The 55,504-nt window shown below is 63.3% G+C and carries 38 protein-coding genes and 1 pseudogene; 18 read left to right on the top strand and 21 right to left on the bottom strand.

Features of this window, described 5'->3' with window-relative positions:
• Positions 1-2,119 (top strand): MBG domain-containing protein (locus tag NTZ43_15420; protein MCX5768608.1); only part of this gene is annotated, 2,119 nt, incomplete at its 5' end.
• Positions 2,120-2,205: 86 nt separating this feature from the next.
• On the opposite strand, the gene NTZ43_15425 is transcribed toward NTZ43_15420, so the two are convergent.
• Complete coding sequence (locus NTZ43_15425; protein ID MCX5768609.1) at positions 2,206-2,730, bottom strand: DinB family protein; 525 nt, start codon at positions 2,728-2,730, stop codon at positions 2,206-2,208.
• Between the two features lie 174 nt (positions 2,731-2,904).
• Between NTZ43_15425 and NTZ43_15430 the strand changes: the two genes are divergently transcribed.
• Positions 2,905-4,818: a multicopper oxidase domain-containing protein gene (locus NTZ43_15430; GenBank protein MCX5768610.1), complete on the top strand. Its 1,914-nt coding sequence runs from the start codon at positions 2,905-2,907 to the stop codon at positions 4,816-4,818.
• Between the two features lie 56 nt (positions 4,819-4,874).
• On the opposite strand, the gene tesB is transcribed toward NTZ43_15430, so the two are convergent.
• The 3 genes from tesB to NTZ43_15445 all read right to left on the bottom strand — a co-directional run bounded on the left by tesB (position 4,875) and on the right by NTZ43_15445 (position 7,868).
• Entirely contained in the window at positions 4,875-5,741 is an 867-nt protein-coding gene (tesB, locus tag NTZ43_15435) for an acyl-CoA thioesterase II (protein MCX5768611.1), read from the bottom strand.
• 98 nt (positions 5,742-5,839) lie between these two features.
• On the bottom strand, positions 5,840-6,460 hold the full coding sequence (locus tag NTZ43_15440; GenBank protein MCX5768612.1) for a hypothetical protein: 621 nt from the start codon (positions 6,458-6,460) through the stop codon (positions 5,840-5,842).
• Between the two features lie 187 nt (positions 6,461-6,647).
• The gene (locus tag NTZ43_15445; GenBank protein MCX5768613.1) at positions 6,648-7,868 is read right to left on the bottom strand and encodes an amidohydrolase family protein; all 1,221 of its coding nucleotides are present in this window, start codon (positions 7,866-7,868) and stop codon (positions 6,648-6,650) included.
• A 140-nt stretch (positions 7,869-8,008) separates the two neighbouring features.
• Here NTZ43_15445 and NTZ43_15450 point away from each other — a divergent pair, with 140 nt between their 5' ends.
• Complete coding sequence (locus NTZ43_15450; protein MCX5768614.1) at positions 8,009-8,437, top strand: group II truncated hemoglobin; 429 nt, start codon at positions 8,009-8,011, stop codon at positions 8,435-8,437.
• Between the two features lie 9 nt (positions 8,438-8,446).
• Here NTZ43_15450 and NTZ43_15455 read toward each other — a convergent pair whose 3' ends face one another.
• The gene (locus tag NTZ43_15455) at positions 8,447-9,703 is read right to left on the bottom strand and encodes an aminotransferase class V-fold PLP-dependent enzyme (protein MCX5768615.1); all 1,257 of its coding nucleotides are present in this window, start codon (positions 9,701-9,703) and stop codon (positions 8,447-8,449) included.
• A gap of 163 nt (positions 9,704-9,866) precedes the next feature.
• Here NTZ43_15455 and NTZ43_15460 point away from each other — a divergent pair.
• Together NTZ43_15460 and NTZ43_15465 are read left to right on the top strand one after the other, a co-directional pair.
• Positions 9,867-10,172, top strand: a pseudogene (locus NTZ43_15460) (SCP2 sterol-binding domain-containing protein).
• A gap of 177 nt (positions 10,173-10,349) precedes the next feature.
• The gene (locus NTZ43_15465) at positions 10,350-11,243 is read left to right on the top strand and encodes a R2-like ligand-binding oxidase (protein ID MCX5768616.1); all 894 of its coding nucleotides are present in this window, start codon (positions 10,350-10,352) and stop codon (positions 11,241-11,243) included.
• Between the two features lie 17 nt (positions 11,244-11,260).
• Here NTZ43_15465 and NTZ43_15470 read toward each other — a convergent pair whose 3' ends face one another.
• From NTZ43_15470 to NTZ43_15505, 8 genes are all read right to left on the bottom strand, one after another.
• Positions 11,261-12,364: a hypothetical protein gene (locus tag NTZ43_15470; protein MCX5768617.1), complete on the bottom strand. Its 1,104-nt coding sequence runs from the start codon at positions 12,362-12,364 to the stop codon at positions 11,261-11,263.
• An 83-nt stretch (positions 12,365-12,447) separates the two neighbouring features.
• Positions 12,448-12,984: a GNAT family N-acetyltransferase gene (locus tag NTZ43_15475; protein MCX5768618.1), complete on the bottom strand. Its 537-nt coding sequence runs from the start codon at positions 12,982-12,984 to the stop codon at positions 12,448-12,450.
• 10 nt (positions 12,985-12,994) lie between these two features.
• Entirely contained in the window at positions 12,995-13,825 is an 831-nt protein-coding gene (locus NTZ43_15480; GenBank protein ID MCX5768619.1) for a formate/nitrite transporter family protein, read from the bottom strand.
• Positions 13,822-14,574 carry a pseudouridine synthase gene (locus NTZ43_15485; GenBank protein MCX5768620.1) on the bottom strand — a complete coding sequence of 251 codons (753 nt, stop codon included), beginning with the start codon at positions 14,572-14,574 and terminating at the stop codon, positions 13,822-13,824. Before NTZ43_15485 ends, NTZ43_15480 begins: the two co-directional genes overlap by 4 nt.
• 22 nt (positions 14,575-14,596) lie before the next feature.
• Positions 14,597-17,836 (bottom strand): hypothetical protein, encoded by a 3,240-nt coding sequence (locus tag NTZ43_15490; protein MCX5768621.1) that lies wholly within the window; start codon positions 17,834-17,836, stop codon positions 14,597-14,599.
• 45 nt (positions 17,837-17,881) lie between these two features.
• Positions 17,882-18,274: a VOC family protein gene (locus NTZ43_15495; protein MCX5768622.1), complete on the bottom strand. Its 393-nt coding sequence runs from the start codon at positions 18,272-18,274 to the stop codon at positions 17,882-17,884.
• 27 nt (positions 18,275-18,301) lie between these two features.
• Positions 18,302-20,908 carry a serine/threonine-protein kinase gene (locus NTZ43_15500; protein MCX5768623.1) on the bottom strand — a complete coding sequence of 869 codons (2,607 nt, stop codon included), beginning with the start codon at positions 20,906-20,908 and terminating at the stop codon, positions 18,302-18,304.
• A gap of 82 nt (positions 20,909-20,990) precedes the next feature.
• The gene (locus tag NTZ43_15505; protein MCX5768624.1) at positions 20,991-23,231 is read right to left on the bottom strand and encodes a hypothetical protein; all 2,241 of its coding nucleotides are present in this window, start codon (positions 23,229-23,231) and stop codon (positions 20,991-20,993) included.
• A gap of 130 nt (positions 23,232-23,361) precedes the next feature.
• On the opposite strand from NTZ43_15505, the gene NTZ43_15510 reads away from it, so the two are divergent.
• Positions 23,362-25,455 (top strand): family 20 glycosylhydrolase, encoded by a 2,094-nt coding sequence (locus NTZ43_15510; GenBank protein MCX5768625.1) that lies wholly within the window; start codon positions 23,362-23,364, stop codon positions 25,453-25,455.
• A 48-nt stretch (positions 25,456-25,503) separates the two neighbouring features.
• Here the strand turns inward: NTZ43_15510 and NTZ43_15515 are convergent, their stop codons facing one another.
• Positions 25,504-27,966: an ATP-binding protein gene (locus NTZ43_15515; GenBank protein ID MCX5768626.1), complete on the bottom strand. Its 2,463-nt coding sequence runs from the start codon at positions 27,964-27,966 to the stop codon at positions 25,504-25,506.
• Between the two features lie 262 nt (positions 27,967-28,228).
• On the opposite strand from NTZ43_15515, the gene NTZ43_15520 reads away from it, so the two are divergent.
• Together NTZ43_15520 and cysK are read left to right on the top strand one after the other, a co-directional pair.
• Entirely contained in the window at positions 28,229-31,426 is a 3,198-nt protein-coding gene (locus NTZ43_15520) for a hypothetical protein (protein ID MCX5768627.1), read from the top strand.
• A 109-nt stretch (positions 31,427-31,535) separates the two neighbouring features.
• Positions 31,536-32,453, top strand: a complete 918-nt coding sequence (cysK, locus tag NTZ43_15525; protein MCX5768628.1) for a cysteine synthase A — start codon at positions 31,536-31,538, stop codon at positions 32,451-32,453.
• Positions 32,454-32,513: 60 nt separating this feature from the next.
• Here the strand turns inward: cysK and NTZ43_15530 are convergent, their stop codons facing one another.
• Positions 32,514-33,758 carry a dicarboxylate/amino acid:cation symporter gene (locus NTZ43_15530; GenBank protein ID MCX5768629.1) on the bottom strand — a complete coding sequence of 415 codons (1,245 nt, stop codon included), beginning with the start codon at positions 33,756-33,758 and terminating at the stop codon, positions 32,514-32,516.
• Positions 33,759-33,777: 19 nt separating this feature from the next.
• Between NTZ43_15530 and NTZ43_15535 the strand changes: the two genes are divergently transcribed.
• Positions 33,778-34,578 carry a sulfite exporter TauE/SafE family protein gene (locus tag NTZ43_15535; protein ID MCX5768630.1) on the top strand — a complete coding sequence of 267 codons (801 nt, stop codon included), beginning with the start codon at positions 33,778-33,780 and terminating at the stop codon, positions 34,576-34,578.
• Positions 34,579-34,584: 6 nt separating this feature from the next.
• Here the strand turns inward: NTZ43_15535 and NTZ43_15540 are convergent, their stop codons facing one another.
• The 4 genes from NTZ43_15540 to NTZ43_15555 all read right to left on the bottom strand — a co-directional run bounded on the left by NTZ43_15540 (position 34,585) and on the right by NTZ43_15555 (position 37,507).
• The gene (locus NTZ43_15540) at positions 34,585-36,048 is read right to left on the bottom strand and encodes a family 10 glycosylhydrolase (GenBank protein MCX5768631.1); all 1,464 of its coding nucleotides are present in this window, start codon (positions 36,046-36,048) and stop codon (positions 34,585-34,587) included.
• A 100-nt stretch (positions 36,049-36,148) separates the two neighbouring features.
• A complete protein-coding gene (locus tag NTZ43_15545) occupies positions 36,149-36,493 on the bottom strand; it encodes a hypothetical protein (GenBank protein ID MCX5768632.1) in 345 nt (114 codons plus the stop codon).
• The gene (locus tag NTZ43_15550; GenBank protein ID MCX5768633.1) at positions 36,483-36,917 is read right to left on the bottom strand and encodes a copper chaperone PCu(A)C; all 435 of its coding nucleotides are present in this window, start codon (positions 36,915-36,917) and stop codon (positions 36,483-36,485) included. The genes NTZ43_15545 and NTZ43_15550 overlap by 11 nt, the downstream gene beginning before the upstream one ends.
• Entirely contained in the window at positions 36,914-37,507 is a 594-nt protein-coding gene (locus NTZ43_15555) for an SCO family protein (protein MCX5768634.1), read from the bottom strand. Before NTZ43_15555 ends, NTZ43_15550 begins: the two co-directional genes overlap by 4 nt.
• Before the next feature lie 39 nt (positions 37,508-37,546).
• On the opposite strand from NTZ43_15555, the gene NTZ43_15560 reads away from it, so the two are divergent.
• Entirely contained in the window at positions 37,547-38,308 is a 762-nt protein-coding gene (locus NTZ43_15560) for an SDR family oxidoreductase (protein MCX5768635.1), read from the top strand.
• Between the two features lie 54 nt (positions 38,309-38,362).
• On the opposite strand, the gene NTZ43_15565 is transcribed toward NTZ43_15560, so the two are convergent.
• Entirely contained in the window at positions 38,363-39,145 is a 783-nt protein-coding gene (locus tag NTZ43_15565; GenBank protein MCX5768636.1) for a DUF1295 domain-containing protein, read from the bottom strand.
• Between the two features lie 83 nt (positions 39,146-39,228).
• Here NTZ43_15565 and NTZ43_15570 point away from each other — a divergent pair, with 83 nt between their 5' ends.
• From NTZ43_15570 to NTZ43_15595, 6 genes are all read left to right on the top strand, one after another.
• Positions 39,229-42,111, top strand: a complete 2,883-nt coding sequence (locus NTZ43_15570) for a serine hydrolase (protein ID MCX5768637.1) — start codon at positions 39,229-39,231, stop codon at positions 42,109-42,111.
• Positions 42,108-43,775, top strand: coding sequence for an amidase (locus tag NTZ43_15575; GenBank protein ID MCX5768638.1), 1,668 nt, complete (start codon positions 42,108-42,110; stop codon positions 43,773-43,775). The genes NTZ43_15570 and NTZ43_15575 overlap by 4 nt, the downstream gene beginning before the upstream one ends.
• A gap of 2 nt (positions 43,776-43,777) precedes the next feature.
• A complete protein-coding gene (locus NTZ43_15580) occupies positions 43,778-44,542 on the top strand; it encodes a sulfite exporter TauE/SafE family protein (protein ID MCX5768639.1) in 765 nt (254 codons plus the stop codon).
• Positions 44,539-45,957 carry an MBL fold metallo-hydrolase gene (locus NTZ43_15585; protein ID MCX5768640.1) on the top strand — a complete coding sequence of 473 codons (1,419 nt, stop codon included), beginning with the start codon at positions 44,539-44,541 and terminating at the stop codon, positions 45,955-45,957. Before NTZ43_15580 ends, NTZ43_15585 begins: the two co-directional genes overlap by 4 nt.
• A 160-nt stretch (positions 45,958-46,117) precedes the next feature.
• Positions 46,118-48,412, top strand: coding sequence for an ATP-binding protein (locus NTZ43_15590; protein MCX5768641.1), 2,295 nt, complete (start codon positions 46,118-46,120; stop codon positions 48,410-48,412).
• A 1-nt stretch (position 48,413) separates the two neighbouring features.
• On the top strand, positions 48,414-49,649 hold the full coding sequence (locus NTZ43_15595) for an EAL domain-containing response regulator (protein ID MCX5768642.1): 1,236 nt from the start codon (positions 48,414-48,416) through the stop codon (positions 49,647-49,649).
• Between the two features lie 256 nt (positions 49,650-49,905).
• Here NTZ43_15595 and NTZ43_15600 read toward each other — a convergent pair whose 3' ends face one another.
• The gene (locus NTZ43_15600) at positions 49,906-50,187 is read right to left on the bottom strand and encodes a rhodanese-like domain-containing protein (protein MCX5768643.1); all 282 of its coding nucleotides are present in this window, start codon (positions 50,185-50,187) and stop codon (positions 49,906-49,908) included.
• A 99-nt stretch (positions 50,188-50,286) separates the two neighbouring features.
• Here NTZ43_15600 and NTZ43_15605 point away from each other — a divergent pair, with 99 nt between their 5' ends.
• Together NTZ43_15605 and NTZ43_15610 are read left to right on the top strand one after the other, a co-directional pair.
• Positions 50,287-54,336: an amino acid adenylation domain-containing protein gene (locus NTZ43_15605; GenBank protein MCX5768644.1), complete on the top strand. Its 4,050-nt coding sequence runs from the start codon at positions 50,287-50,289 to the stop codon at positions 54,334-54,336.
• Positions 54,333-55,504, top strand: a 1,172-nt coding sequence (locus NTZ43_15610; protein ID MCX5768645.1) for a DUF418 domain-containing protein, incomplete at its 3' end; no start/stop codon positions are given. The genes NTZ43_15605 and NTZ43_15610, both read left to right, overlap by 4 nt.

Raw genomic sequence — 55,504 nt, forward strand, 5'->3', positions numbered from 1 at the left:
AATCACCACGGCCCAGGGTCATTCGCTGACCAATGTGCCCATCAGTTGGACCGTGACGGCCGGTGGTGGCACCATCGCGCGTGAGGACACCGTGGGTGGATCGCTTGTGTGCAACGCGACGGTGGGCTCTTCATTCGACGCGGTCACAAACACTTCAGGCAAGTCGCACGCCTGCTGGACGCTTGGCGCCATTGCGGGGACGAACACCGTCACCGCGACGGCAAGTGCCGGTGGCGATGCGCCGGCGGGTGTGACGTTTGTGGCGACCGGCACCAGCTGGACGACGACCGCCGCCAAAGCCGTCGCGACGCTTACGCTCAGCGGGCTCGATCAGACGTATAACGGTGACGCCAAGAGCGTGACGGTCACTACTACACCTGCCTCGCTTTCGCTGGTCAACGTGACCTACGGCGGCTCAACGACAGCACCGAAAACCGCCGGTAGCTATGCGGTGGTCGCCACGCTCGACAATCCGAGTTATCAGGGAACGGCGAGTGGCACACTCGTAATCGCGCAGGCATCTCAGTTGCCGCTCAGCATCACATCGCCGGCTCCGGGTGCGGCGTTTGGCGGAACGGTGCAGTTGTCCACCGATGGCGGCAGCGGCACTGGTACCGTGACGTACGACGCTACGGGCTCAACGGCATGCACGGTCACTGCCGGTGGACTCGTGAGCATCACGCACGGCACCGGCACGTGCTCCGTTACGGCCTCGAAGGCTGCCGACACGAACTACGGCTCCGTCAGCTCGAGCGCGTTCACGCTCACGGTGAGCAAAAAGAACACAACGATCACGCTGAGCAATCTCGGTTACACGTACGACACCACACCCAAGAGTGCGACGGCGACGACGGACCCGGCTGGACTCGCCGGCGTCGCCATTACATATGATGCGAGCGCTACGGCTCCGACGAATGCCGGGAACTACGCCGTCGCCGCATCGCTCGATAATCCGGATTACGCCGCGCCGACCGTGACGGGAACGCTCACGATCGCCAAGGCCAACCAGGCAACGCTGCTCGTGAATGCGCCGCCCTCGGCCACGTTCAACAGCGGCACGGTGCAGTTGACCACGAGCGGTGGCAACGGCGGCGGCGCGGTGACGTATGACGCCAGCACCACACCACTTGTCTGCTCGGTGAACGCGACCTCTGGGGCGCTGACGATTCTCGTCGGTACCGGTTCGTGCGTGGTATCCGCGGCCAAGGCCGGTGACACAAACTACAATGGCACAACGTCTGCCACGGCCTCCATCACGCTGAACAAGGGCAGTCAGAGCATCACCTTCAGCCCACTAGGCGGCAAAACGTATGGCGATGCCGCGTTCAGTGTGAATGCGACGGCTTCTTCATCGTTGGCGGTGAGCTTCGCGGCGGGCGCAACGGACAAGTGCACAGTCTCGGGTAACACCGTCACGCTCACGGGCGCCGGAAACTGCACCATCACCGCTTCGCAGGCTGGCAACGGAAACTTTGCTGCCGCCACGCCGGTGCCGCAGACCTTTGCGATTGCCCAAAAGGCAGCAACGGCGACCGCGGGCAGCGGCAGTATGAACTTCGGCTCGGCGGTGCCGTCGCTCCCGTGCGTGGTGAGCGGCCTGCTCGGCTCGGACGCCGTGACGTGCAGCACCACGGTACCAGCCATCACGGTTGGCACGCTCGTCACCACGGCGTCGCTGAATGCGGCGGCGGCCGCGACGAACTATTTGTGGAACTACGTTGATGGCGCGCTTGTCGTGAACAGTCTGGTCTACACGCAGTACAACTGCTTTGCCTCGCCAATGACGAGCACCGCGGCGGCGGCCAAGACGGCAGAGCACAACTCCACGGTGCCGCTCAAGTGCAAGCTGCTGGATGGGAGCGGTCGTCCGGTGTCAACGGCCAAGGGCAATCTGACCGTTCAGGATAAGGGCAAAGACGGCACGACGAACGGCTCCACCGTATTCTCGGCGACAAACGTCTTCAGGTACATGACGTCCGACGATGCCGACGAAGGACAGAACTACTATCAGTACAACCTGTCCACCTCCACGAACAGCTACACGAGGGGTCACTACTACCTCGTGACCGCCACGTGGACCGACGGTTCCACCACGAAGGGCTGGATCTTCGTCAAGTAGTGCCTGCAGCTGCCGTACCCCCCGGAACGAAAACGGGCTCCGAGATAATCCGGAGCCCGTTTTCTTCTTCCGCGTCGACCCCGCGGTTATTTCGCCGGCTTGCTCGAGGGAGGCACCAGGTTGTTCATGCGGAGATACGTCACGAGGTTGCCGTAGTGTTCGTTGTCGTGCGTTGCATTCTCCAGCAGCGTGAACAGGCGCGAGTGCGGTGCACCGAACAGATCCACCGTCGCGGCCGACGCCGCATCGGTCTGCGCGTAGGCTTTGGCGCAGTACGCATTCGAGCTCTTCATGGCGTCGATGAGCGCGGCCTTCGTCTTGGCGGCTTTCTCGACCGCATCTTCGGCGGGAGGCTTCTCACCCATCGCGATGGCGCAGAACATCCGCTGCGATCCGGCGACATGGCCGATCAACTCACCGAACGACCGCACCGCAGGCGTCGGCTTAAACGCGAACTTCTCTTCCGGCATGTCAACCGCGGACTGCACGATGTACTCGGTCACGCCTTTCCAGAGTTCGCGAGCATCGGCCATGGGCGATGATGCCGGCTTGCCCTGCGCAAACAATGGCGTGCTCACGCAGGCGAGCACCAACAGAGAACGGAGATTCATGAGAAGAGGGGTGTGAGGGGGGACGAAACCAATCCGCCGCGACGCGGCGCTCCAGACGAATTACCCTGCTCCCGCCAAAAATCGCAAGCGCTCATTTCGATTTATCTGCCGGTGTACACGCCGCTGTTCCATTCCTGAAGTCCCTCCGCTCCCCCCCAAGCCGTGAGGTCGTTCATGCATCGTTCGAAGCGCTTTGCCGCGCTCATTCCGCTCGTGCTGTTAACCGCCGGCGCACGTCCCGTACGTGCCCCAGAGAGTATTCACGCCAATGAAAACCGGGTCGCCGCTGGCACGCTGGCAAATGGCGTGTGGACCGTGCGGCTCGAAACACGCACTGGCATCTGGCAACCAGAAGGCCCGGAAGGTCGGGCAATCACGGTTGGAGCATTCGCGGAAGTCGGCAAAGCGGCAACCGCCCCAGGACCACTGATTCGCGTGCGCGCAGGAACAACAGTGCACGTCCTCCTCCAGAACAACTACGACGCGCCGCTCACGGTGTCCGGATTTGGTAAGACGCGCGGAGCGTCTGACAGTACCGTCATTGCGCCCCATGCTTCGGCCGACCTGCGTTTCGTTGCCGCTTCGCCAGGCACGTACTACTACACGGCGCATCGTCCACCCCAGGGCGGAAACGTTGCTCCTGAAGATTTGCAACTCGGCGGCGCGATCGTCGTAGATCCTGCGAGCGGGTCGGCGGCAGACCGCGTATTCGTGATTGGTTGGTGGCTCACGGTTGACCCCAAGAGTCCGACCGGATTGGGGCGCGGCACCATGACCATCAACGGACTCTCGTGGCCGCATACCGAACGGCTCGACTACGCGCAGGGTGATTCGGTGCGCTGGCGCGTGGTGAATCTCACGGGCGCCGATCATCCGATGCATCTGCACGGATTCTATTTTCGTGTGAATGCGCGAGGCGATGGGATCACCGACTCGCTCTACACGGCCGAACAGCAGAAGATGGAAGTCACGCAAATCGTCGACCCAGGTGCCACCATGGCTGTGGCCTGGCGCGCGACGCAGCCTGGCAACTGGATCTTTCATTGCCATTATGCGACCCATCTCTCCACCACCGTAGCGCTCGACACGGAAAATGGAGAGATCGACGAATCGATGGCCGAGCATCATATGTCTGATCGGCCGCATCAGATGTATGGACTCGTGATGGGGATTCGCGTGGAGCCACGCGGCGTACAGGCCGCCGCGCCCACTGGGGCGCGTCCTATTCGGCTGATCGTGCGCGAGCAGCCGAAGGTGTACGGCAATCAACCTGGATTTTCATTTGTACTTGGCGGCACACCTGACGAACTGAATCGCGATGCGATGCCCGTGCCCGGCCCAACGCTGGTTCTTGAGCGCGGAAAGCCGGTGGCCATCACGATCATCAATCACTCGATTGACCGTGCCGCGGTGCACTGGCACGGCATTGAACTGGAGAGCTACCCCGACGGCGTTCCGGGGTGGAGCGGTGCCGGCACCAATGTGCTGCCGTCTATCGGACCCGGCGATTCCATTACCGTGCGCTTCACGCCGCCGCGCGCGGGCTCGTTTATGTATCACTCGCATTTCAACGAACTGCGGCAAATCAGCGCGGGGTTGTACGGCTCCATTGTTGTGGTAGAGCCCGGCACACGCCTCAACACGGAAACCGACCGTCTGCTGTTCTTTGGCACTGCGGGCTACGGCATCAATCCGGTCTTTGGCCCGTACCCGGCATTTGTGATGAATGGCCAAACACAACCGGAGCCGATGAACCTCAAGGTAGGAACGAAGTATCGGTTCCGGCTTTTCAATCTCGCCGGTGACGAGCCGCTCCTCGTATCATTGAACGCAGGTGCCACACCAACGGCTTGGCTCCCAGTCGCAAAGGACGGATATCCACTGCAGGCAGCACAGGTCAAGTCGCAAGCGGCCAAATTGGTGTTCGATCCGGGCGAAATATATGATTACGAGTTCACCCCCACGGCCTCCGGCGAGCTGACGCTCTCCTTTGGTCCGGTGCCAGATCCGCCAGGCACACCACCATTGCCGCCGATATTTCAGCCGCGCGCACCCAGGGTAACCGTGCAAGTGCACGTGCATCAGTAGCACACACACAACGGGCTCCGGATTTCTCCGGAGCCCGTTGTTGTTTTGTCGGTCTATTACTTCGGTTCGCGCATGCGCAGCAATCCTTCCTGCGCTACAGACGCTACGAGTTCACCACTCTGCGTGTAGATCGACCCACGCACAAAGCCGCGCGCGCCGGCGGCGACTGGGCTATCCATGGCATAGAGCAACCATTCATCCACGCGGAACGCGCGGTGCATCCATACCGAGTGGTCGAGCGACGCGATCTGCAGGCCGCGCGAACGAAACGGAACGCCGTGCGGCTGTAGCGCCGTGGGAAGCAATCCGTAGTCTGACGCATACGCGAGCACGGCCTGATGAATCCACGCGTCATCGGGCAGCGTGCCGAGTGCACGGAACCAGGTATGGCGCACGGGTGGACGTTTTTCCGATTCGAATGGCGAGAGCGGCTGCACGGGACGCCAGTCAATGGGACGATCCTGCGTCAGCACGGGCCGCAACAGCTCTGGAATTTGGTGCGCCATTTCGCGAATGAGGCTCAACTCAGGCGCCAGCGACTCGGGATCTGGCACATCCGGCATCTCCGCATGGTGCGAGAGCCCCGGCTCTTCGATATGGAACGACGCGGAGAGATTGAAGATCGCGCGTCCATGTTGAATGGCGGTCACGCGACGCGTGGTGAAGCTCGCGCCGTCGCGCAACCGATCTACGAAATACACAATCGGGGCGCTGAGATCACCGGGCAGAATAAAATAGCCGTGCGCGGAGTGCGCGACGCGCGGCCCTTCTACTGTGCGCTGAGCAGCGACCAGCGCCTGCGCAAACACTTGGCCGCCAAAGACGCGGCCGGTGCCAAGGTCGCGGTTGGTGCCGCGGTAGATATTGACCTCGAGCGGTTCGAGGTCGAGCAGGGCGAGGAGTTTGGCGGTGGTATCAGGCATCCTGCAATATCGCACGAATCATCATCCGTGCGACACCGTCGCTCATGCGCGCCAAGGCAGGGGGGTGGCCGAGACGCGCACGAGCGAGGGCGGCCCTGCTACGGCATGGCGCTGCCAGGCGCGGCGCCGGAGCTCTTTTTGACCACCGCACCAAGGGCCTCAATTACCGCGGCTGTTTCCGCAGGTGGGTTGGCCGGATCGGCCCCCAGTTTTTTGGCGACTGCGAGCGCATCGTCTACGGCCTTCTGCGATTCGGCCGACAGTTTTTGCTTTTCCCACCGCGCCGCGCGCGCCACATACTGTGCCGCACGGTCAATATCCTCAGCCACGCGCTCCATCTTCGTAAAGCGCGGCTTGGCCCATCCGTTTGCCGCCAGTTGATGATGATGTTCGGCGAGCAGGTGGTCGTATTCGGCGAATTCTTTTTCTAGCGAGGCCGCGCTTGGCGGGGTCGCGGCGGCGAGTTTGGCGCCGAGCGCGTCGATCTTTGGCTCCGTTTGCATCATCCGGCCGCCAATCACTTCGTCCTTGCAACGCCCCAGTTCCTTTCGGAAATCGAGCGAAACAGCACCCATCTCGCGAGAGGCAAGGCGCGCCTGCTTGCTGGTGAACAACTGAAAGACGTGGTCGGTGCCAATCAGGTCTGCTTGCGCGCCAACGGGACGAGTGGCGACGGCCGCCAACAACACCCCAAGCGCAATGCGTGATACGGTGCGCATGATCACCCTCCAGGCGAGTATCGCCGGACGCGCCGGAACTCGGCGGCGGCCGGAGCTCCTGCACGTTGGCGTGCCTTGGTCCGGAGGCGCCATACCGTATTAGATGACGGGGCGACAGGGAAACGCCGACCACCGCTCGGCACCGGAGCCTCCGAGAGGAGACCCCGGGACGCTGGTTACTTCCGAGTTAGCGTGGCCAGCCCGACTGTGGGATTCCGGGGGTGAGTTTCAGCGCATTCTGGAAGTACACCTTCTTCAGGACGGCATCCGGCAGATCGATGCCGTACAGTTTCCAGAAGGCGTGATAGCCGCGATAGTAATCGAAGTATTCGTCATGCGTTTCGAACACGCGCCAATAGTACGGATACTCTTCTGGCTGAAAGGAGTCTTTGCCAAAGAGAATGCGATCTTGGTAGGTGATAAAGAAATCGTGCGCGCCGCGCGGCTGACGGCCGAGGTCGTACAGCACCGCGCCGAGTTCCGTGTAGACGTTCGGGTAGTCGGTGAGCAGTTTGCCGAGGCGGCCGAGGTCGTTGGCGTACCACGCCATATGCGCGGCGACGAACGTCGTCTTGGGATGTTTGCGGAACAGGTTGTCGCGCTCCGTCATCAAATCTTCGAACTTCGGGAAGCGTTCCGGCGGATAGCGACGATCGGAGAAGAGCGCGAGTTCGAGCCACCGTTCGTTCTTGGAGTCGATGGGCTCGAAGAACTCCTGCGGGTCGGCCGTGTGGATGAACACCGGCAGCTTGAGACGCGCGCAGGCGTCCCAGATTGGATCGAGTTCAGGATCGTCAATTTTGAGACGGCTGCCATCGGGCTTTTTGACGTTGAGGCCGAGGCTTTTTGGAATTTCACCGACGCCTACGGCGCCCGCGGCGACGTCGGCTTCGAGCTGCTTGATGGCGCGCTCGGCCCAGCCCGGCCCAACGTTACTGAAGTTCACGCCAGCCAGCACGCGGACGCGATCCTTCATTTTTGGCGAGGCGTTGATCACCGCCATCGCGCGCTGCAGGCGATCGCCGGACATGTTGTCGGCGGCGACCATCATGCGCACGTTGAGGCTATCGAGCGACGCCCCAAGGCTCGCAATGCTTTCGGCGGAGCCCAGCAATCCCTGCGGATGGCCGTGGAAATCGATGGCCGGGTACTTCGCCTGCGGCACTTTGTGTGCGGGGGTCGTGAGCGTGGAGTGCGGGCGATAATCGAGAATACTGGGTGCCGGAAAGTCCGGCTCGCGGCAGAGGCGTGGCCGAATCTCGGTAGAGCCCGGTGGGCAGCTCTCGCCAGGCGCTATCGTGTTGCCACCGCGACCGCCGCCGCGACCGTTGGTCGGTTGTTGGGCAAAGGCGGGCTGGCTTACGGCCAGTACTGCGGTGAATGTGAAGACGGCTGACGCGAGGCGCACAAAATCTCCGAAGGGGACGAAGGAATGAATCTGGGGCGCGGACGGCTCGTGCGAAACCCGTTTTTCGGACACTCGCTTGAATTTTCAGACGAGTTGCTCACTTCCATCGCCCTCGGCGAAGGCTACGGTATCTTATTCTGATGAATTCCGACCAAACTCCATTTGAGATGCTGGGTGGTGACGCCGCCGTTCACCAACTCGTAGACCGTTTCTACGACCTCATGGAACGCTCGCCGGAGGCCGCGCATGTGCGCGCCATGCACGCAACGTCACTCACGCAGTCGCGGATGAAACTCTATCTGTTTCTCAGTGGCTGGCTTGGAGGGCCGCCGCTCTACGTCGAACGCTACGGCCATCCACGACTGAGGGCGCGGCATCTGCCCTTTGCTATCGGCGCACTGGAGCGCGACGAATGGCTCTGGTGCATGCAACGGGCTCTCGCTGAACAGTCCATACCAGCAGACGTGCGTCACGATCTGTTCGAGAAGCTGAGTAGCCTCGCTGATCACATGCGCAATCAGCCAGATCCTGACGCGCCGGCGCATACGATGCCAATTTTCCCCGCCTGACGCGCTCCGCTACGCCAACTCCAGCTTGAGCGCAGCCAGCAGCGCATCCACGTCGCGCTCGGTATTGAAGAGATGCGTGGAGATGCGGTTGCCATTCAGCATATTGGCTGGAACGACCTTCACCTGGATGTGATGTTTGTCGAAGAGTCGCGTCGCCAGCTCGCCGCTCGGCGCCTCGGGAGGGAGCGAGAACGTCAACTGCGCGGTTGAAAGCGGGCCAGGTGCGGCACTCACGACGGTTGCCTTTGATACACGCTTCATACCGTCGTAGAGGCGGCGGTACAACGTGTTGTTGTGCGCCTCAATGCTCGTGAGTCCAATCGACGAGATGTAATCGATGGCGGCGCCAAGCCCCAGTGCGCTCGGTGTGCTACACACGCCGGTAGAGGCATTGTACGCGCTATGACCGCTTTGTAGCGCAATGGGATCAATGCGCGCACCAACATCGGCGCGAATATACAGCAGGCCGGTTCCCTTGGGTCCGAGGAGCCACTTATGCCCACTGGTGGCGTAGACGTCGCAGCCGAGCGCCGTCATATCGAGAGCGACAGCACCGATTGCTTGTGCGCCGTCCACGACAGATAAGCACTTACGTGAACGCGCCAGCGCCGACAGTTCGGCCACGGGCATCCGCAGCCCCGTGGAGGTGAGGAGATGCGAGAAACTCAACACGCGCGTACGCGGCGTCATCTGCTGGCGGAAGCGCGCGACGATCGCCGACGGATTATTCTCGCCCGGCGGAATAGGCACGACATCGATGATCACGCCGTATCGCCGCGCGACGTAGTCCCAGCAGGCCCGTCCACCGGGATGCTCTTGGTCGGTGGTCAGAATCCGGTCACCGCGCGCGAAGGTGATGCCCTGTGCCACCCAGTTCATTCCTTCTGAGGTGGAGTTGGTGAGCAAGAGCTCGTCGGTGCCACACCCGATGAACGCCGCCGCTTTGGCACGCACCTCCTCCATCTCTTGTTCGTGCTTCCCGTAGCAGACGAGCGTGGGATTGCGTTCGAGTTCCTTCCACGCTTCCATTGTGCGCTCAATGACGGGGCGCGGCGTGGGCCCCAACGAACCCGTTTGCAGATAGACGAGCCCTGGGGCAAAGCCAAAATCATCGGCGGCGGCAAGGCCGCGCCGTATCTCCGTGGCCGTACGACCGATATTTGCCCCTCCGGTGGCGGCCCATGCACGCACAGGAAGCGCGCCGGCTACCGAGAGCGCGCCGAGCGAGGAGAGAAACGCGCGCCGCGTGGGTGAGGGCTGTGTCATGAGGGCCACGGAGAAAGTAGAAAGCGGAGGGGCTCTGCCGCCAAAAGTACGGTACGGTGGAACGAGCGGCAAACGCGCTTCGCGCACACGTAGTTGCCGTTCGCTTCCAAGCCACCGCCAATCGACTAGTGACTCTCCCGAGTCGGCGCCATAACTTTGATATATGTCCGTATTATTTTCCGACGCCTGGGCGCATGCGCTGGGTGACGCGCTGAATGCGAGCGCAGCGTATCGCGACGCCGCCGCAACCTGGGAGGGCGCCCTCCTCCTTGAATGGTTGCCAGATCCGCAGTCGCCACCTGAGCACTCGGTGTACCTCGATCTTTGGCACGGCGCCTGTCGTGAAGCCAGACTGGGTACCACCGCCGATACCGAACGCTCGGCGTTTGTGCTGCGCGGTGACGCGGTCACGTGGGATGCGCTGCTCGATGGACGGACCTCTCCGATTACAGCGTTGCTTCGCGGCAAGCTCAAACTCTCCAAAGGAAGTTTGGCTGCGTTGCTCCCGCACGTCGCGGCGGCGAACGCGCTGGTGGAGGCCGCACGACAGGTGCAGAACTCGGTTGCGGCAGTCAGCCTCGCGCCCGTGTCGGTGCCCGAGCCAGTGGCTCGCAGCGTCGTCGCGGCTCCTGCCGCCGGGGAATCCGTGCGGCGTTTTCAGAGTATTAGCGCCACCGCCCTGCGCTACGACACGCCACCGATGCGGCTGTGGGACAAAGCCAAGCGACTCGGCATCTGGAATCCGGCCGATATTGATTTTTCGCAGGATCGAAAAGATTGGGCGGCGCTCGCCGACGATGAACGCGATTTTCTCTTGCGACTCACGGCGATGTTTGAAGCCGGCGAAGAGTCAGTGACCGCCGACATTCTCCCGCTCATGATGGCGATCAGCGACGAAGGACGGCTCGAAGAAGAACTGTACCTCACATCGTTCCTCTGGGAAGAGGCGAAGCACGTTGAGGTGTTTCGGCGCTTCTTTGACGATGTCGCCGGTGTGCGCGAAGACCTGACCCGGTACCACACGCCGTCGTATCGCCGAATCTTCTACGACGAACTGCCACACGCCATGGGGCGGCTCCGAACGGATCGTTCGCCAATAGCACAGGCCCGCGCGTCGGTGACGTACAACATGATCGTCGAGGGCGTGCTCGCGGAGACGGGATATTACGTCTACCACCAAGTACTGCAGACACGCGGCATTATGCCCGGGATGCAGAAAGTGTCCGCGTTACTCAAGGGCGATGAATCGCGGCATCTGGCGTACGGCGTTTTTCTGTTGTCACGGTTGGTTGCCGAGCACGGCGAACCATTATGGCAGGCCATTCTCGCTCGCATGAATGAGCTGGTGGACCCTGCCGTGCAGATCGTGCACGAAGCCTTTGCGTGCTACGATCCCGCGCGTGTGCCCTTTGGACAGAGCCCAGGCCCGTACGTGGAGTACGCGATGGGGCAGTTCGAGAAACGCATGGCGCGCATTGAACGGGCGCGCACGCAAACGCTCGCGGATGTGTACGGCAGCCAGGAATACGAAACGAACTGACGCCGGTGGGGCAGCCTCTAGCGACGCCCCACGCAGGTGCGCAGCAGACGTTCGTCCACATCGCGCGGGGTCTTGATGGCGTCGTAGAATTCGTCGAAGTATGCCAGTGACTTCTTCACGTTGGCCGGCGTGATCAGCTTGCCAACCTCATCGGCATACAACGCATAGATCGCGTCTTTTTTGGCACGGAAGAGCGCGAGCGCCGCTGGCAGACTGGCCGCGTGCGCGCAGTAGCCGCGGTACAGGCGATCGGTCACCCGCCGAATGGGAAGTGACGGATCGACGGTCGCGTACGGCGCGTTCACCGCGCCGGAGAAATCAAAATCATACGCGATCGGAATGACCGGACTCCCGTCTGGCTTGGCGACGAGCTCGGTGTTATGCAGTCCATTGAACGAAAAATCAGTGTTGGCAATCAGGTACTCAAATACGTACGCCACCGCGGCCGCATCAGCGTCGAGGTCGTCTGCCTGCGCGCCTTTTAGCTTCGTGATCTTCCCGCCGAGTCGTACCGCCATCTCGGCGGGATCCTCGAACACAAATCCGTAGCGCGTTTCTTTGGCCTTTCCGGTGGCGCTGTCCGTCCACGTGACGCGGAGCGCGCGGGCGCGGTGACTCGACGGCGTGAGCAGCTGATAAATCCGATAGAGCTGCAGCTCCTTGAGGACGTCCTGTTCGGCACCGTCCGCGTCGCGGCAGACACTGACCATCTTCGGTTTTTCCAAGCCTTCGAAGAGTGTGCGCTTGGTTGTCTTCCCACTGAAGTTCAGGCGCAGGGGCGGCAAATCGCAGTGCTTGAGACGCCAAATGCCATGCGTTTTGATTTTGAGCGGCACGGCGACAGGGTTGCCGTCGGCACCCGCATACGACATGGTGGCGCTGCGGTACGGTGATGCCGTGTCGCGGTCGCTTCGCAGCCGCTTCAGGTTGACGGTGATATTCACCGCCAGCGGTGCTTCGCTCGCAAAGAGCGGAACGGCGCGGCTCGCGACTTTTGCTGAGTCTGCCGCCTTGATGGGTGGCGGCGAGCCCCCAGCAGACTGCGCGGTGAGTGATGGTGTCGGCAGGCCAACGAACAGGGCCGTCATGGCGACGGCGGCGACACCGTTGATCACTCGCATAAGGTTCGCTTCCTACGCTGGGGGGACTCGACTTCGCGTACGCCGAATATGGACCACAAACCGCGTGGCGGCCAGTCGAGCGGTCAGCCGTCAATGGCGCGATGCATGCGCACAAATCGGATGGGCGTACCGTCGGGTACGATGTCCGTCACCCGTTCGGTTTCGGTAAAGCCACAGGCTTCGTAGAGCGGCACGCCGGGCAGCGTTGCCATCAGTTCGAGCTGGCGGAAACCGGCTGCACGGGCGGCTTCGGTACACGCCTCGAGGAGTTGCCGACCAATACCCTGCCGCGCCGCCTCCGGTGCCACAAAGAAAGCGCGGATCTTCGCCGCCTCAGTTGCGGGGTCGAGAACATCGCGCGTACCCACCGGCCGTTGATCGCCGCCGTACAGTGTCCGCCGCCAGCTCCAGCCGCCACATCCGATGATTCCTAATTCATGCTCAACCACAAAGTAGGTGCCGTCTGAAATCAATCGCGAATCGACACCGAACACGTGCGTGATGGCGGACTCGCTTTCACGCGTCGTGTAATAGCCAACACTGAGCGCCCGGGCAGCGCGCGCAATGTGCAGCTGGAGCGCAGGAATATCAGCGGTGGTCGCCAGTCGTAGCGTACGCATGAGGCTGGCGCTATTCCGTGGGCGGCGCCGAAGCTCCGGCCGCGCGTTGACCACGAAGGTACGCCACCCAGTACACACCGGCCACCAATAGCGTCCCTCCCACCAGGTTGCCGGCGGTCACCGCGACGAGATTCCGGACTACGCCGTCGATGGCCACCGTGCCCTGCGTGTCGAGCGCGAGGCCAAAGGGCAAAAAGAACCAGTTGGCAATGGAGTGCTCAAAGCCCATGGCGACAAACGCCGTAATCGGAAATACGATCGCGAGAATTTTATCGGACACACTGCGTCCACCCATCGCAATCCATACCGCGAGGCAGACAAGAGCGTTGCACAGCACGCCGCGCGCAAATGCCTCAGTAAACGACAATCCTATTTTGGCACGAGCAATCTGCAGCGCGGCCTCGCCTACAGCCCCATCACCGAGGGCCGCGCTTCCGGCCCACACGACGACCGCCACGGTACCAAGGCATCCAATCACGTTGCCGATGTACGCGAGCACCCAGTTCCGAATCACCGCGCGCGTGCCAATCAACCGACTCGCCCACGCCATCGCGAGCAAGTTGTTGCCCGTGAACAGTTCCGCGCCAGCGATGACCACCAGCACGAGGCCAAGGCTGAACGTCAACCCTCCCACCAATCGGGTCAATCCAAAGCCAAGCGTGGACTTGGTGACCACCACCGTAAAGAAAAACGCGCCCATAGAAATGAACGCGCCGGCGAGTGTCGAGAGGGCCAGCAGCGTGACCGTATCGATTTTGGCCTTGGTCACACCAAGCCGTTCAACCATCTGCGCGATTTCACGTGGAGGATGGGCGTCGGCGAAAAATGGAGTTTCGTTCATACGGTTTTGTTGTGAGAATCCAACTGCTGGATTTCCGCTGGCGTCAACTTCCGCCATTCCCCTTTGGCAAGCTCTCCGAGCTTGAGCCCACCGATACTCACGCGCACGAGACGTAACACTTCAATGCCGAGTTCTGCGAGCAATCGGCGGATGTGACGATTTTTCCCTTCATCGAGGACGATCTCGAGCCATGTGCTGCTCCGCGAGCCGACGCGGAGCAGTGCGACGCGCACGACCCCAAGTGCTTCGCCGGAACTCTGCTCGACGACCCCCATCGCGACGCGCCCAATGGTCGCTTCGTCCACGAGTCCACGCACTTGTACATGGTACGTTTTCTCAACGTGCGATGCCGGATCGAGTAGTCGCGCCGACCACTGCGTGTCGTTCGTGAGCAGGAGCAATCCTTCGCTCGCCTTATCGAGTCGGCCAACAGGCCCCACAAACGGAAGCGCCGCGCCCTCTAAACAATCGTAGATCGTTTCGCGCCCCTGGGGGTCGTCGCGCGTCGTGACGAGGCCGCGCGGTTTGTTCAGCGCCACGTACACCCGTTCGGCGCGCGCCACGCGCACGCCGTCCACCGCAATCACCGCGGTCTCTGGCCGTAGGCGAAATGACACATCGCGAATGATGCGGCCGTCCACCGTCACGCGGCCGGCCGCTACCAATCGCTCGCCTTCGGCACGTGAGCAGACGCCGAGCTTGGAGAGCCCGCGCGCGATGCTCACCGTGCCAGCGGTGCCTGCGGTCATGGCTACACCCGTACCCCGACCGTTAGCACTTGGGCGGCGCCACGGCGGTAGCAGCGGGCAATGCTGCCTTTCCGTTCTTCGTGAGCAGCGCATTCATTGCCGGGAGTTCCTTGGTATTGATCCCCTGCCACCGCGTGACAACCTTGGCGAGATCTCCGCAGGCGGTCGCGAAACCATGCAACATCGACTCCGTCGGCGCGAGATCGCCGTTCTCCTGCGTATTGAACTGACCCATCAACCGTCCGTGAACGGTGACGAAATTCGGCAATGCCGCGGCCGCACCACCTCGCCCACCGAAGCCGCGACCGCCGCCAGCGTTGCCGCCCACCGAGTCGAGTTTCGCACGGAACGTGACAATCGCTTTGCCAAGTTCGGACGTTGAGTCAGACGGCATCGCAGCGCCGAGTGCGGTGCGCCACGCCGAAACATTCTGCGAGCCATCCCACGCCACCTGCAAACCGGCGTGCAACTTCTTCACGAGCGCTGCCTGCGCGCGCACGTCGGCCGTGCTCGCTGGCGAGCGCGGATCGTTGACCACCACGGCGGGTTGCGTGTAGCTCTTTCCACCCACAGTGAGCTTGATAGTGTACACGCCTGGTGCGGCGAGCCCACCTTCAGGCGATGCGGGCGTCAGGCCGGGGTTCGCATTGATTTCAAAAGCGTGCGTGAATGATGGCGGCGCGTTCGTGCGCAAATCCCAGTTGACGCGGTTCGTACCGACCTCCGTCGGAAGCGGCTCCGGCGTGGCGAGCCAGAAGTTCGGATGCGGCGGCTGCGCGGCTTCCTTCACCGGCGCAATCGGCGCGCTCGACAGATGACGCACCACCGTTCCCGCGGAGTCGATCACATCAATCGTGATATCGCCCGACGGTTTGGACGTCAACGAGTAGTGAATCATCACACCGTCGAGCGGGTTGAGCGCGTGTGGCACTTCGGGCGGGAACGGTGTGTTCCAGCCGATGTTGCGCCGTACGCGTACCGACGGATCGGGCTTGAACAAATGCACCGGCTCATCCGCGATGGCCGCCGTCATCTGCCGCAACACGGCACCGTCATCGAGAATCCAGATGCCACGACCATAGGTGCCCACAATCACATCGTTTCCATGGAACGTAATGTCGCGATACGACGTGTTCGGAAGATTCAACTGCAGCGACTGCCAGTTGTCACCGTCATCAAACGAGACGTACATCCCACTTTCGGTGCCAGCATACAACAGCCCGGCACGCTTGGGATCGGCACGAATCACGCGGGCGGCACTGCCACTTGGCTGATTCGTGGGGAGTCCGTTGGTGATGCGCGTCCACGTCTTGCCAAAATCGTGGGTGCGGTAGAGGTACGGCGTGTAGTCACCTACGCGCGCAAGATCGACCGCTACGTAGGCGCCGCCGGCATCCGTATGTGAGGCGTCGACCATCTCAATCAGCGCGCGCGTCGGATACGGAAGATTGGGAATCGAGACATCGTCCCACGTCTTCCCTTCATCCTTCGTGACTTTGATGAGTCCGTTGTTCGTACCGACCCAGATCGTGCCTTTGGCGACCGTGGATGCGGTCATGGACTCGATCGCGCCGCCAGGCGTCGCACCTGGTGCCGGTGTGGCCGTATCGGCGGGCGGCTTTACGCCCTTGGGGTAGCCGAGGTCGGGGCTGATCTTTTTCCAGTGCGCGCCGCCGTCGGTGGTGGCCATAACGAATTGGAACGCCGCCAACAACTCGCGCTGGTTCCACGGCGCAAAGGCGAGCGGCTGCGACGACGTTGTGCGCAGGCGCACGTCCGGATTGGTGGCTGGACTCACATTGATGTACTGCTCACTCGGATAACTGATGCGCGAAATGCCTGATCCGCTCGCGTACACAATGTTCGGGTTCAGCGGGTCGGGGAGCACCGTGCCCCATTCCCACCCATTGACGGGATTCCAGTCGAGCGGCGTGATGGCGCCCAAGTTGCCGCGACTCCGCGTACGGATGGCGCCCGCGTCCTGCTGCGACGCGTAGATGTAGTACGGCCAGTTGTTATCGGCGGAGATGTGATACACCTGCTCCGTGGACTGATTGTACCACGAGCTCCACGTGGCACCGCCGTCGAGCGAGACGATTGCACCTTGATCGTATCCGAGGAGAATGCGCTGGCCGTTGGTCGGGTCAATCCAGTGGGCCTGCGGGTCGTCGCCACCGGGCGCGCCCTTGAGGCCCGTAAAGGTGTTGCCGCCGTCGGTCGACTTGTAGGCCGCCGTGTTGAACGTATAGACCAGGTCGGGATTCTTTGGATCAACAAAGACCCCGGTGTTGTAGCCGCCCTGTCCGTTGCGAATGCGCGTGTCGGTGGCAGCCATCGGCTTCCACGTGGCGCCGCCATCATCCGTGCGGAAGAGTCCGTTGTTCGTAGTGAGATAGACGCGCTGCGCGTTCGTGTTCATCGCCACAGCAATCGACGTGCGCCCGCTGAGGCGCGGCAAGCCGCCGCCGGAGAGTTCTTTCCAGGTCACGCCACCGTCGAGAGACTTGAACACCATAGTGGCCGTCGGGCCGGCCGCGCCGGCACCGCCCCCGCGTCCGCCCTGCGGCGCCACGCCACTCGGCGGCGGCGGCGCATTGTAATGCAGCACGGTCGTGGCGTATACCACATCTGGCCGGTCGAACGCGCTCGCGAGTTTTTGCACGCCCGTGGAATCGTTGACGTACAGCGTCTTCGTCCACGACGTGCCGCCGTCGGTGCTGCGATACACGCCACGCGTGTCGGTCTTGGCGTGGAGATCACCCTGCGCGGCCACGAGCAGCACGTCCGCGTTGCGCGGATCCACGACGATCGACGGAATTTGCTTGGAGGCGGCGAGCCCGATGCGCTTCCAGTTCTTTCCCGCATCGACAGACTTATACATGCCGTTGCCTTCGTTGATCACACCGCCGGTCACTTGGTCGCCCGTGCCCACGTAGACGACGTTCGCGTTCGACGGCGCGACTTCCACCGCGCCCACGGACGACACGTCCTTGATCGAATCGAAGACGGGATACCAGACCGCGCCCGCGCTGGTGGTCTTCCAGACGCCGGCTGCGGGGAGTCCCACGTAAAACGTCCCCGGCTCGCCGATCGCGCCGGACGCCGCCGATATGCGGCCGCCGCGGAAAGGACCAACGTTGCGCCACTGCAGTCCGTTGAGCAGGTCGGGACGGATGGGAGTGGCCGCGCTCACGAAGAGCAGGCACGCGAACGCGAGCGTCGCGCGCGCAGGAGTGGCGATCGACCGCAGACGGTTCAGCATATCGGATGTTCCGGTAAGGGTTGGCGCTACGTATGCGCCGGCACGTTACGACGCGCTGCTGATCGTGATGAGGAAACCATCGGGATCCACGAGGGCGAAAGCCATCGGCCCCCAGGGCAGCGGTGCCGGGTCGGCATCGAGCTTGACGCCGGCGGCCTTCGCGCGATCAGCCAGCGCGACGAGGTCCTGTGCCGTCTGGATCCAGAAGCGGGCGCCGACTCCCTTCACGCGGTCGCGCCCCTTGGCAAAATCGTCCTGCCCAACACCGAGCATCACGTTGCCGGCCTTGAGCATGGCAAAGCGCAGCACGCCGTCCACTTCATTCTTGTCGACGATCTCGAAGCCGAGGCCGTCGACGTAAAAGTGAAGGCTCTTGGTGATGTCGTTCACGGTCAGCGACGGGAACATCGTCGCGGCGTTCAGGGCTGCACTGGTCATCGAATCCTCAAGAGTTGGCGTACGGAACTACGGTTTCACCACACGATACATCCACGCATCGCCGCGCGTTTCCTGCCAGCCGACGGTCGCCCGTTTAAGATCGGCGGACACCGTCAGATCGCCCGCGAGATGCGGCACGAGTCCGAGCGACTGTACCTGATTCGGCGCGGTCACCTTTAGTAATTCGACGGCCTCGGGCCGCGTCCAAAGCCGCACGACAATCGAGCCGTCGGCGAGCCACGTGGCCGCCATGCTGTCGCCGAAACGCGAGAACCACTGCGCCGACGCGCCCCCCGCGACCGGCACCACGTCCGCACGCAGCGTGTCGCTCGTCGGCGAACCCCAGCCGACGATCAGGAGTTTCGTGCCGTCCGGCGATGCGTGCACTTCGTTCAGGCCGTCGAACCAGGCGGGCTTCGGGATTTCGTGGCGGGCACCGTTCTGCTCGACAATCACGCGATCGCGATTTTTCGGAATCCAGGCCCATCCATTCGGGAGCGGCGTCGCACGCACGCGCCCGGAGTCCGGAACATCGAGCGCGCGCCCCGCCGCACCGGTGCGCACGTCCATCAGTGCAATACGCGTTCCCTTTGGAGTGAACGCGACTGTCATCAGTGTCACGGAATCGGCCCATCCGGCGCCGCGCACGCGACCCGACACATTCACTGGCGTTTCGGCGCCGCCGCCGAAGGGTGCGACCGAGAGGCGCAGCTCGTCCGAGCCGTTCGCTCCGGGCACGTTGCGGGACATCAGCAGCCGCGCGCCATCTGGCGAAACGCTCGCGCTAACATTGTTCGACGCCTGCATCAACGGCGCGCCGCTGGGCACCGTCCCCTTCAACAGTTCGGGCAACCCGATCGCAATCACGGACGACGTGGTGCTCCCGTCGTCCACCGCCATCTGCGTGCCGTCGGACGTCACCGAAAGATTCGTGAAGCGCCCGCTGTAGATCGTGTCCTGCCGCGTCGCGAGCTTCCCGGTGTTCGGGTCGAGCGCCACGCGCACGACGGCCTCGGCCGCTGTCGGCCCGGCGCGCGTCATCCAGATGGCGTCGTGCGCGGCCATGCCGCCGCAGGTGCAGGCATTGACGAGTTTGTCCGTAACCTTGCCGTCGCGGTCGAGCACCTGCCAGAGACCATGCGGCGGCTGGAACACCATCGCCACGATCCGCGTCGTGCCGGGCACCGAGGAGAGCGCGCCGATCCCGACGCCGGGGCCAGCCACGCGAATGCTGTCACGCACGGCGCCCGTGAGACCGGTGACACGAACATAGAACGTGCTGTCGGTTTTGAACGCAGGGGCGATCAGCAGCGAGTCGCCGCTGGCGAAGAACGTGGCGAGTCCCGGCGTGAGCAGCGTCGGTGATCCGCCGAGCGCCGAGACGATGAACGAGCCACCGCGTCCGCCGAGTACGCCGCCGACGATCAGGTTTCGGCGATCCGGGCTCCATTCCAAACCATTGGCGGTCGTGATGCCATCGAGGATGTGACGGGTGACCGTACTGCCGACGTCTTGCACGTCCACGGAGTAGCTACACTCGGGACCTTTGCACGTGCGCGTGAAGTACGCGAGCTGCTTGCCGTCGGCCGAGAGCGTGGGCGAGTAGATCTTACCGGTGAAGGTCAGCTGTGTGCGGTCGCGCAGTGCCGCCGAGGTGCCTTCGCCGCCGAACCGCTGCTTGGCGCCAAGCATCACGATGGCGCCGAGCATCGCGACCGCGCCAACGATGCCAGCGGCCATCATCGCCCGGGAGCGGGGCTGCGGACGCGACGCGGCCGATGGTGCGCTGGTCGCCGGCGCGGGTGCTGCTTCGAGCGCCTTCACGAAGTCGCCGGCACTCGCAAAGCGGTCGGCCGGCACCTTAGAGAGCGCCTTCTGCACGGCGGCGTCGACCACCTCCGACACCGTCGGCCGCACCGTGCGGATGTGCGTCGGCTGCTCGGTGAGGAGCTTTGCGATCACCGCCTGCACGGTCTTGCCCTGCATCGGCGGATCGCCGACGAGCATTTCGTAGAGCACCGCCGCCAGCGAGTAGAGATCGCTGCGCGCGTCGAGATCGCGGTCACCGGTGGCCTGCTCGGGGCTCATATACTGCGGCGTGCCGAGCGAGAGTCCGGTTTCAGTGAGGCGGTTGCCGCCCGACTCCTGCACCGCGAGCGCGATGCCGAAGTCCGCCAGCATCGCTTCTCCTTCCTGCAGTAGAATATTCTCGGGCTTGATGTCGCGGTGCACGACACCCTGCCGGTGTGCATAGTCGAGCGCGCTGGCGATGTGCTTGGTGATCGCGAGCGCCTGCTCGATTCCCAGTTGCTGCTCGCGGTTCAGCAGGTCGCGCAGCGACTCGCCGCGCACGTAGGGCAGCACGTAGTAGAGCAAGCCGCCCGCGACGCCGGAGTCGATGAGCGTCAGGATATGCGGATGATCGAGACGCGCGGTGATTTTGACTTCCGCGAGGAAGCGGTCCGTCCCCAGCACCGCCCCAAGTTCGGGGCGCAGCACCTTGAGCGCCACTTGCCGTTCGAGCTTGAGGTCGTCGGCGAGATACACCGTGGCCATCCCCCCCTGCCCCAGCTGCCGCTCGATGCGATATCGATCGGTCAGAATAGCCGCGAGTTGCGGGGATGATTCAGTCACGTGGTGTCGCTCCGGTTTCGGGTCTTTTCAAGCCGTTGAATATGGAGAAAACTGCTCCCCTTGGCGAGCCGGCGATTCCACCTCAGGGCTCCGGCGCCGAACCCCAGGTCCACGCCTCTGGCACGAGCACGGCGAGTGACAGACGCCAGCCGTCGAGCGGCATCCGGGGTCCCCACTTGGGGGCCAATGTTCCCCACATCATTTGTGCCGCCGGGGCAATCTCTAGTACGCCAAGGTTTACACGGACCCTGGCTCCGGCCTGAAATACAGAACCGAGCTGCGCACCTGCGGTGCTCCACCAACGGACATCGGCAAACGGATCGACAGTGACTGCCGCCGCCGCGACCACAGCCGACACGCCAACGCTCGTCACTCGCTCGGCTGGAACCGTGCCGCCGCCGAGCAAGGCGTGATCGCGCCGGTCGACCGTCCAGGCGGACACCTTCCAGTTCACCGCACCGATGGGCTGCGAGAAGGCCGCCTGCACGAGCGAACGATCCCCCGCATCGAACGACACGCCGCCAGCCTTTGACGCACCGAACTCCACGAGCGTGACACCTCCGGAAAACTCACCGCGACCGACGGCGTGACTCGCGGCAAAGCGGATGCGGGTCGCCATCCCGGGATGCACAATCGTTGAAGGCGCTCCGGTCGCGGTGGACGGATGGTAGGCACCAGCGTGCTGTGTCGCGAGACCGAGGCCGAGGCTCCATCCAGCTGCGTACAGCGCATAGGCAGCACCCGCGGTGAATGAGGCGCTGCGACTTCGCAACAGACTCGCCCAGGGAAGAAAATCGCTCGACAGTTGGGGCGCGATGTAGAACGCGAGCGAATCCATATTCCGAAGCGAAGCGGTGGGCAACGCAGCACTCGCAGAAAAAGCGAGTCGGCCGCCGGCGAGAGACCACGTACCGCGAACGAACGTGTCGGTCAGCCCGGAAGTCGTGACTCGGAACGCCGGCGCTTCGAACGATGCGAACGCCAGCGCCGTCGACACGTCAAAGCGGACGCCGTCAAACGGGGAGAGGGACAAGGCGAGCGGCAGGACACTCTCGTGCACGCGGCGAAGCACATACCGGGACGGGCCGGAGCGCACGAGCAGGCTGTCCTCGGCGTCGTCGAGTTCGCCAGCCTCAAGCACCAGCAGTGCTACGTTGTTTTCGCCAGAGGCATCTCCGATGGAGACCGGATTCACTGCGTTGGCGACATCGTCCGCCGCTGAGGGCAAGATGCGGCCAGACGCGTCGAGTTCGAGCGGCGCATCGGACGCAGACGCTCCAGCCGTTATGGCCGCGTCCATCAGTTCTGCGGCGGACGCAGCCGTCTCGAAGTGGGCATCGATGAGTGCCGCGTCATGAAAATACCGCTGGGCATCGCGGAGCCGGTTGGCATCGCGCGCCAACAGCCCGGCGCCATATTGCAGAAACGCGGCGATCGACGTTGTGGACCGATGACCCATGGCCGCCCGTTCCTGCTCGGTCAGTGGGACGCCGAGCGCGTCGTGTACGCCAACGGCGATGCGAGACTCGAGGTCGAAGATCGCATCCATGGTCGCGTCGCCACCCGCCCGCGCGAGCACGGCGCCACTCTCGGCGTCCACCACCTGCGCGTCGATCCGCAGCGACTGACCGTCGAGCTGAGTGATCGCGCCCTGCACAAAACGTCCGGCGCGCAGCAACCGACCGGCCCGCACGGCCGTCGCTGAATCGGTTGCCCCGCTTGCGCTCACCGCCAATTCGGCGGTGATCGCATGAAGCTGTTCGCGCTCAAGCACCGTCAACCTGCCGGTTCGAGCGAGATCCACAGACAAGAGGTCCGCGAATCCGCGCTCGAGTGGTCGAAGCGTAGAGTCGGCGCCGCGAAACTGAAACGGCAGCACCACGATAACGTTCGCACGGCCGACGAGAGGCGTGAGCGCCGCTTCGTCGCGCATGGCACGCGCGGTCGCTTCCGCCATCTCACGCTGCCGCAACCGTACGAGCCGTGCTTCAAGGGAGCGCCGCAACGACGGACGCAATCGCGAGACGGAAAGGTAGGTGGCGTACGCGGCACGCGCGTCGGCATCGTTTCCGAGCCGTTCCTCCACGCTGCCAAGCCACAGCGGCAGCTCGGCGCCCGCGCCGCCGAGCGCACGGGCTTTCAGGAATGCTTCCCGCGCGCTACGCAGTGTTCCCGTCGCATACAGTCGTTTGCCTTGCGCCAGCCACTCGGCACCCGTGAGCGTGTGCGAGGCCGGCTGCGACAATCCCTCGCCAGCGCCAAGCACCAGCGTGGCACAAAGCGCGAGCACCCGGCGTACCAGCGTCGCTCGGTCAGGGGGCATAACGATAATCTAGTAGCGTCGCATTGCCGGCGCGGCAGGCAATTTGCTCTTGCCCAGTCACTGCTCCGCTCCGACATTCCAAGCATGGATCGTCCCGTGCCACCGCCACCTCAGCGCGCGCCACAACCATATGAATAGGCTCCGCCCGTTTATCGCCGCCCTACTGGTTGCGCTCGCTCTTCCTGCGAACGCTCGCGCCTCTCGCCTCGCCGACGATCCTCGGCTCATTCCCAAGCCGCGCGAGCTCGCCGCCGCTGGGATGGCTGATTTGCCCAAGACCATGACCATCGCCGGCGCAATCAACGATGATGACCGGTTCGCGGCACAGGAGTTCGCCGAGTTCCTCAAGGATCGCGGGTTCAAGGCTATCGTCGGCGGGGCGGACGGCCCATATCGCGTCACCTTTGCTCGGGTCGGCACGGCGACCGCTGACAAGATTCTCGCTGACCACCACCTCACCTTCACCAATGCGATGAAGGCCGAGGGGTATGTGCTAATCACGACGGGCGAGAACGCGCATATCGTGGCGGCCAGTGCGGCCGGCATGTTCTATGGCGCGCAGACGCTCAAGCAGCTCATCCACACCGAAGGCGGATCACCCCACGTACAGCTCGCGGTCATCCGCGACTGGCCCGCGATGAAGTACCGCGGCTGGCAAGACGACCTCTCCCGCGGACGGGTGCCGACGCTCGAGTTCCAAAAAAAGCAGATCCGCGTGCTGGCGGCCTACAAACTCAACGTGTTCTCTCCGTACTACGAGCACACGCTGCAGTACGCCAACAATCCGCTCATCGCGCCACCGGGTGGGAGCACGAGCCGTGAAGACGTACGCGCGCTCGTGGCATACGCGCGCAAGTACCACGTGGATGTCATTCCAGAGCAGGAGGCCTTTGGTCACCTCCACCACGTGCTCAAATACGACATCTACGCGCCGTTGGGCGAAACGCCCCATGGGCATGTGCTCGCGCCCGGCGACCCAAACTCGCTCCCGCTCATCAAGAGTTGGTTCGCCGAAATTGATTCACTCTTTCCGTCGAAGTTCGTCCACATCGGCGCCGACGAAACCTTTGAACTCGGACTCGGCCGCACCAAAGAGCGTGTACTCAAGGAAGGCATCGGTCCGGTCTATCTCAACTTCCTCAAAGACATCGAAGCCGCGCTTCGTCCAAGTGGTAAGCGCCTGTTGTTCTGGGGCGACGTGGCACAAAACCATGGCGATCTCGTCAAACTGCTCCCCAAAGACATGATCGCGGTTGGCTGGGACTATTGGAGCACCAAAAATTTTGAGCGCTATGTCAAACCGTTTGCCGATGCTGGTATTGAGACGTGGGTCGCGCCTGGTGTGAACGTGTGGAACCGCGTCTTCCCGAACAACGACATCGCGCTTCGCAACATTCAGGGCTTCATTCGCGACGGCCAGAAGATGGGCTCCACCGGCGTCATCAACACCACCTGGGGCGATGACGGCGAGGCGATTTTCAATCAGACCTGGTATGGCTTCATTTTTGGTGCGGCCGCGAGTTGGCAGCCGGGCGAATCGTCCATCGAAGATTTTCAGCGGAGCTACGGCCTGCAGTTCCACGGCGACGCGAGCGGAAAGATTGACGCGGCGATGGTCAAGCTCGCGCAGGCCCACGTGCTCTTGCAAAAATCTGGCGTGGGCGAGGCGACCAACGAACTCTACTGGCTGGATCCGTACACGCCCGATGGCCAGATCGCCGCGCAGAAACTGAAGGTCGTCTCGCACGACTATCGCGTGCTTGCCGAAAGCGCCATCGTGCTGATTGCGCAGGCGCGCCAACAAAAAGGCATCCGCGAACCGGAAGTCCTCGACGCCATCGACATGGGCGCGCGACGCATGGATTTCATTGGCATGAAGTTCCAGTTGGCCGACGAAATCGCCCAGCTCTACGCGAACGCTGGCGAGCCGGGCGGCAATCCGGGACACGACCTCAATGAAATTTCTTCGCGCATCAACGGTCGTGCACAGGATCTGCGCGACGGCTATGTGCTCGGGCGTGAACTCTACGAAAAATCTTGGCTCGCCGAGAACCGGCCGTACTGGCTACACAACGTGCTCAATCGATTCGATGCGAGTGCGCAGTTGTGGATTGCGCGCGGCGACAAAATCAATCAGGCGCGCTCCGTGCTCAATCGCACGAAGAAGTTGCCGCCACCGGAAGAACTGGGGTTCCCACGTCCGCGGCCCGTCATTCAACCCTGAGCGACCACGCGCACGGCAACAGAACACCAACACAACGGGTGCGTCCGCTCAGGATGCACCCGTTGTGAGTTTCAGGGTCGCGCGCACTACACCGCCGAGTTCGCTCATCGTGAAGGGCTTGGCGAGATGCACCACTTGTTCAGGGAGCGCTGCCTGTCCCGATCCGTCTTCGCGCGCGTAGCCGCTCATCACGATGACCGAAATATTGGGGTTTGCCGCCAGCACGCGACGCGCCAGCGTGCCGCCGTTCATTTTGGGCATCATCATGTCGGAGAGCACGAGGTCCACCTTCCACGACTCGGCTTCTAGTATCGCCAGCGCCGACACCCCCTCGGGCGCTTCCATGATGTCGAAGCCCGCTCGCGTCAGGTAGCGGACGATCAGTGCCCGAATCGCCTCCTCATCCTCCACCACGAGAATGCGGCCGCGACCCTCGGCGGTGGTTCGCATCGGCGTCACGACCCGCGGCCGCTCATGCGCACTGACGGCGAGCGGGAGGAGCAGGGTGACTGTCGTTCCACGCTGACGGGCGGAGTCGATACGGACAAAGCCCTCATGCGCCGTGATAATGCCGTGCACCGTCGCGAGTCCAAGCCCCGTACCCTTGCCGGTCGGCTTCGTTGTAAAGAATGGCTCAAAGGCATGCGCCAGCGCCTCGTCGCTCATGCCATCCCCATCATCGGTAACCGTGAGCCGCGCATACGAACCGTGTGGTACCGCCCGCTGCTGCCACGCGTCGCCTTGACTCACCTGTAAGATAGAGGTCTCGACGGAAATCACTCCACCATTCGGCAACGCGTCGCACGAGTTGGTGACGAGGTTCATGAGGACGATGTCGAGTTGCACCGTATCACCGTTCGTCCACACCTCGCCTGGCTCGCCATGGATCACGAGCTGCACCGCTTTCGGGAGCACGCGCCGAAGCATCGGCTCCATGTCGTTGATCAGCACCGCCGCGTCCAGCGATTCGCGTTCCGGCGCCCCCGATCGACTGAAGGCCAGCAACTGGCGACACAATGAGGCGCCGCGCTCTGACGCACGGGCAATGTCTTCGAGTTCCGTCACGCCGACCGCCGGATGATCAATATGAAGCAACTCGGCGTTCGCTTTGATGACCGTGAGGAGATTGTTGAAATCGTGGGCGATGCCACCCGCCAACAACCCCACCGCTTCGAGTTTTTGCGTTTGCCGTAATTCGCGATCGTGACGGCGGCGCTGCGTGACATCGCGGCAATGGAGGACCACGCCGCGCACTTCGTCGTCGAATCGCAGATCGGTGACCTGAGATTCCACGTCGCGGGCATCGGCGCCCATGTTGGTCTGCCAGGTGATGATCGCACCGTCTTCGGGATCGCCGCACATTTTTTCCACCTCCGCGCGATCCCGAGCCGCCACGAATTCACTGATGCTTCGCCCCAGCAACGATTCGTGACTCGCCCACAAGAGCATTTCGACGGCGGGGCTCGCGAATGTGATCCGTCCGCCGGTATCCAGAATCACCAGCGCCTCAGCGGATCGGCGTACCAATGTGTTCAGTCGCTGCGCCTGCGCACCGCGTTGCTCGGCAGCGGAGGCGATTTGCCGGCCTGCAATTAGTAAACGCAGGACAATCAAGGCCGATCCAATCAGCAGCGTGAGCGCTAGTGCCGCGATCGATGGCCCGTCGATCGTGTCATCGGTGACTTCGTGTACCACTAACAGCCCGATCGTCAGCATCGAGATGTACGGCAGCACACGCATGTCGCGCGGCCATTGGCGCAACGCGTCACCTTCACGATTGACGGAAGCGTACAGGAGCGTTCCACTGAAGAAGCCGGCGGCCGACACAGCCCAGACGATGTCCGCGGCCTGACGGGCTGCCTCCAGCCCATGCAACCGTGCGCTTTCGGACAAAAAGAAGCCGACGGTTGTCGCAAATTTGGAAATAGCGATCAACTGCAACGCGGCACCACCTGGTAGTTGCGGCGACCGGTGTAGGGTGGCCGTGACCACGAGCAGGATCGCCAGCTCCATCCATGTAGCGGCAAGAGCAGGCGTGTCGTGACTCCCGATGGCACGCGTAAAACTTTCGCCGCCACCATCAAACTGGTAGTACAGCGCGAGCGATGCCGTTACCAGCAACACGAGTGCAATTTCCACACCGAGTTTGGCGTAGGCATACCGTCCGCGGGGGCGCACCAGCAGGAGGCTGAACCCAACCAGCGACAACAATCGGCTAGCGTAGGCGTCGAAATAATCTTGCGCGGTAATGCCGAACCACCGAGCGTCTGGCAGGGCCTCAGAGGCGATGGCGCCGAGTCCCACAACCAGCCAGGCCGCGGCGAGCAACCGCCACGCCATCCGTTCTCTCGCTTCGATTTCCGCACGGCGACCGGCGAAGAAACAACCGACCGCTGGCAGGATCGTGAGCGGAATGAATCCCAGTTCTTCGAACTGCCGAGTCGGAACGCCGAGTCGCAGCAGGAGTACGCCGATAAATCCCAGCGCATACACCCACGTCAACACCAGCACGGCGATCCCTAGCCGCGAGAGCCTGGTGCCTACGATCTCTCCCGCTGCATCGCGGTGTTCCAGGAGCACGGCTGGGGGGCGGCGGGAAAGTAACCGGAGCGGAGCCGACGAACGGCTCCGGAGGGGGGGGGGATGATTCGGAATGTGCGCCCCTGACCATTCTCGGACAAGAGAGAACACCTGACCCCTCCCGTCGGGGGAAACCCACCATACCATATAAGGCGGCACCATTCCGGCTCATTTCCTCTTTCTCACACAGTCTATGCGAACCCCCAGATCGCTCGCCTTTGTCTTTGCCTTCGCGCTTGCCGCCGCCTCACTCGGTGGCCAGCAGCTCGACAGCGCCACCGTGTCGGCCTTCCGCTGGCGGAGTGTCGGACCGGCCAACATGGGCGGCCGTATCACCGACGTGCAGGGCATTCCCTGGCCGTCACGCACCTTCTACGTCGCGACTGCTGGCGGTGGGCTCCTCAAGACCACGAACGCCGGCACCACCTTCCGTGCCGTCTTCGATACCGCGCACGTCTCGTCCGGCGGCATGATTGCCATCGCACCCAGCGACACCAACGTTGTGTACTACGGCACCGGCGAGCCGAACTCCCGCAACTCGATGTCGCCTGGCGCTGGACTCTGGAAAAGCGCCGACGGTGGCAAGTCGTGGAAATTCATGGGACTCAAGGAAACGCAGCACATCGGTCGTATTGTGGTGCATCCGAGCGATCCCAACACGGCGTATGTCGCTGCGCTGGGCGCCGCATGGACCACAAACGCCGACCGCGGCCTCTACAAAACCACTGACGGTGGCGCCACCTGGATAAAGATCAAGTTCATCAGCAATAGCGCCGGCTTTGTGGACGTGGCACTTGATCCGCGCAATCCGGACGTGGTGTGGGCGGCGAGCTACGAACGCCTCCGCGGCCCCTATTTCCTCACCTCCGGTGGCCCTGGCTCGGCGCTTTGGAAAAGCACCGATGCTGGCAAGACTTTCACCGAGGTAAAGGGAAATGGCTTCCCGGAAACGACCAAGGGTCGCATCGGAATCGCTATCGCGTTGTCGAATCCGGATGTTATGTACTCGATGGTCGAAGCTGACACGGCGGCAAACACGAAAGAGGACGCCAAAGTCAAAGCACAGAAATCCCCGAGCGGCCTCTATCGCTCAGCGGACGCCGGCAAGTCGTGGACCAAAATGAACGACGAGAATACGCGTCCGTTCTATTACTCGCAGGTGCGTGTGACGCCGAACAACCCGGATCGCGTGTACTGGTCGTCCACGCCGGTGAAGGTGTCCAATGACGGTGGCAAGACGGCGATGAATGCCACGCAGGGAATTCACGTCGATCACCACGCCATGTGGATTGACCCCAAGGACCCGTCGCACATCATCGTCGGTGACGACGGCGGCGTGAGCCAGAGCTGGGACGGTGGCGGCAACTACGATTTCCTCAACGTGCTTGCCATCGGTCAGTTCTACAACGTCAGTTATGATTTTCAGATTCCCTACCGCGTCTGTGGCGGCCTGCAAGACAATGGCAGCTGGTGCGGGCCGAGCCGCCGCCAGCGCGGCTCGATCACCAACGCGATGTGGCACAACGTGGGCGGTGGCGATGGGTTTGTGACGGCGCAGAGCGCGGAAGATCCGAATATTATCTTCTCGGAATCGCAGGGTGGTGCCATCGGTCGCGCCAACTTCGCCACCGGCGAACGCTCCAGCATGCGCAAGCCGCAGTGGCGTCCCGTGTATCTCCAGTGGGAAGATTCCATCGTGGTCACGCGCGGCGACACCACCAAGCCGCTCGCCAAGGATGTCAAAAAGAAAGTGGACGATTTCCGCGCGCGGCAGCTTGCTGACTCTGCGGCGATGGATCTGCGCTGGAACTGGAACACACCGTATTTCATCTCCAAGCACAACGCGCAGACGGTGTACTTCGGCGCCAATCGCGTGCTCAAGAGCACCAAACTCGGCGACGACATGTTCTTCATCTCGGGCGATCTCACGACGCGCGACACGATGAAGATCCGCATCTCAACCAAGACAACCGGCGGCATCACCACCGACGCGACCGGCGCCGAAACATATTCGACCATCGTGTCGCTCAACGAGTCGCCGCGCCACGCGGGGTGGCTCTATGCCGGCACCGATGACGGGAAGGTGTGGACGACGCAGGATGACGGCGCCCACTGGACCGACCTTACCGGCCGGTTCCCTGGCCTACCCGCTGGGACCTACGTCTCGCGCATCGAGCCGTCGTACGCCAACGATGATGTGTTCTATGTGAGTTTCGACAATCACCGCAACGGCGACTTCGCACCGTATCTGTTCGCGACGGCTGATGGCGGCAAGAGTTTCGCCTCGATCGTAAACAATCTCCCCAAGGGGAGCGTGGACTACGTGCACGTCGTGCGCGAAGATCCCAAGAATGCCAAGTTGCTGTTTGTTGGCATGGAGACCGGCGCCTATGTGTCCATTGACCAAGGCAAGTCGTGGGCGCGGTTCCACACGGGGTTGCCCACCACGCCGGTACACGATCTGCAGATTCACCCGCGCGACGGCGAACTGATTGCTGCCACGCACGGTCGATCGATTTGGATTGTCGACATCCACGCTCTTGAGCAAGTGAATAGCACAGTACTCGCCAAGGCGAACTATCTCTTCGCGCCCAAGACGGCCTTTCAGTACGGTGAAAGCACCATCAATGGTGGTGATGTCGGACACAAACAGTTCGAAGGGCAGAGCCCCACGTATGGTGCGGAGTTCGCGTACCGACTGGCGCAATCGGCCACGGGTGTAAAACTCGTCGTGCAAGATGCGATCGGTGACACCGTGTATGCACAGAATGCATCCGGTGCCGCTGGCATCACGCGCGTCACCTGGAACATGCGCGGCCGTCCCGCCCCGACGGTCGCGGCCAAGTTGTCGCCGGCGGCGCTGCGCGACAGCGTGGTCAACCAACGCAAACTGCTCACGACGCTCGATTCACTCGAGAAAGAAGGCACCGTTCCCAAGATGTTGATCGATCGCGTGCGTGCGGCGCTTAACTCGCCCGAGGGACTCATGGGCTTGATGCAGCAGTTCGGCCCCGCATTCGCTGGCGGTGGTGGACGCGGCGCAGGCCCGCAGCGCTTCAACGAACGCCCCGGCGAGCAGGCGACGCCGGCCGGTGGACGTGGCGGTGCTGGTGGAGCCGCCGGTGCACCGGCGGGACGCGCGGGCGGTGAAGGCGCGCCAGCCGCCGATGCGATGCCCGATATGGGGCAACTCTCGGGTCTCTTCCGCGCCTTCCAAGGTTTCGGCGATCGCCTCTTCACGCAGGGGCGTGGGCAGGCCTCGATGGTTGAGACGGGCACCTACAAGCTGTCGCTCGTCATCGGCACAGCGGTCGTACAGTCGCAGACGCTCAAAGTGGAGCGCGTGAGCGGCACGGGCGCTGGCGGTGGTGGGTTCTTCGAAGAGCGCTAAGCGCTGGGGGCCAGACAAGTGAACGCCGGGTGTGCCGCGGAACTCGCGCGGCGCACCCGGCGTTTTATCGTCATCCCCCAGTTTGTATCCCGCCTCCAGGATCTCCGCCATGCGAGCCGCAAGCATTCTCGACACGATCGGTCACACACCGCACGTTCGCATTAATCGGCTATTTGGCGCCAACGTTGAAGTTTGGCTGAAACTCGAACGAGCGAATCCCGGTGGCAGTATCAAAGATCGTATTGCACTGGCCATGATCGAGGAGGCTGAGAAACGCGGCGTGCTCAAGTCCGGCGCGACAATTGTCGAGCCGACGTCAGGCAACACGGGGATTGGACTCGCGCTCGTGGCGGCGGCCAAGGGATACAAACTCATTCTCGTGATGCCGGAATCGATGTCCGTGGAACGGCGCCGCATCGTCAAGGCATACGGCGCCACTCTCGAGCTCACGCCTCGCGAAGTGGGGATCAAAGGCGCGATTGCTCGGGCTCAGGAAATTGTCGCCGCGACGCCTGGGGCATGGATGCCGCAGCAGTTCGAGAATCCAGACAATCCGGACATCCACCGTCGCACCACCGCGCAGGAAATTCTCGCCGATTTCCCCGAGGGATTTGATGCGTTGATCACCGGCGTCGGGACGGGCGGTCACATCACTGGCGTGAGCGAAGCGCTCAAGACGCGCTTCCCCGCCATGCAGACGTTCGCCGTCGAGCCGGAAAAGTCATCGGTGATCGCCGGCGGCACACACACCCCGCACAAGATTCAGGGCATCGGACCGGGGTTTGTCCCAGCCGTGGTCAACCGCGCCACGATCGACGGTACCATCTCAGTGACCGAGGAAGAAGCGTTTGACTATGCGCGGCGCGCGGCGCGCGAGGAGGGGATCTTCATCGGGCCGTCGTCCGGTGCGTCACTCGCCGCGGTCGCCAAAAAACTGCCGGAACTCGGCGCGAACGCGCGGGTGCTCGCGTTCTGCTACGACACCGGCGAGCGCTACCTGTCGGTCGAGGGACTGTTTCCGGAGTAAAAACCCGTGCATCGGAGCGCGAGCGTTGCGGCGCACAGCATCTGCCGCACCGCTCCGCGCTCAGCCGCCGTTGTTCGCTACCGCCATTTTCGCGTCGTCAAACGCCCCCTCCGACCGCGAAATCACGAGCGTGGCCACGCCGTTGCCAATGAGATTCGTGATCGCGCGCGCTTCACTCATAAAACGATCCACGCCGAGCAGGAGCGCGACGCCTTCAATCGGTACGACGCGCACCGCGGCGAGCGTACTGGCGAGCACAATGAACCCCGAACCCGTGACGCCGGCCGCGCCCTTCGACGTCACCATCAGAATGCCGAGGATGGCCAGCTGCTCGCCAATCCCGAGTTGCTTGCCGTGCACCTGCACGAGGAAGATCGTCGCCATCGTCAGGTAAATGCTCGTGCCGTCGAGATTGAACGAATAGCCCGTCGGCACCACGAGCCCGACAATCGGCCGCGCGCAGCCGTAGCGCTCAAGCTTATTCATCAGCCCCGGCAGTGCGGCTTCGCTCGACGACGTACCGAGTACAATTAGTATCTCTTCGCGAATAAATCGCAGGAACTTCCATAAACTGAAGCCGTACCAACGCGCGATCAGGTTCAGCACTACAAAAATGAAGATCGCCATCGTCAGGTAGACGTCCGCCATCAAGCGCCCGAGCGGAATCAGCGTACGCAGGCCGAACGTCCCCACCGTGAACGCCATCGCGCCGAACGCGCCGAGTGGCGCCACCTTCATGATCATACTCACGATCTTGAAGAACACCTCGAGCGTCTTTTCCAACACATCGCTCAATGGCGCCGCGTTGCCGCCAATCGCCACCATCGCGAAGCCGAACATCACGGCAAAAAAGACTATCTGCAGAATATCGCCGTCGGCAAAGGCCGCCACGGGGCTTGAGGGCACGATGTGCGTGAGAAAGTCCACAAAGGTCAGCGCTTTTCCCTGCGTCGCGTAGGCCGAAGCGTCTCCCTTCGCGAGCGCGCTCACATCAAGTCCGGCGCCAGGCTGCGTCACGTTCACCACCACCAAACCAATGCCAAGCGCAAAGGTGGTGACGATCTCAAAATAGAGAAACGCCTTCCCCCCGACTCGGCCGATCTTCTTGATGTCGGCAATGTTCGCAATGCCCAGAACGATCGTGAGGAAGATGATCGGCCCGATCACCATCTTCACCAGTTTCACGAAGGTGTCGCCCACCGGCTTCATCTGCTTGGCCAGATCGGGGGCTAGGACCCCCAGAATCACGCCGCAGGTCACCGCGAAGAGCACTTGCACCGTCAAATTTCGCGCGAATCTTCTCATAGGTCGCTAAGATCATTGTATGCTCACGCCTGCGCAACATGTTGCCGTCGCCGGAGTCGCCGTTTTAGCCGGCGCGGCTAACGCCATAGCCGGTGGCGGAATGCTGCTGGTCTTCCCCGCCCTGATCGGGCTGGGGGTGCCCTCGCTCATGGCCAATGCCACGAGCACCGTGGCACTCTGGCCGGGAGGCATGAGTTCCATATTTGGGTACCGCGCAGAACTGGTGTCCGCGCGCCAGTGGGCGACCCACTTTGTCATTCCCAGCGTGCTCGGTGGGCTGGTTGGTGGCGTGCTGCTCACCCTCACGCCGCAGGCGCGGTTCGACCAGATCGTCCCATGGCTCGTCTTTTTGGCCACAGCGCTGTTTGTCGCGCAGCGGCCGGTGCTTGATCTGCTCCGGCGGCAACTAGGCTACCGCACGCACGGCACCGACGAGGCCACATCACACATCCCGCCGCGCGGCTTCCTAGTCTTTCACTTCTTTGTGGCGATTTACGGCGGCTACTTCGGCGGGGGCGCGGGGCTCATCATGCTCGCCGCACTCGCGCTGATGGGGTTCACCAACATCCATCAGATGAACGGGCTCAAGCTCGCGTTTGCCGTGACGTTCAACTTTGTCGCGATCTGCGCGTTCATTGTGAAAGGACTCGTGGTCTGGCCACTCGCCGCAACGATGGCCGTCGGCGCCATCGCTGGCGGGGGGCTCGGGAGTCTGCTGGCGCAGCGCGTCCCACAGTCAGTCGTTCGCGCATCCATTGGGCTGATTGGATTCACGAGCGGGGGCTGGCTGCTCTACGAGCAAATTTCGCACGCTCGGTAACAGAGCTCAGGGCGTCCGCACCGCCACCGTCGGCGACGCATTCCCCACGCGGTCGATCGCCGTCACCGCAATCACCTCGGCGGGCCCCACCGAATCGCTCCCGAGCTCACGGAGCGGCACCTTTCGCCGCGCGCCGTCCACAAGCTGCGACTGCCACGTCGCGCCATGTCGCATTTGCACGAGCCACCAGCGCACCACGCTCTTGCCCGTGGGCGTGAGCGCGAGCCGATCGTCCCCGTCGCCCTTGTCGACACCGACGGTAGGAGCCGAGGGTGCTTCGCGCCCCATCCACGGAGAAGCTGGAATCAAGGCTCGTTCCGCATACACCTGCTGCGCGAGTGCCGTGGCTACGCTGTCGGGATTGTCGAGAAACGCACGCGCTGAAAAATGCACATTGCCCGTGGACCCCGGCTGCTCGCGCGTCGCGCGCACTTGCGCCACCAACTCGTCGCGCCGCCAGGCACTCGCCGACGCGCTCGTACTCACACGACTCGTGTAGTTGCCCGGCCACATATGCCGCTGTTGCACGTTTTGATCCACCCACCACTGCAACAGCTCCGGATAGCGCTGCCCCTGCTTATCAATGGCCCAGTAGAGCTGGGGGGTGAAGTAGTCCACCCACCCTTCACGCAGCCACTTCCGCGAGTCCGCGTAGAGTTGGGTGTACGCGTCAAAGCCCACGACGGTCTCGGGGTTGCCGGGCCGCCAGATGCCAAACGGGCTGATCCCGAACTTCACCCACGGCTTCAGTTTGGCGACTTGTGCGTGAAGGTCCTCAATCAGCTGATCCACATTCTGCCGCCGCCAGTCGTCGCGGTCGAGGGCGCCGCCCTTCTTTTGGTAGCGCTTGTAGCTCGCGTTGTCCGGAAACTCGGTAGAGCCGTTGGCGCGCTTTTCTTTGTACGGATAGAAGTAGTCGTCGAGGTGCACGCCATCCACGTCGTACCGCTTCACCACATCCAACACCACTTTCACGGTCTGCGCGCGGACTGCTGGCTCGCCGGGATCCATCCAGAGATGCGTGCCGTACGATTTTACCAACTCCGGCCGACGGCGCGCCATATGACTCTTGGCGAGTGGCCCCTTGGCACTCGGATGCTTGGCGCGATACGGATTGAACCAGGCGTGGAGCTCGAGTCCGCGCGCGTGCGCTTCCTTCACCGCAAAGGCGAGCGGATCCCAAAACGGATCGGGGGCCTGCCCCTGCTTCCCTGTGAGATACTCCGACCACGGCTCGAGCTTGGACTCATACAGCGCGTCGCCAGCCGGCCGCACCTGAAAGACGACGGCGTTCAACCCACTCGCCGACGCGCGATCGAGCATCGCAATCAACTCGTGCTGCTGCTCGGCGGTGTTCAAGTCTTTGCGGGACGGCCAATCAATATTCGACACGCTCGCCACCCACACGCCACGAAACTCGCGGCGCAACGACGGCGGCACGCAGTCCGCTTCGCTCGCGGGGCATCGCATGGCACTGCTTTGCGGTGCGGGCTTGGCGCGCGGCTGGGCAAACGCCCCACTCGCACTGACCGCACATAAAACCGCGGCGCACACGGCGCCCACTCGTCGATTATTCCACCACATATACCAGTCGCTTGGTCTTGGGATGCGTCGTGCACACACCGGCATATGTGCCCGGATAGGCGATTGTGTATTCGCGGGTCTCTCCCGCATTGGCGCCGAAGAGCGCCAGTTCGTGACGGACGGTATCGCGATTCACCACACGAAGCGTGGTGCCGCGCCCCGCCGCTGCGACGTGCAACGTTTCCGGAAGCAGGACACGGCCCGTCATCCGTTCTACCCACGCCGATCCACCGCGTTCAATCACGATCACCGCTGAGGGTCTAGGCCACATCCACCAGCCGATCGCGACCAATGCCATCACCACCAAGGCGGCGCTGGCGTTACGGCGCACGGACCTGTGCACCGAAGCGCAGCGACCGGCCACGGCTCGTGGCGATGACCAGCGTTACGGAATCACCCGCGGCAACGCGACGCTTGAGTCCGATCACCATCAGATGTTGTGCGCCCGGCGTCAGGACGAGCGAATCACCAGGCTCAATCACGGGCGATGCCGTCGTCGGGAGCATATGTGCCATACCGTCCATCACCATCGTCTGGTGCAGTTCCACACTCGCCGCATCCGGGGACGACCACGAGGTGATTTCCACGGTGACCGTGTCGCGATTCACGTACGTAAAATAGGCGGCGGTCGTCGCCGCCGAATCGGCTGGGCGCGCCCACGCGCCACGCACCGGCGATGCCTCACGATCCGCGCGCACGCAGCTGACCGTTCCAGCACCGATGAACAGGGCAGCCATCACAAGAATCTTTTTCATTTGATAAAGTGTCGGAGGTCCGAGGCAATGTCGTCGGCGCGCGTCGCGGGAGGAAACAGCATCCGCACGCGGCCTTCTCGGTCAATCACATAACTCTGCGCGGGATGCGACATACCGTAGCCGTTCGCCGTTCCCGTTTCTTCTTTCATCACGGCAAAATGCCAGTTGCCCGCAAGGGTGGCGAGATCCGCGGCCGTGGCGGTGAGTCCAATGAACGTCGAGTCAAACTGCGCCGTGTACGCGGCGCTCACCGCTGGCGTGTCACGCTCGGGGTCCACCGAGACGAAGACAAATCGAACCTGCTCGGCGCGTTTGCCAAGTGTGCGCTTGGCCTTGGCCCAGTCGCTGAGCGTGGCGGGGCAGATGTCCGGACAATGCGTGTAGCCGAAATACAGCAGCACCACATGTCCTTGCTCCGTCGCGAGATCGAACGGAGCGCCATTCACGCGCGCAATCCGTAGCGCCGGCGCGGCGTCGGCGGGGTCAAACACCACGCCATGCAACGGCGGCAGCTTCTCGCTGCAGGCCGCCAGCACGGTCGACCCCACCGCTAGGGAGAGGATGCGAATCGCACGCCAAATAGACATCATTAGAAAGCTAATGCGTTCCACCTTCCACCCGGAGTCTCCGTGGCACACGACCGCTTTTCCCTCGCCGGCAAAGTTGCTCTCGTCACCGGCGGTACGCGCGGCATTGGCAAGGGAATCGCCAAGGCGTTTGCTGAGGCGGGGGCGCAGGTGATGATCGTGAGCCGCAAGGAGCCCTCGGTGGAAGCCGCCGTGGCCGAACTCGCGAGCGCGGGGACCGTACGCGGTCTCGCCGCCAACGTGGCGCGCCCCGAGGAGCAGACCAAAATCGTCGACGCCACCATCGCAGCGTTTGGCGGGATCGACATTCTCGTGAATAATGCGGCCACGAATCCACTTTTCGGCCCCGTGGAGAACACGAGCTCCGAGATCTTCGACAAAATCATGGCGCTCAACCTCCGTGCCCCCTTCGAGTTGGCCAAGGCGGTGCGCCCGCATTTCATCGCCCGCGGCGGCGGGGCCATCATCAATCTGTCGAGCATCGGCGGCGTGAGCCCCGAAGCAGGGCTGGGCATCTACAATGTGAGCAAGGCCGCGCTCATCAGCCTTACACAGGTGCTGGCTCGAGAGTGGGGCAAGGACAACATCCGCGCCAACGTCATCTGCCCTGGACTCATCAAGACGGACTTCAGCGCCGCCCTCTGGCAGAACGAACAGATTCTCAAGCACATGATGCGCGGACAGGCGCTCACGCGCCTTGCCGATCCGGTGGATATTGCGTCGCTGGCCCTGTTCCTCGCGGCGGAAGCCTCCGCGTTCTGCACGGGCGCCACCTTCATGGCGGACGGCGGCTACACCATCTAAACCGCAGCGCCGAGTCGATCTGCTCCCCAGTTCGACTCGGCGCATCCCCAGCGCTTACCCCGCGCGCGGCCACCACGGCACAAACGCTGACGTGCGCCGTTGGTACGCCGCGAACTTCTCCCCGCGCGAGCGCAGCATGTGCGATTCCGTCGCGGGAATGCCCGTGACCTTGAGCAGGAAGTACAACATCATCGCTGGGCACGCCACGCTCACCCACCCCCACGGCGACCCAAAGGCGAACAGCGCAACGGCGCACCAGACGAGCCACTCAAAGAAGTAGTTCGGGTGCCGCGAGTACCGCCACAATCCCGCGTCGCACACCCCGCCCCGATTCGCTGGGTTCGCGCGGAACGCGCGCAGCTGCGCATCCGCCACACTTTCTCCCACCAAGGCAATCAGCCATACCGCCACACCGGCGTATTCAAATGCGCCCAATTCCGGCGCGGCGTTGCGCGACGCCAACAGAAAGGGCACGGCGAGCACGGCGTCGAGCACCCCCTGAAACAGAAAGAAGAACAGGAACTTGAGCTTGGTGTTCCCCCCCCAGCGTGCTCGAATGGCCTGATATCGCGCATCCTCGGGCTCGCCCGCCACCCGCCGCGCCAAGTAACCGGCGAGACGCACGCTCCATAGGCCGCCCATCACCCCGACTATCGCTCGGCGGAGCCAAAAGCCTTGGCCAATAAGCGCATACAGCACGGCCAACACGCCGATTCCTGCCGCCCACGCCACATCCACCACCGAGGCGTTGCGCAGCTTGAGGTGGAGCAACCACACGAGGAACATCATCGTGGTGGTCACTGCCGTGCCGATTGCCAGTAATGTCCAGCTGTGCATCCCCGCTCCATTGGCCGACCCGCGTTTCCGCGGATACTTTGGCTCGTATCGGTATTCCTTCCAACTTCTGGCGCCTTCCTATCATGCACCGAACGCTCTTTACCCGAAATGGGTTCACGAGGGAGTGCGTCTCCGCGCTGTTTCTTCTGTTCGTCGCGTTCGGCGCCTGCGCCTCGCCACGTCCATTCGGTGGCGTCTCCGGCGGCAGCGCGATCGTCGGGCCAGCCAACGGCTCGCTCGTCATAGTGGGCGGCGGCGCGATGGGACCGGAGCTTTACAAGAAGTTCATTGAACTCGCGGGCGGCCCGGATGCTCCGATTGTCGTGGTCCCCACGGCCGGCGGCGATTCGGTGTACCCCGCCGACTGGGTGGGCATTCGTGCGCTACAGGCCGCGGGCGCTCGGCACGTGACCGTGCTGCACACCCTGAGCCGCAAAGAAGCCGACAGCGAAGCGTTCGTGGCACCGCTCCGCTCCGCAGGCGGTGTCTGGTTCCCGGGCGGACGCCAATGGCACCTCGTGGATTCCTACCTCGGCACCCGCACCGAACGAGAGTTCCACGCCGTGCTCGCGCGCGGCGGAGTCGTTGGTGGATCGTCGGCCGGTGCGTCTATCATTGCCAGTTACCTCGTGCGTGGCGCCCGCGAAGGGAACACCGTGATGATGGCCCCTGGCTACGAGCAAGGGTTCGGTTTTCTGCGCAACGCCGCCATCGATCAGCACGTCGTCGCACGCGACCGGCTTGAGGATCTCCCCGAGGTGATCGCCAAACACAAAGAACTCATCGGCATCTCCGAGGATGAAGGCACCGCGTGGGTCGTCCGCGGCGATCAAGCCGAAATTATTGGCCGCAACAAAGCGTTCGTGTACGGTGGCTCCGACGCCAATGATCCCGGCAAACCATACCTCACGCTGCGCGCCGGCGACCGCTACGACCTCGCCAAACGCACCGTGACGCATCGCGCGAGCGCCGACTCGCCACTCACCGCCGCGTTCATCGATTCGCTCTTTGCCGATTACGCCAAGCCCGGTACGCCCGGCGCCGCCGTGCTCGTCGCACAAGACGGCAACATGCTCGTCAACCGCGGCTACGGGTTGGCCGATGTCAATGCCAACGCCGCAGTCACCACGCGCACCAACTTCCGACTCGCGTCCGTCACCAAGCAGTTTACCGCCGCCGCCACGCTACTCCTCGTGAAGGACGGTAAACTCACGCTCGACGAAACACTCGCCGACATCTGGCCCGATTTCCCCGCGTATGGTCGGCGCGTCACGGTCAAACAGCTCCTGACGCACACCGGCGGCCTGCTCAGCTACGAGGACTTCGTTCCCGACTCGCAAACGCGCCAGACCAAAGATGCCGAAGTTGTCGACATGATGAAGCACGTCGACAGCACCTACTTCGCACCAGGCTCGCAGTTCCGCTACAGCAACACGGGCTACGCGGTGCTCGCAGAGATCGTCGCAAAACGGAGCGGCATTCCCTTTGCCACGTTCCTACGCGACCGCATCTTCGTACCGCTCGGCATGCACAAGACCATCGCCCGCGAAGATCGCGGCGGCCCCGTCCTGATGCGTGCGTACGGACACTCAATGGTCGACGGCAAATGGCAGCAAACCGACCAGAGCAACACCAGCGCCGTCCTCGGCGACGGCGGTATCTACAGCTCGGTGGACGAACTTTTTCGATGGAGCGAAGCGCTCTATAGCGACGAACTTCTCCCAGCAGCGCTCCGCACGCAGGCCTTCACCAATACGGTTCTCACCGACGGAAAAAAGAGCGGATACGGCTTTGGGTGGTTTGTCGATCCCTACCGCGCCCTGCCGCGCCTCTTTCACACGGGCAGCTCGCGCGGCTTTCGCACGGTGATCGTGCGCTTTCCGACCATGCACGCCACCATCATCATTCTCACAAATCGCAACGAACCGTCGCCCGAAGGCATCGCCAATGCAATTGCCGACCGACTGCTCTTCACGCAGGGCGACGCACGCTGGGAAAAACAAAAGTTCGCCTCCACGTCGAGTTGCCGGAGTCTGAGTGCCGTAAGCGAAACGGTCGCGTGGGCCGGTTGCACCGGCGGCAAAGTGTTTCACACCTCCGACGGCGGCGCCACGTGGATGGTAGACAGCGTTCCCGGCGCCGCGCGACTCGACTTCCGCGGCATCAAGGCCTTCGACGCCAACACGGCGGTCGTCAGCAGCGCCGGTCCAGCCGAACAAGGCCAAGCGCGCATTTATCGCACCACCGATGGTGCCAAGAGCTGGCAACTCGCGTGGAGCGACTCCACCAAAGGCATCTTCCTCGACGGCCTCGCCTTTTGGGATGCGCTCCACGGTTTCACCTTCAGCGATCCGATCGACGGCAAGCTCGTCATCTTCACCACCGATGACGGTGGAAAAAGTTGGCAGCGCGTAAATGCCGCAAACATTCCCCCAGTCATCGCAGGCGAAGCAGCGTTCGCCGCCAGCAACACCCAGCTCACCACGCAGGGTGAGAAGAACGCGTGGATCGCGAGCGGCGGGGGCGTGGAAGCGCGTGTCTATCGCACCACCGATCGCGGGCGCACGTGGCACGTGAGCGGCACCGGCATGCCGGGCGGTGCGAGCGCCGGGTTGTTCGGCATTGCCTTCAGCGATGCGCGCAACGGACTCGCCGTCGGCGGCGATTTCAACATCGCGCGCGGCCTCACCGATTTTTCCATTCGCACTTTTGATGGTGGCGTCACCTGGCACCCCGCCGGCCGGCCCGACGGTGCCACGCAAGGGCTTCACCTCGTGCCGGGCTCCTCGCCGCCCATGTTTGTGGGCGCCGGCGCTTGGGGCACCGCCATCTCGCGCGACTTCGGCACCACCTGGCAGCACGGCGACACACTCACCGCGTGGGGCATCGGCTTCGTATCGCCGACCACCGGCTGGGTCGTGGGACCGCGCGGTCACCTATCTCGCTTCCGGGGATCATCCAAATGACCTACGATCTGCGTGGTGGAAAATTCCCGCGACTCGGCACGGGCGCACTCCGGCTCGTGGCCAAACTCGCCGAAATGCCGGTCCTCGGCCCGCTCCTCATTGAGAAACTCAAGAACGACGGCGGACTCACCAGCATTCGGAACCAGTTTCCCAACGAAGCGCCCACGCTCTTCCCGCATCTCGACGCCGATCCGCGCGCCGTGCCGCCCCTCGTGCATGAATCGGAGCCGTCGAGCATTCCGGGATTTCATTATCCGGGGCTCGACGACTATCACACTGCCTTTCGCACGGGTCAGGTCACACCCGTGGAGGTCGCCGAGCGTTTTCTTGCGCAGCAGAAGGCCAGTGACAGTGGGCCGAAGCCATTGCGCGCGTACATCGCCATCAACGCGGAGGATGTACTCGCTCAGGCCCGCGCGAGCGCCGAACGCTGGCGCGCCGGAACAACGCTTGGGCTCTTCGACGGCGTTCCTGTTGCGATCAAAGACGAAATGGATGTCGCCGGCTACCCGACCACCGTCGGCACCAAGTTCATTGGCGGCGAACCAGCACGCGAAGACTGTACCGCCGCCGCGCGGCTCCGCGCGGCCGGCGCCGTGATCACCGGCAAAACCAACATGCACGAGATCGGTATCAACGTCACCGGTCTCAATCCGCACCACGGCACCACACGCAACCCGTACAACGACGGCTTTCACACGGGAGCGTCTTCGAGCGGTTCGGCCACAGCGGTCGCCGCCGGACTCGTCCCAATTGCGATTGGTGCCGACGGTGGTGGCTCCGTGCGCATTCCCGCCGCACTGTGCGGACAAGTTGGGCTCAAAGCCACCTTTGGGCGCGTCAGCGAGTTCGGGGCGTATCCGCTCTGCTGGAGTCTCGCGTACATCGGCCCCATCACCACCTCCGTCGCGGATTGTGCGCGCACCTACGCCATCATCGCCGGCGCCGATCCGCGCGATCCGCACTCGCTCGGCCATCCCAGTGTCGCAATCGACAGCGCCGCTCCCGGCTCTCTCGCCGGCGTGCGACTGGGCGTGTACTGGCCTTGGTTCCGTGACGCGTCACCCGACGTCGTGCAGCACTGCGAAACGCTGCTCCGCGATCTCACCAACCGCGGCGCCACACTCGTCGACGTCGACATCCCCGAGCTCGAATCGCAGCGCGTTGCGCACATTGTCACCATCACGAGCGAAATGGCGTCGTCGATGATGCGCCATCTCCCCCGCCATCAACACGATTTCGGGCTCGACGTGCGCGTCAACATTGCCGTCGCCCGTTCGTGGCGCGCACAAGAGTACGTGGCCGCACAACGCATCCGCACGCGCGCACTGGCCATCTGGGCCAATGCGCTCGCTAATGTGGACGCGATCATCACCCCGACCACCGGTCAGGCCGCGCCGCGCATCAACGAAGCCGCGCTCCCCGACGGCGAATCAGATCTCACCACCACCGTGCAGATCATGCGCTTCGCCTTCGCGTCCAACCTGACGGGACATCCGGCCATCACCGTTCCCGCTGGATATGACAAACAAGGACTCCCTGTCGGACTGCAGGTGATTGGACGTCCGTGGGGTGAACAACTGCTCTTCCGCGTGGCTGCTGCTGCCGAACGCCTCGTCGAACGTCGCGGTCCTCAGCGGTACTATCCGCTCCTCGGCGCCTAACCATGTTCATTGCGGCCCTCGGCTTTGCACTCGTCATCGGCATCCTTCTCGGAATGCTGGGCGGTGGTGGTTCTATTCTCACGGTGCCGGTGCTCATCTACGCGCTCGGATTCGACCCCAAGCTCGCCATCGCCATGAGCCTCCCGATTGTGGGGTTCACGAGTGCCATCGGTGCTTGGCGTCACTGGCGCGCGGGCAACGTCGATGTGCGCCAAGCCTTGCTATTCGGCATCGTGGCAATGACGGGCGCGTATGCCGCGGGCCGCGCCTCTCGTGGCATCGACCCGCGAATCCAACTTGCCATTCTTGGCGTGGCAATGACCGGCGCCGCGATCTCGATGTTGCATTCCGCGTCCAATGACGCTGCTGCGCGCCCGGCGGAGACCAAGAGCTCACCGTGGTTTCTCTACGGAGTCGGACTCGCCGTCGGCGTCCTCACTGGCGTGGTGGGTGTTGGCGGCGGATTCCTTATCGTACCGGCACTCGTCGTTCTCGGCGGCATCCCCATGCGCCAAGCCGTCGGCACTTCGCTGATGGTCATTGCCATGAACTGCGCTGCCGGCTTTGCTGGGCAGGCGGGTCACCAGCCCATCGACTGGCGTTTCGTTGCCACATTCAGCGTGGTAGCCACCGGCGGTATTGTCAGTGGTGCGATGTTGCTCTCGTACGTGAAACAGCAAACACTCAAGCGCGCGTTCGCCGTACTGCTCCTTATGATTGCCGCTCTTATTCTTTGGCAAAACCGCTCCCTTCTCGGTCTCTCATGATCTTTCGACGCTTTTTTGACGCCGGCCTCGCGCAGGCGAGCTATCTCATTGGCTGCGAAAGCACCAAAGACGCCATTGTCATAGATCCCAACCGCGACGTTGAGCAGTACATCGCTGCCGCGGCCGCCGAAAAACTTCACATCCGCTATGTCACCGACACACATATCCATGCGGATTATGTGTCAGGCGCGCGCGAACTCGCCCACCTCACCGGCGCGGCGCTCCATCTGTCGGCAGAGGGTGGCAACGACTGGCAATACGCCTTTGCCGCGCAGGATGGTGTCGCGCTGCTCCACGACGGCGACGTCCTCCGTATTGGACGCATTCGCGTGGATGTCCTACACACGCCGGGACACACGCCTGAACATCTTGCCTTTTTGGTGACGGATGAAGCGATGAGCGATCGCCCCGTGGGGATTGTGAGTGGCGATTTCGTATTTGTTGGCGATGTCGGACGCCCCGACTTGCTCGAACGCGCGGCCAACTTCGCCGATACCATGCGGGACTCCGCACGGGTCCTCCATCGATCGCTCGAACGTTTCCGCGCGCTCCCCGACTATCTCCAACTCTGGCCTGGCCACGGCGCCGGCTCGGCGTGCGGCAAGGCGCTTGGCGCGATGCCGCAATCCACCATTGGGTACGAAAAAATCGCAAACTGGGCCCTCGCCCCACGGAGCGAAGAGGCATTCGTCGAAGAAGTACTCGCCGGCCAGCCCGAGCCCCCGACGTATTTCGCCGATATGAAGCGCATCAATCGCGATGGTGCGCCCATGCTGAACGGCTTGCCGCACCCACCGATGCTTGATGGCGCCGTGCTTGCCGATACACTCGCCAGCGGCACGCTGGTCATCGACACGCGGAGCACCGATGCCTACGCCGCAGGGTTTGTCCCCGGCACACTGAACGTCCCGCTCAGCAAAGCGTTCTCGACCTACGCTGGGTGGTTCGTGCCCTACGATACGCCCGTCTGTTTCATCGCGGACTCCAGCGCCGACGCCGATCTCGCCGCCCGCGAGCTCGCGATGATCGGCCTCGATCACTTCGCGGGGTGGTTCCCGGCGAGCGCCGTCGGCGACTGGGCCACCGGCGGCCGCACCCTCGGAGAGGTGGAGCAGCGACACGTTAGCGACATCACACTGCCGATCAGTAACGACGTCGTCGTGATCGATGTGCGCAATCGCTCGGAGTGGGAACACGGCCATATCCCCGGCGCCATCCATATACCGATGGGCCACCTACCGCGTCGACTCGCCGAAATTCCGCGCGGACGGCCGATCGTTGTGCACTGCCAAGGCGGATCCCGTTCGGCGATCGGCTCAAGTGTCCTTCTCCGGAGCGGCATCGATGATGTGCACAACCTGCGCGGCGGTTTCGCGGAGTGGGAACGGCAGGGGAAACCCATCGTTCTCGACTAGCACTCGGTCACATTGTCCGACTGCTCTATCACAAAGTGTTCAGATTCGTCATGTCACTGCCGATATTCTGATGCGGAGGTCTCCATTTGGCCTCTCTATCGCGGTCCCCAGGAAGGTGGGCCGTATGTAGTGCATTCGCTGGACACGGAGATGGAGCGTCATGGACGACAGGCACCACGCACTCGACGCGGCAACGCGTCAGGTGTTCACCGGCATCACACGCTACACGTGGATCGCGTTCGTCGCGCTCCTCGCGATTAGCGCGGCAGAGCTGGCGGTGTTTGCCTCGCATCGGCAGTCGCGCACCTTCGCGCTTCGGAGCCGTGATGCGGTACGACTAGCCCGAACGGCTGAACTCGCCGCCGCCGATCGTGACGCCAATCTTCGGCTGTACCTCCTGTCGCACCAGAAGGCACTCCTCGCGCGCGAAGATACCGACCGCATCACGTTACAGAGCTCGCTCGACTCGCTCGAACTCATGACCGCTGGTCAGACGGCCCAACAGCGGCGCGTGCGCGACATCGCGCGTTCGTTGGCCGCGTGGGAGAGCGGGTTCGCCGAACCGGTCCGCACAGGACAGCCGCTCAACGCCGCGGCCAGCACGGTGCTTTTCCAGCCGGTTCGACAACGCCTCGCTGACCTCGTGGCCATCGAAGAAGAGGCGTTCGACGTGCACGTACTGCGAGACGAGTCGTCGGCCGGCATGGGTGCGGCAATCATGCTACTCCCCCTTCTCGCGCTCGCCATCATCGTCGTAGCCCTCGGCCGAAACGTGCGAGCACAAGCGCTGGAACTCCTCGATCAGCATCAGCAGGTGCGATTGCAGTCCGGTGAACTCGAAACGCAGGTAGCCCGTCTCAAAAAAGCAAACCGCGAACAAGCCTTTGCCGTGGCCGCCGCGGAGGATGCCCGCGAGCAAGCGCGACACGACGCCCTCGAGCGCTCGCGCGCCACGGCCATGCTCGACGCAGCACTCGCCAGCGCCCCGATGGGCTTTGCCTTTGTAGATCGGAATCAGCGCTACGTCACCGTGAACCGCGCACTCGCCGCCCTGCGTGGCGTGAATCCGGAGTCGCTGATGGGGTGTGCGGTCGCCGACGCCCTTCCTCCGGAGTTGGCCACGGCGGTGTCCGAACAAATCGCCGAGGTGCTCGAAACGCTCCGTCCACACCTCAACGTGCGCGTCGAATCACCGCCGGTCGGCGGCCATCGCCTGTCCTGGATCGTGAGCTGCTATCCCGTGCTCGCTAGCGGCGATGATCTCCGAGGCGTGGGAGTCATGATCGTGGACATCACCGATCGTGCCGAACTCGAAGAACAGATCCGGCAGTCGCAGAAGATGGAGGCCGTTGGTCGCCTCGCCGGCGGTGTGGCGCACGACTTCAATAACCTCCTCACCGTCATTCGGAGTTACGGCGATCTCGTATTACTCGAGACCGCAGAATCCGATCCGCGGCACGAGGATCTCCTTGAGATCCGGAGCGCGGCCGATCGCGCTGCCACGCTTGCGCGGCAGCTTCTCGCCTTCAGCCGCAAGCAGGTGCTCATTCCAAAAATTCTCGATCTCAATGAAATCGTCACCGGCCTCGAATCCATGGTCAGTCGATTGCTGCCCGAGGCCGTCCGGCGAGAACTCCGCCTCGGCACCGACCTCTATCGCATCAAGGTCGATCCCGGGCACATGGAGCAGGTGCTTCTCAACCTCGTGATCAATGCCGCCGACGCCATGCCTAAGGGCGGGCAGCTCACGGTGGCCACGACGAACATCGTCCTCGATGCGGAAGAAGCGGCGCGCGCACCCGACGCGGCGGCGGGCGAGTATGTACTCGTATCCGTCAGCGATACCGGTACCGGAATGGATGACGCAACACTCCACCGAATCTTCGAACCGTTCTTCACCACCAAACCGACGGGCAAAGGCACCGGACTCGGCCTCAGTACGGTGTATGGCATCGTCAAGCAGGCGGGTGGATTCATACGGGTCACGAGCGTCGTCGGTCAGGGCACGACCTTCCGCGTCTACTTCCCGCGCACCCGCGATCTCCCCGCACGCCCAGCACGGAGCCGCGAACCCGGCGCACCCGTGGAGTACGCCACCGTGCTCATCGTCGAAGACGAAACGGGCGTCCGCTCCACACTGTCGCGCATTCTGCAACGCACCGGCTACGCCACGCTCGAAGCGGCCCACGGTGGCGCCGCGATGCGACTGGCCAAGGAACACCCGCAGCGCATCGACCTCGTCATCAGCGACCTGATGATGCCGGGGATGAATGGTCAGGAGTTCATTGAACGATTCTCCGGGCTGCATCCGGAGTCCCAGGTGTTGTTCATGTCGGGCTTCACGGACGACGAGGTCCTGAGCAAGGGACTCTCGAAACAGAAGAATTTCATTGAGAAGCCGTTCACCGTTGAACAAATCACGAGCAAAGTGCGTGACGCACTTGAGAGGACATAGCATGCAGATCAGCGAGTTCGCCTCCACCCGCGTGCTCATCGTCGACGACCAGGAACATGTGCGTCGCTGGGTTCGCTCCGTACTCAAAGGCGCCGGTATCACCGACGTCACCGAGGCCACCGACGGCAAGGGCGCCTTCGACATCGTCACCCGAAAGGATGAACGCTTCGACCTCATTCTCTGCGACCTCCGGATGCCCGGCCGCGACGGAATCGAGACGATCCGCAGCCTCTCACCGCTGCATCTCGATACGGCCATCGCCATCATGAGTATCGAAGAAGAGCGCGTCATCGAAACCGCCGGTATCCTCGCCGAAGTGCAGGGGCTACACCTGCTCGGTACCGTCTCCAAACCCCTCACGGCCGCCAAACTCACCCCGCTCCTTGAGCGGATGCGTGAGCACGAAACGCAGCGCCGGTCGCCAGCAGCGGCGGCCACCGTGATCGAACCAGCCCTTGAGCATGAGCTGCGCTCGGCCTTCGAGCTCGGCGAGCTGACGATGGCCTATCAACCCAAGATCCGGATGCTCACCGGTGAATTCGCCGGCGTTGAGGCGCTCGTGCGCTGGAATCACCCGCAACGCGGGTTGCTCAGTCCGGCGTTCTTTGTGCCGGCCCTTGAAGCCTCCGATGAGTTCTCCCCTTGGCTCACCGACTTTGTACTCGAACACGCCATCAGCACGGCGGGACGTTGGCGACAGTCCGGGCGCGAACTTCCAGTGGCGATCAATCTGTCGGTGCGGGCCTTCGACCAGCTCGACCTCCCCGAACGCGTCGAACTCTACGCCCGCGATGCCGGTGTCCCCGCCGAGTGGATCACACTCGAAATCACCGAAACGCAGGTAGAACGCGACGAAATTCGCCTGCTCGACGTCGCCACCCGTCTCCGGCTCAAGGGCTTCAATCTCTCGATCGATGACTTCGGCACGGGGCAGTCCGGGCTCTCCAAGCTGCACCGGCTCCCCTTCAATGAGCTAAAAATCGACCGCCAGTTCGTCCACGGCGCTTCGCATTCAAGCACACAGCGCTCAGTGGTCGAGGCAAGCCTGGCTCTCGCGCGCAGCTTGCGCATGACGGCCGTCGCCGAGGGAATTCAGCAGCGCCCAGACTGGGATCTGCTGGTCGGGCTTGGCTGTGAGGTCATGCAGGGGTTCTTCGTCGCGAGGCCGATGTCCGAGGAGGGACTCACCGCGTGGACGGCGCACTGGAAGAGCACTGCGGGTGAGCGGCTGCAGTGATTGAGTCACAAGACGTTCGAAACCTCTTGCGACAAAATCGAAAGGCCGAGCGACTCGTGAGAGCGCTCGGCCTTTCGTCCTTCTGTCGTCCCACTGCGCCCGGACGCGTCGCAGGCCGACGCCAAGACGATACAACAATCAGTGGTCAATGCGCAATAGTGAATGCACAATTTCGCGACACCAATATTTCGCGGCAACACCAGGCGCGGCACCACGCGGCACCACGCGTTGACGCGCGACGATGCGTTGGGACGCGCTACGACGAAAGATTCGCCGTCACATTCGTCATCGCGCCGCCATTCACGACGCGCGTATAGCCGAGTCGCTGCAGCGTCTCACGCGCTGCCGCAGAACGTCCGCCACTCGCGCAGTACACCAAGATGCGCGCATTGCGCGCAATTTCGGTGCGCGCCGGCAACGTCTCGTGAATGCCGTCCACCGGCATACACACCGCGCCCGGCACATGCCCGAGCCAAAACTCAAGCTTCGAACGAACATCAATGATGTGATCAATCGGCTGCTGCTGAAACGACGGCATGCGATCCTCAGAGGAAAAAGTCTATATGTGAATGTATAGTTATATAGTATTTATGCAAGCCACCACCCGAAACACGCCTTCTATATGTAGCTTTGTGGCATGCGACGAACGGCACCCGCCGCGGAGCCCACGCTCCTCCACGAATTCTTCATCCGCGCCGCCGCGCGATGGCCGCAACACGTCGCCATCGACATCCCCTCCGGCGCGCTCCGCCCGGTCCGGCATCGCACCACGTACCAAGAGCTCGACCGCCAGTCCGACGCCATCGCCCACCGCATCGCACCGGCCGTCACCGGCGAATCCGTGGTCGCCGTCCTCCTCCCACGTTCCTCCTCCCACGTCTACGCCGCCCAACTGGGCGTGATGAAAGCGGGCGCCGCGTATACCTGCTGCGACCTCGCCTTCCCCGACGAACGACTCCGCGACATTCTCGCCGACGCCAACCCCGTCGCCGTCCTCACCGACGCCGGCGGTCGCACCCGCGCTATCAATGCGGGCATTCCTGCCGATCGCATCGTCAACGTTGTCGAACTGCTCCACGCCAACCCCAATCCACCGGCCTTCACCTCACCGGCCTGGCTCACCGAACGCAATCTCGCCTACGTCATCTACACGTCGGGAACCACCGGACGCCCCAAAGGGGTGATGATCGAGCACCAGAGCGTCGTGAACCTCGTCGGCTCCGACATCCCGTACTTCCAGCTCTCCGAACGTGACCGGTGCGTGCAATGCTCCTCGCCGGCCTACGATTCCTCCGTCGAAGAGACCTGGATCGCCTTCGCCGTCGGCGCCACCCTCGTTGTCATGGACGAACACGACGCGCGACTCGGCCCCGACATCGTCCCCTGGCTCCGGCGCGAACGCATCACCTTCTTCTGCCCGCCCCCCACACTCCTCCGCGCCTCCGGCTGCAACGATCCCGCCGCCGCGCTCCCCGAACTCAAGTACGTCTACGTCGGCGGCGAAGCACTGCCGCAGGATCTCTCCGATCGCTGGGCCGGTGCCTGCGCCCTCGTGAATGGCTACGGCCCCACCGAATGCACCGTCACCGTCACACGCGTGCAAATGCGCGTCGGGCAACCGGTCACCATCGGCTCCCCAATCCAGAATGTGAACGCCTGGATCGTCGACGATGCGCTCGCCCCAGTGCCCGACGGCACCCAAGGCGAACTCGTGATCGGCGGCATCGCACTCGCGCGTGGCTATTGGAAACAGCCCGAACTCACCGAGCAGCGATTCCCAACCCATCCGACCCTCGGCCGCCTCTACCGCACGGGTGACCTCGCAACTCGTAACTCCGACGGCGCCATTGTCTATCACGGCCGCGGCGACGCCCAAGTCAAACTGCGCGGCTATCGCATTGAACTCGGTGCTATCGAGTCCGCCCTCACTGCCTGCGATGGGGTTCGCGAAGCCGCATGCACCGTGCAGGGCGCCGAAGGTCGGCAAGTGCTCGTCGCGTTTATTGTACCAGATCGCGCCGACACGCCACCCGAGAGCGACTCGCTCCTCCAATCGCTCCGCACCTCGCTCCCCGACTACATGGTGCCCAAGCGCATCGGCGTACTCGAAGAGCTCCCCATCTCCAACAGCGGCAAACTCGACCGCAAAGCACTCCCCCGCCTCGACGACGCCGCCGACAACGCCGCCGATCCGTCCACACAGGACGATCACCCCACCGGCGAGGCTCCGCGCACTGCCACGGAATCGCGCATCGTCACGGCCATGCGCCACGCACTCGAGAGCCGAGGCCACGTCGGGGTCAACGATGACTTCTTCACTCGGCTCGGTGGCGACTCCCTTAGCGCCGCCGTACTGATCACCGCACTCCGCGAACACAGCGACACCGGCGTCCTCGACGTGCGCGACGTCTACGAAGCGCGCACCGCCGCCGCCCTCGCGCAACGCGCCGCCGCCGCAACTGCTCGCGCCAGCAACGGCGCCACGCCAGACGAAAGCGCAGCCGAACGCGCCACCACCGCCAACGCGCCGTCCCCAGACCGCAATGTCACCGGCGCCACGCTCGTGCAAGTCGCCTGGATCCTACGACGCATGGTGTTCGGCTCCGTCGTCGCTTGGTTCCTCGCCTTCGAAGCGTTCCCCTACCTCGTTTCCACCGTCGGACTCGTAAAGCTCCTGCTGCTCGCCGCGCCCCTGTCACTCCTTGGCATCGCCATTTACGCACCGCTCTCCGTACTGATCGCCAAGTTCACCAAGGAATCGCTCATCGGCCGCTACACCGCATGCCGCGCCGATGCGTGGAGCAGCCTGCACGTCCGCAACTGGATTGTGCAGCAGACGGTCAAAAGCATTCCCTGGTGGCTCATCGAAGGCACCGAGTTTCAGTCCATGGCACTGCGCGCGCTCGGCGCACGCATCGGCAAGCGCGTTCATATCCATCGCGGCGTAGACCTTCGGCAGGGCGGATGGGACCTCCTCACCCTCGGCGACGACGTCTCCCTCGGCCAGAACGTGTCGCTGCGTATCGTCGAACTGGATCAAGGGCAGATCGTCTTTGCGCCCGTCACCATTCGGGATCGCGCCACCGTTGAGGTACACAGCGGCGTGGGCGGCAACACCGCCATCGAAGAAGACGGCTATCTCTCAGCCGGCTCCTCACTCTCGCGCGGCGATGTCATTCCGCGCGGAAAACGGTGGGAAGGACTCCCCGCTCGCCCCGCCGGCGCGTCGCCGACCCAGCCGAACGTACCGGCCGATCAGCGCCAACTCTCGCCGGTGTCCGCCGCCTTGATGATGTTCGCCGCGCGCATCGCGCTCTCGGCGTTCATTGCACTCCCCACCGCACTCATCGCCATCACCGTCACCGTCGTGCGCGAAGTCGACACCCAAGGCTTCCTCGACTGGCTGTACGTCGATTCTACCAACGCCGAGATTATGCTCTCGTGGGTGCTCATCAGCATCCTCTCAGTGCCGATCGCGCTTGTGATGGAAGCGCTCGCCTGCCGCGTGATGGGCCGCGTGAACGAAGGCGTCATCGGGCGATGGACACCCGGCTATCTCCGCGTCTGGCTCAAACCGGTGCTCGTGGACAACGGATCTCGTTGGCTCTACGGCACCCTCTTCTGGCCGTCGTGGCTCCGACTCGCCGGAATGAAAGTCGGCACGGGCTGTGAAATCAGCAGTCTCATCGACACCGTCCCCGAACTCGTCTCCATCGGCAGCAAGACCTTCTGCGCCGACGGCATCTACCTCGCCGGCGCGGTGGTGCATCGCGGTACCGTCTCAGTGGCGCACACATCCATCGGCGCCGACTGCTTCCTCGGCAACGGCGCCATCGTCGAATCCGGCGTGCATATGCCCGACGACACACTCCTCGGCGTTTGCACCGTCGCCTCGCGCGCAGAACTTCGGTCTGGTTCCGCCTGGTTTGGCAATCCACCGTTCGAACTTCCGCACCGCGAAGTCATCGCATTCGACTCCGCTTTCACGTACGATCCCTCCCCGCTCCGCTACGCCTTCCGCGTCTGCTGGGAACTCGCCCGCTTTGCCGTCCCCGCCATTCCCGCGATGGTCGCGGCGTTCTGGTTCAACTGGCTCGCGGCCGAAGAAACGCTCTCGCTCCCCGTGCTCGTACTGTTCGCCGTCCCCGCCGTCACCCTGTGCGCCGCACTTCTCGTCACTCTGCTCATCATCGGTCTCAAGTGGGCGATGCTCGGCAAAGTGCGCCCCGGCGTGCATCCGTTGTGGAGTTCGTGGGCCAGTCGTTGGGACCTGATGTGCTTGGCCTGGAATGTCTTTGCCTCCGACATCGTCTCCGCGCTCGACGGCACGCTCTTGCTCAACGTGTTGCTGCGCCTCGTCGGCGTGCAGATCGGCAAACGGGTCCTCCTCGGCGCCGATTTCGCCGAAGACCTGCCCGACCCCGACATGCTCACCTTCGAGGACGGCGCCACCGTGGACTGCCTTTTTCAGGCGCACACGTTCGAAGATCGCGTGCTCAAAATGGATCGCATCACCATCCGACGCGGCGCAACGGTGGGACGCAACGCCGTTCTGCTGTATGGCGCGGACATCGGCGCTAACACACGCGTCGCCGCTCATAGCGTGGTGATGAAGCACGAGCACCTGCGCCCCAACCGCACCTACGCCGGCTTCCCCACCCGTCCCATCGACGGCGCCGAACGGTGACCCACGCATCATCGCACGCCGAGTCCGAGCGGCACCGTGCGGTGATGGAGGCGGCGGACGCTACGTCCGACTCGCACCGCAGTTCGCACCGCAGTTCGCACCGCAGTTCGCACCGCAGTTCGCACCGCAGTTCGCACCGCAGTTCGCACCGCAGTTCGCACCGCGAGCGATATCTCGCACTCGATGTGGCGCGCGGCTTCGCCGTTCTCGGCATGATCTGGATGCATCTCGTCCCCGCCGACGGCGCCACCACGCCGCTCGGTAATGCCGTCACGATTCTCACCCGTTTTCTCGAAGGAAAATCGGCGGCGCTCTTCTGTGTGCTCGCCGGCATCGCGTGGGAACTGCAAGCACAGCGCGTAGAATCGCCGCGCTACTTCCTGCGCCGCATCGTCACCCTCGCGTTGTTCGGCCTCGCACTGCACCTCGTGTGGCCCACTGAGATTCTCATTCCCCTCGCGCTGATGATGGCCGTCGCGCTGACAGTGCGCGCACGAGGAAACGCCGCACTCGTGGCACTCGCCGCTGTCACGGTGTGCGCCGCGCCACTGTTGCAGGCATGGCTCCGCCCCGAGATCGCCGCCGACTGGAGTTGGGGCGTCGGCGACACGCACCGCGCCGAACTCGGCGCCAGCTGGGCGACCGTGCGCTTTTTGTTGATCGACGGCAACTATCCCGTCATCCCGTGGCTGCTCTTCGCCATCGCCGGCATGCGCCTCTTCGCCAACGGTCTCCCCGCGCGAGCGCGGATGCGGCGCTGGTTCATGGTGTCACTGTTTGTGCTCGTCGACTTGCAGTGTTGGTCGTGGTGGACGCGTACCCACCCATCAGCGCTTGGCGCGGCGCGTTTTTTCCTGACAGACTCTTGGATTCCCACGACCCTTCCATTTGTCGTGCTCAGCGGCGCTGCCGCCTTTGTTCTTTTGACGGGATTGTTATCGCTCAATCCAACTTGGATTCGGCGGCGGCTCGCATCGGTTGGCGCGCTCGGCCGAGCGTCGCTCACGCATTACGTGGCGCACATTCTGATGGTGTATCTACCGCTACGGGCCCTGTGGCCAGACGAACTCTGGCCAGTCCGGTACGGCGTTGCCGCGCTCTTGGTCTACGTGATCGCCGCCCTGCCGCTATCGGTGCTCTGGTTTTCACGATTCCGTCACGGGCCTCT

It is taken from the genome of Gemmatimonadota bacterium, from assembly GCA_026387915.1.
GTDB lineage: Bacteria > Gemmatimonadota > Gemmatimonadetes > Gemmatimonadales > Gemmatimonadaceae > Fen-1231.

Excerpts from the sequence above, each read along its gene's own strand:
- NTZ43_15425 (MCX5768609.1), bottom strand. The coding sequence starts at position 2,730 with ATGAATCTCCGTTCTCTGTTGGTGCTCGCCTGCGTGAGCACGCCATTG.
- NTZ43_15430 (MCX5768610.1), top strand. The coding sequence starts at position 2,905 with ATGCATCGTTCGAAGCGCTTTGCCGCGCTCATTCCGCTCGTGCTGTTA.
- tesB (MCX5768611.1), bottom strand. The coding sequence starts at position 5,741 with ATGCCTGATACCACCGCCAAACTCCTCGCCCTGCTCGACCTCGAACCG.
- NTZ43_15440 (MCX5768612.1), bottom strand. The coding sequence starts at position 6,460 with ATGCGCACCGTATCACGCATTGCGCTTGGGGTGTTGTTGGCGGCCGTC.
- NTZ43_15450 (MCX5768614.1), top strand. The coding sequence starts at position 8,009 with ATGAATTCCGACCAAACTCCATTTGAGATGCTGGGTGGTGACGCCGCC.
- NTZ43_15455 (MCX5768615.1), bottom strand. The coding sequence starts at position 9,703 with ATGACACAGCCCTCACCCACGCGGCGCGCGTTTCTCTCCTCGCTCGGC.
- NTZ43_15470 (MCX5768617.1), bottom strand. The coding sequence starts at position 12,364 with ATGCGAGTGATCAACGGTGTCGCCGCCGTCGCCATGACGGCCCTGTTC.
- NTZ43_15475 (MCX5768618.1), bottom strand. The coding sequence starts at position 12,984 with ATGCGTACGCTACGACTGGCGACCACCGCTGATATTCCTGCGCTCCAG.
- NTZ43_15480 (MCX5768619.1), bottom strand. The coding sequence starts at position 13,825 with ATGAACGAAACTCCATTTTTCGCCGACGCCCATCCTCCACGTGAAATC.
- NTZ43_15485 (MCX5768620.1), bottom strand. The coding sequence starts at position 14,574 with ATGACCGCAGGCACCGCTGGCACGGTGAGCATCGCGCGCGGGCTCTCC.
- NTZ43_15490 (MCX5768621.1), bottom strand. The coding sequence starts at position 17,836 with ATGCTGAACCGTCTGCGGTCGATCGCCACTCCTGCGCGCGCGACGCTC.
- NTZ43_15495 (MCX5768622.1), bottom strand. The coding sequence starts at position 18,274 with ATGACCAGTGCAGCCCTGAACGCCGCGACGATGTTCCCGTCGCTGACC.
- NTZ43_15505 (MCX5768624.1), bottom strand. The coding sequence starts at position 23,231 with ATGCCCCCTGACCGAGCGACGCTGGTACGCCGGGTGCTCGCGCTTTGT.
- NTZ43_15510 (MCX5768625.1), top strand. The coding sequence starts at position 23,362 with ATGAATAGGCTCCGCCCGTTTATCGCCGCCCTACTGGTTGCGCTCGCT.
- NTZ43_15520 (MCX5768627.1), top strand. The coding sequence starts at position 28,229 with ATGCGAACCCCCAGATCGCTCGCCTTTGTCTTTGCCTTCGCGCTTGCC.
- cysK (MCX5768628.1), top strand. The coding sequence starts at position 31,536 with ATGCGAGCCGCAAGCATTCTCGACACGATCGGTCACACACCGCACGTT.
- NTZ43_15530 (MCX5768629.1), bottom strand. The coding sequence starts at position 33,758 with ATGAGAAGATTCGCGCGAAATTTGACGGTGCAAGTGCTCTTCGCGGTG.
- NTZ43_15535 (MCX5768630.1), top strand. The coding sequence starts at position 33,778 with ATGCTCACGCCTGCGCAACATGTTGCCGTCGCCGGAGTCGCCGTTTTA.
- NTZ43_15540 (MCX5768631.1), bottom strand. The coding sequence starts at position 36,048 with ATGCGATGCCCCGCGAGCGAAGCGGACTGCGTGCCGCCGTCGTTGCGC.
- NTZ43_15550 (MCX5768633.1), bottom strand. The coding sequence starts at position 36,917 with ATGAAAAAGATTCTTGTGATGGCTGCCCTGTTCATCGGTGCTGGAACG.
- NTZ43_15555 (MCX5768634.1), bottom strand. The coding sequence starts at position 37,507 with ATGATGTCTATTTGGCGTGCGATTCGCATCCTCTCCCTAGCGGTGGGG.
- NTZ43_15565 (MCX5768636.1), bottom strand. The coding sequence starts at position 39,145 with ATGCACAGCTGGACATTACTGGCAATCGGCACGGCAGTGACCACCACG.
- NTZ43_15570 (MCX5768637.1), top strand. The coding sequence starts at position 39,229 with ATGCACCGAACGCTCTTTACCCGAAATGGGTTCACGAGGGAGTGCGTC.
- NTZ43_15575 (MCX5768638.1), top strand. The coding sequence starts at position 42,108 with ATGACCTACGATCTGCGTGGTGGAAAATTCCCGCGACTCGGCACGGGC.
- NTZ43_15580 (MCX5768639.1), top strand. The coding sequence starts at position 43,778 with ATGTTCATTGCGGCCCTCGGCTTTGCACTCGTCATCGGCATCCTTCTC.
- NTZ43_15585 (MCX5768640.1), top strand. The coding sequence starts at position 44,539 with ATGATCTTTCGACGCTTTTTTGACGCCGGCCTCGCGCAGGCGAGCTAT.
- NTZ43_15590 (MCX5768641.1), top strand. The coding sequence starts at position 46,118 with ATGGACGACAGGCACCACGCACTCGACGCGGCAACGCGTCAGGTGTTC.
- NTZ43_15595 (MCX5768642.1), top strand. The coding sequence starts at position 48,414 with ATGCAGATCAGCGAGTTCGCCTCCACCCGCGTGCTCATCGTCGACGAC.
- NTZ43_15600 (MCX5768643.1), bottom strand. The coding sequence starts at position 50,187 with ATGCCGTCGTTTCAGCAGCAGCCGATTGATCACATCATTGATGTTCGT.
- NTZ43_15605 (MCX5768644.1), top strand. The coding sequence starts at position 50,287 with ATGCGACGAACGGCACCCGCCGCGGAGCCCACGCTCCTCCACGAATTC.